This is a genomic window from Paenibacillus phocaeensis (assembly GCF_900021165.1).
In the GTDB taxonomy this organism is placed as follows: Bacteria; Bacillota; Bacilli; order Paenibacillales; family Paenibacillaceae; genus Fontibacillus; species Fontibacillus phocaensis.
On the sequence record NZ_FCOQ01000031.1, the window covers coordinates 115,344 to 172,529 of the forward strand.

The 57,186-nt window shown below is 55.0% G+C and carries 56 protein-coding genes (2 of these 56 running past the window's edge); 18 read left to right on the plus strand and 38 right to left on the minus strand.

Annotated features, from left to right (window positions below):
- Window positions 1-491, minus strand: the 5' portion of a protein-coding gene (locus BN3795_RS20085) for a TetR/AcrR family transcriptional regulator (RefSeq protein WP_068786476.1). Its footprint begins 88 nt before the window's first position; 491 of the gene's 579 nt are visible here — the first part of the coding sequence; its start codon is at window positions 489-491; its stop codon lies off the left edge, out of view.
- Window positions 492-655: 164 nt separating this feature from the next.
- Here BN3795_RS20085 and BN3795_RS20090 point away from each other — a divergent pair, with 164 nt between their 5' ends.
- Both BN3795_RS20090 and BN3795_RS25660 read left to right on the plus strand, forming a co-directional pair.
- Window positions 656-1,870 carry an MFS transporter gene (locus BN3795_RS20090; RefSeq protein ID WP_068786477.1) on the plus strand — a complete coding sequence of 405 codons (1,215 nt, stop codon included), beginning with the start codon at window positions 656-658 and terminating at the stop codon, window positions 1,868-1,870.
- Window positions 1,871-1,923: 53 nt separating this feature from the next.
- Window positions 1,924-2,061: a hypothetical protein gene (locus BN3795_RS25660; RefSeq protein WP_198524782.1), complete on the plus strand. Its 138-nt coding sequence runs from the start codon at window positions 1,924-1,926 to the stop codon at window positions 2,059-2,061.
- Here the strand turns inward: BN3795_RS25660 and BN3795_RS20095 are convergent.
- Window positions 2,058-4,919 carry an S-layer homology domain-containing protein gene (locus BN3795_RS20095; protein ID WP_068786478.1) on the minus strand — a complete coding sequence of 954 codons (2,862 nt, stop codon included), beginning with the start codon at window positions 4,917-4,919 and terminating at the stop codon, window positions 2,058-2,060. The genes BN3795_RS25660 and BN3795_RS20095 overlap by 4 nt on opposite strands.
- Window positions 4,920-5,067: 148 nt before the next feature.
- On the opposite strand from BN3795_RS20095, the gene BN3795_RS20100 reads away from it, so the two are divergent.
- The 4 genes from BN3795_RS20100 (at window position 5,068) to BN3795_RS20115 (ending at window position 10,659) form a co-directional block, all read left to right on the plus strand.
- Entirely contained in the window at window positions 5,068-7,182 is a 2,115-nt protein-coding gene (locus BN3795_RS20100) for an NB-ARC domain-containing protein (protein WP_408635056.1), read from the plus strand.
- 288 nt (window positions 7,183-7,470) lie between these two features.
- Entirely contained in the window at window positions 7,471-8,850 is a 1,380-nt protein-coding gene (locus tag BN3795_RS20105) for an ABC transporter substrate-binding protein (protein WP_068786479.1), read from the plus strand.
- 64 nt (window positions 8,851-8,914) lie between these two features.
- Window positions 8,915-9,802 carry a carbohydrate ABC transporter permease gene (locus BN3795_RS20110; RefSeq protein WP_068786480.1) on the plus strand — a complete coding sequence of 296 codons (888 nt, stop codon included), beginning with the start codon at window positions 8,915-8,917 and terminating at the stop codon, window positions 9,800-9,802.
- 23 nt (window positions 9,803-9,825) lie between these two features.
- Window positions 9,826-10,659: a carbohydrate ABC transporter permease gene (locus tag BN3795_RS20115; protein WP_068786481.1), complete on the plus strand. Its 834-nt coding sequence runs from the start codon at window positions 9,826-9,828 to the stop codon at window positions 10,657-10,659.
- Between the two features lies 1 nt (window position 10,660).
- On the opposite strand, the gene BN3795_RS20120 is transcribed toward BN3795_RS20115, so the two are convergent.
- Both BN3795_RS20120 and BN3795_RS20125 read right to left on the minus strand, forming a co-directional pair.
- On the minus strand, window positions 10,661-11,677 hold the full coding sequence (locus tag BN3795_RS20120) for a helix-turn-helix transcriptional regulator (protein WP_068786482.1): 1,017 nt from the start codon (window positions 11,675-11,677) through the stop codon (window positions 10,661-10,663).
- Window positions 11,678-11,731: 54 nt separating this feature from the next.
- The gene (locus BN3795_RS20125; protein WP_068786483.1) at window positions 11,732-12,229 is read right to left on the minus strand and encodes a DinB family protein; all 498 of its coding nucleotides are present in this window, start codon (window positions 12,227-12,229) and stop codon (window positions 11,732-11,734) included.
- A 382-nt stretch (window positions 12,230-12,611) separates the two neighbouring features.
- On the opposite strand from BN3795_RS20125, the gene BN3795_RS20130 reads away from it, so the two are divergent.
- Window positions 12,612-13,547 carry a radical SAM protein gene (locus BN3795_RS20130; RefSeq protein ID WP_068786569.1) on the plus strand — a complete coding sequence of 312 codons (936 nt, stop codon included), beginning with the start codon at window positions 12,612-12,614 and terminating at the stop codon, window positions 13,545-13,547.
- Between the two features lie 48 nt (window positions 13,548-13,595).
- Here BN3795_RS20130 and BN3795_RS25665 read toward each other — a convergent pair whose 3' ends face one another.
- Window positions 13,596-13,715, minus strand: coding sequence for a sporulation protein YjcZ (locus BN3795_RS25665; protein WP_198342965.1), 120 nt, complete (start codon window positions 13,713-13,715; stop codon window positions 13,596-13,598).
- Between the two features lie 206 nt (window positions 13,716-13,921).
- On the opposite strand from BN3795_RS25665, the gene BN3795_RS20135 reads away from it, so the two are divergent.
- Complete coding sequence (locus BN3795_RS20135) at window positions 13,922-14,179, plus strand: hypothetical protein (RefSeq protein WP_232729992.1); 258 nt, start codon at window positions 13,922-13,924, stop codon at window positions 14,177-14,179.
- Between the two features lie 36 nt (window positions 14,180-14,215).
- Here BN3795_RS20135 and BN3795_RS20140 read toward each other — a convergent pair whose 3' ends face one another.
- From BN3795_RS20140 to nrdR, 6 genes are all read right to left on the minus strand, one after another.
- Window positions 14,216-14,839, minus strand: a complete 624-nt coding sequence (locus BN3795_RS20140; protein ID WP_068786485.1) for a DedA family protein — start codon at window positions 14,837-14,839, stop codon at window positions 14,216-14,218.
- Between the two features lie 222 nt (window positions 14,840-15,061).
- Window positions 15,062-15,820 carry a phosphate ABC transporter ATP-binding protein PstB gene (gene pstB / locus BN3795_RS20145; protein ID WP_068786486.1) on the minus strand — a complete coding sequence of 253 codons (759 nt, stop codon included), beginning with the start codon at window positions 15,818-15,820 and terminating at the stop codon, window positions 15,062-15,064.
- A gap of 13 nt (window positions 15,821-15,833) precedes the next feature.
- Window positions 15,834-16,721: a phosphate ABC transporter permease PstA gene (gene pstA / locus BN3795_RS20150; RefSeq protein ID WP_068786487.1), complete on the minus strand. Its 888-nt coding sequence runs from the start codon at window positions 16,719-16,721 to the stop codon at window positions 15,834-15,836.
- The gene (gene pstC / locus BN3795_RS20155) at window positions 16,718-17,620 is read right to left on the minus strand and encodes a phosphate ABC transporter permease subunit PstC (RefSeq protein ID WP_068786488.1); all 903 of its coding nucleotides are present in this window, start codon (window positions 17,618-17,620) and stop codon (window positions 16,718-16,720) included. The genes pstA and pstC overlap by 4 nt, the downstream gene beginning before the upstream one ends.
- 90 nt (window positions 17,621-17,710) lie before the next feature.
- A complete protein-coding gene (locus BN3795_RS20160; RefSeq protein WP_068786489.1) occupies window positions 17,711-18,667 on the minus strand; it encodes a phosphate ABC transporter substrate-binding protein in 957 nt (318 codons plus the stop codon).
- 180 nt (window positions 18,668-18,847) lie between these two features.
- Window positions 18,848-19,318: a transcriptional regulator NrdR gene (gene nrdR, locus BN3795_RS20165; RefSeq protein WP_068786490.1), complete on the minus strand. Its 471-nt coding sequence runs from the start codon at window positions 19,316-19,318 to the stop codon at window positions 18,848-18,850.
- Between the two features lie 136 nt (window positions 19,319-19,454).
- Here nrdR and BN3795_RS20170 point away from each other — a divergent pair, with 136 nt between their 5' ends.
- Window positions 19,455-19,676, plus strand: coding sequence for an alpha/beta-type small acid-soluble spore protein (locus BN3795_RS20170; protein WP_059046046.1), 222 nt, complete (start codon window positions 19,455-19,457; stop codon window positions 19,674-19,676).
- An 84-nt stretch (window positions 19,677-19,760) separates the two neighbouring features.
- Here the strand turns inward: BN3795_RS20170 and BN3795_RS20175 are convergent, their stop codons facing one another.
- The 10 genes from BN3795_RS20175 to BN3795_RS20220 all read right to left on the minus strand — a co-directional run bounded on the left by BN3795_RS20175 (window position 19,761) and on the right by BN3795_RS20220 (window position 31,893).
- The gene (locus tag BN3795_RS20175) at window positions 19,761-20,324 is read right to left on the minus strand and encodes a lytic transglycosylase domain-containing protein (RefSeq protein WP_068786491.1); all 564 of its coding nucleotides are present in this window, start codon (window positions 20,322-20,324) and stop codon (window positions 19,761-19,763) included.
- Window positions 20,321-20,917, minus strand: coding sequence for a dephospho-CoA kinase (gene coaE / locus BN3795_RS20180; RefSeq protein WP_068786492.1), 597 nt, complete (start codon window positions 20,915-20,917; stop codon window positions 20,321-20,323). The genes BN3795_RS20175 and coaE overlap by 4 nt, the downstream gene beginning before the upstream one ends.
- A 38-nt stretch (window positions 20,918-20,955) precedes the next feature.
- Window positions 20,956-21,828: a DNA-formamidopyrimidine glycosylase gene (gene mutM / locus BN3795_RS20185; protein ID WP_068786493.1), complete on the minus strand. Its 873-nt coding sequence runs from the start codon at window positions 21,826-21,828 to the stop codon at window positions 20,956-20,958.
- A gap of 42 nt (window positions 21,829-21,870) precedes the next feature.
- Window positions 21,871-24,531: a DNA polymerase I gene (gene polA / locus BN3795_RS20190; protein WP_068786494.1), complete on the minus strand. Its 2,661-nt coding sequence runs from the start codon at window positions 24,529-24,531 to the stop codon at window positions 21,871-21,873.
- A 149-nt stretch (window positions 24,532-24,680) separates the two neighbouring features.
- Window positions 24,681-25,340: a phosphate signaling complex protein PhoU gene (gene phoU, locus BN3795_RS20195; RefSeq protein ID WP_068786495.1), complete on the minus strand. Its 660-nt coding sequence runs from the start codon at window positions 25,338-25,340 to the stop codon at window positions 24,681-24,683.
- Window positions 25,341-25,358: 18 nt separating this feature from the next.
- The gene (pstB, locus tag BN3795_RS20200) at window positions 25,359-26,114 is read right to left on the minus strand and encodes a phosphate ABC transporter ATP-binding protein PstB (RefSeq protein ID WP_068786496.1); all 756 of its coding nucleotides are present in this window, start codon (window positions 26,112-26,114) and stop codon (window positions 25,359-25,361) included.
- Between the two features lie 232 nt (window positions 26,115-26,346).
- Complete coding sequence (locus BN3795_RS20205; protein WP_068786497.1) at window positions 26,347-27,549, minus strand: methyl-accepting chemotaxis protein; 1,203 nt, start codon at window positions 27,547-27,549, stop codon at window positions 26,347-26,349.
- A 117-nt stretch (window positions 27,550-27,666) separates the two neighbouring features.
- Window positions 27,667-28,392, minus strand: coding sequence for a response regulator transcription factor (locus BN3795_RS20210; protein ID WP_068786498.1), 726 nt, complete (start codon window positions 28,390-28,392; stop codon window positions 27,667-27,669).
- Between the two features lie 148 nt (window positions 28,393-28,540).
- Window positions 28,541-30,337: a two-component system histidine kinase PnpS gene (pnpS, locus tag BN3795_RS20215; protein ID WP_068786499.1), complete on the minus strand. Its 1,797-nt coding sequence runs from the start codon at window positions 30,335-30,337 to the stop codon at window positions 28,541-28,543.
- Window positions 30,338-30,339: 2 nt separating this feature from the next.
- Window positions 30,340-31,893 (minus strand): fumarate hydratase, encoded by a 1,554-nt coding sequence (locus tag BN3795_RS20220; protein WP_068786500.1) that lies wholly within the window; start codon window positions 31,891-31,893, stop codon window positions 30,340-30,342.
- 175 nt (window positions 31,894-32,068) lie between these two features.
- Here BN3795_RS20220 and yfbR point away from each other — a divergent pair, with 175 nt between their 5' ends.
- Window positions 32,069-32,689, plus strand: coding sequence for a 5'-deoxynucleotidase (gene yfbR, locus BN3795_RS20225; protein WP_068786501.1), 621 nt, complete (start codon window positions 32,069-32,071; stop codon window positions 32,687-32,689).
- 97 nt (window positions 32,690-32,786) lie between these two features.
- Here yfbR and BN3795_RS20230 read toward each other — a convergent pair whose 3' ends face one another.
- A complete protein-coding gene (locus tag BN3795_RS20230) occupies window positions 32,787-33,656 on the minus strand; it encodes an SDR family oxidoreductase (RefSeq protein WP_068786502.1) in 870 nt (289 codons plus the stop codon).
- 87 nt (window positions 33,657-33,743) lie between these two features.
- Entirely contained in the window at window positions 33,744-34,646 is a 903-nt protein-coding gene (locus BN3795_RS20235) for a glycosyltransferase family 2 protein (RefSeq protein ID WP_068786503.1), read from the minus strand.
- 162 nt (window positions 34,647-34,808) lie between these two features.
- On the opposite strand from BN3795_RS20235, the gene BN3795_RS20240 reads away from it, so the two are divergent.
- Window positions 34,809-35,162 (plus strand): helix-turn-helix domain-containing protein, encoded by a 354-nt coding sequence (locus tag BN3795_RS20240; protein ID WP_068786504.1) that lies wholly within the window; start codon window positions 34,809-34,811, stop codon window positions 35,160-35,162.
- 90 nt (window positions 35,163-35,252) lie between these two features.
- Here BN3795_RS20240 and BN3795_RS20245 read toward each other — a convergent pair whose 3' ends face one another.
- The 3 genes from BN3795_RS20245 to citZ form a co-directional block, all read right to left on the minus strand.
- On the minus strand, window positions 35,253-35,678 hold the full coding sequence (locus tag BN3795_RS20245) for a hypothetical protein (protein ID WP_068786505.1): 426 nt from the start codon (window positions 35,676-35,678) through the stop codon (window positions 35,253-35,255).
- Between the two features lie 273 nt (window positions 35,679-35,951).
- Window positions 35,952-37,247 (minus strand): NADP-dependent isocitrate dehydrogenase, encoded by a 1,296-nt coding sequence (gene icd / locus BN3795_RS20250; protein WP_068786506.1) that lies wholly within the window; start codon window positions 37,245-37,247, stop codon window positions 35,952-35,954.
- A gap of 86 nt (window positions 37,248-37,333) precedes the next feature.
- Window positions 37,334-38,446, minus strand: a complete 1,113-nt coding sequence (gene citZ / locus BN3795_RS20255) for a citrate synthase (protein ID WP_068786507.1) — start codon at window positions 38,444-38,446, stop codon at window positions 37,334-37,336.
- Between the two features lie 352 nt (window positions 38,447-38,798).
- Between citZ and ytvI the strand changes: the two genes are divergently transcribed.
- Window positions 38,799-39,917, plus strand: a complete 1,119-nt coding sequence (ytvI, locus tag BN3795_RS20260) for a sporulation integral membrane protein YtvI (protein WP_068786508.1) — start codon at window positions 38,799-38,801, stop codon at window positions 39,915-39,917.
- 74 nt (window positions 39,918-39,991) lie between these two features.
- Here the strand turns inward: ytvI and BN3795_RS20265 are convergent, their stop codons facing one another.
- From BN3795_RS20265 to BN3795_RS20300, 8 genes are all read right to left on the minus strand, one after another.
- On the minus strand, window positions 39,992-40,384 hold the full coding sequence (locus BN3795_RS20265; RefSeq protein WP_059046071.1) for an FxsA family protein: 393 nt from the start codon (window positions 40,382-40,384) through the stop codon (window positions 39,992-39,994).
- A gap of 64 nt (window positions 40,385-40,448) precedes the next feature.
- The gene (locus tag BN3795_RS20270) at window positions 40,449-40,868 is read right to left on the minus strand and encodes an acyl-CoA thioesterase (protein ID WP_068786509.1); all 420 of its coding nucleotides are present in this window, start codon (window positions 40,866-40,868) and stop codon (window positions 40,449-40,451) included.
- 136 nt (window positions 40,869-41,004) lie between these two features.
- The gene (gene pyk / locus BN3795_RS20275; RefSeq protein WP_068786510.1) at window positions 41,005-42,426 is read right to left on the minus strand and encodes a pyruvate kinase; all 1,422 of its coding nucleotides are present in this window, start codon (window positions 42,424-42,426) and stop codon (window positions 41,005-41,007) included.
- A 247-nt stretch (window positions 42,427-42,673) separates the two neighbouring features.
- A complete protein-coding gene (locus BN3795_RS20280) occupies window positions 42,674-43,765 on the minus strand; it encodes an acetyl-CoA carboxylase carboxyltransferase subunit alpha (protein ID WP_068786511.1) in 1,092 nt (363 codons plus the stop codon).
- Complete coding sequence (gene accD, locus BN3795_RS20285) at window positions 43,766-44,659, minus strand: acetyl-CoA carboxylase, carboxyltransferase subunit beta (protein ID WP_068786512.1); 894 nt, start codon at window positions 44,657-44,659, stop codon at window positions 43,766-43,768. It abuts the gene before it with no gap.
- Between the two features lie 117 nt (window positions 44,660-44,776).
- Window positions 44,777-44,965 carry a hypothetical protein gene (locus tag BN3795_RS20290; RefSeq protein WP_036624401.1) on the minus strand — a complete coding sequence of 63 codons (189 nt, stop codon included), beginning with the start codon at window positions 44,963-44,965 and terminating at the stop codon, window positions 44,777-44,779.
- Window positions 44,966-45,161: 196 nt separating this feature from the next.
- Window positions 45,162-45,656, minus strand: coding sequence for a phosphatidylglycerophosphatase A family protein (locus tag BN3795_RS20295; RefSeq protein WP_068786513.1), 495 nt, complete (start codon window positions 45,654-45,656; stop codon window positions 45,162-45,164).
- Window positions 45,657-46,631: 975 nt separating this feature from the next.
- Window positions 46,632-49,832 carry a DNA polymerase III subunit alpha gene (locus tag BN3795_RS20300; protein WP_110945274.1) on the minus strand — a complete coding sequence of 1,067 codons (3,201 nt, stop codon included), beginning with the start codon at window positions 49,830-49,832 and terminating at the stop codon, window positions 46,632-46,634.
- 117 nt (window positions 49,833-49,949) lie between these two features.
- Here BN3795_RS20300 and BN3795_RS20305 point away from each other — a divergent pair, with 117 nt between their 5' ends.
- The 3 genes from BN3795_RS20305 (at window position 49,950) to BN3795_RS20315 (ending at window position 51,570) form a co-directional block, all read left to right on the plus strand.
- On the plus strand, window positions 49,950-50,279 hold the full coding sequence (locus tag BN3795_RS20305; RefSeq protein ID WP_059046083.1) for a YtrH family sporulation protein: 330 nt from the start codon (window positions 49,950-49,952) through the stop codon (window positions 50,277-50,279).
- Window positions 50,276-50,776: a hypothetical protein gene (locus BN3795_RS20310; RefSeq protein WP_068786514.1), complete on the plus strand. Its 501-nt coding sequence runs from the start codon at window positions 50,276-50,278 to the stop codon at window positions 50,774-50,776. Before BN3795_RS20305 ends, BN3795_RS20310 begins: the two co-directional genes overlap by 4 nt.
- A 494-nt stretch (window positions 50,777-51,270) precedes the next feature.
- Window positions 51,271-51,570, plus strand: coding sequence for a YtpI family protein (locus BN3795_RS20315; protein ID WP_068786515.1), 300 nt, complete (start codon window positions 51,271-51,273; stop codon window positions 51,568-51,570).
- 85 nt (window positions 51,571-51,655) lie between these two features.
- Here the strand turns inward: BN3795_RS20315 and BN3795_RS20320 are convergent, their stop codons facing one another.
- Together BN3795_RS20320 and BN3795_RS20325 are read right to left on the minus strand one after the other, a co-directional pair.
- Complete coding sequence (locus BN3795_RS20320; RefSeq protein WP_068786516.1) at window positions 51,656-52,990, minus strand: DRTGG domain-containing protein; 1,335 nt, start codon at window positions 52,988-52,990, stop codon at window positions 51,656-51,658.
- Between the two features lie 52 nt (window positions 52,991-53,042).
- The gene (locus BN3795_RS20325; protein ID WP_110945275.1) at window positions 53,043-53,774 is read right to left on the minus strand and encodes a YwiC-like family protein; all 732 of its coding nucleotides are present in this window, start codon (window positions 53,772-53,774) and stop codon (window positions 53,043-53,045) included.
- 231 nt (window positions 53,775-54,005) lie between these two features.
- Here BN3795_RS20325 and BN3795_RS20330 point away from each other — a divergent pair, with 231 nt between their 5' ends.
- Genes BN3795_RS20330 through BN3795_RS20340 form a run of 3 tightly spaced genes read left to right on the plus strand, consistent with a single transcriptional unit; the run spans window position 54,006 to window position 54,852 of the window.
- A complete protein-coding gene (locus tag BN3795_RS20330) occupies window positions 54,006-54,239 on the plus strand; it encodes a DUF2249 domain-containing protein (protein ID WP_068786517.1) in 234 nt (77 codons plus the stop codon).
- Window positions 54,240-54,256: 17 nt separating this feature from the next.
- The gene (locus tag BN3795_RS20335) at window positions 54,257-54,616 is read left to right on the plus strand and encodes a hypothetical protein (RefSeq protein WP_068786518.1); all 360 of its coding nucleotides are present in this window, start codon (window positions 54,257-54,259) and stop codon (window positions 54,614-54,616) included.
- On the plus strand, window positions 54,616-54,852 hold the full coding sequence (locus BN3795_RS20340) for a DUF2249 domain-containing protein (RefSeq protein ID WP_068786519.1): 237 nt from the start codon (window positions 54,616-54,618) through the stop codon (window positions 54,850-54,852). Before BN3795_RS20335 ends, BN3795_RS20340 begins: the two co-directional genes overlap by 1 nt.
- 58 nt (window positions 54,853-54,910) lie before the next feature.
- Here BN3795_RS20340 and BN3795_RS20345 read toward each other — a convergent pair whose 3' ends face one another.
- Window positions 54,911-56,011, minus strand: coding sequence for a TIGR04053 family radical SAM/SPASM domain-containing protein (locus BN3795_RS20345; protein WP_068786520.1), 1,101 nt, complete (start codon window positions 56,009-56,011; stop codon window positions 54,911-54,913).
- Window positions 56,011-57,186, minus strand: partial view of a protoporphyrinogen oxidase gene (gene hemG / locus BN3795_RS20350; protein ID WP_068786521.1) — the 3' portion only. The gene runs 255 nt beyond the window's last position; only the last 1,176 of its 1,431 coding nucleotides appear in the window; its start codon lies beyond the right edge, outside the window — the gene reads right to left on this strand; the stop codon is at window positions 56,011-56,013. The genes BN3795_RS20345 and hemG overlap by 1 nt, the downstream gene beginning before the upstream one ends.

Genomic DNA, 57,186 nt, shown 5'->3' on the forward strand with positions numbered 1-57,186 from the left:
TAAAAGATCGGCCCGTAGATCTGATCCAGGCATAACTCCAGATCGAGATCGTTCTTCAATTCACCGCGCCGGATTCCCCGCTCAATAATCTGGCTTGCCTCCGCCCGGCGGGGCCGAAAGTATCTCGAACGGTATGTGTCCGCCAATCCGGTATCCACTTGTCCTTCTCCGACCAGTTCTTTAATGACACTCCCCTCCCGGCTTGTCATAAATCGGACCAATCTCGTAACATGGATCACCAAGTCCTGATTGACGTCACCCGTATCGGGAACCGGGATTCTAGCCGTAGACGCCGACAAGAACCCGTCCATGACCACCGCGGCTTTGTTGGGCCACCATTTATAGATCGTGGCTTTGCTGACCCCAGCCCGCTCCGCGATTTTCTCCACCGTAACCGATCCAAAGCCCTGTTCCAGCAACAAATCGTAGGAAGCGGCAAGAATGGCGTTTTGCGTTTCCACATTGCGCGGACGCCCTCTTTTGGCATGCACTTGAACCCACTCCTTTTCCGAAAAAAACTATACGTTCATTATACTAAATATTCCGGAAATAAAAATTGTTATTTACAAAACGATACGTTCAATATATTATTTAATCGTCGACAATTTATAAACGTTACGTTCAGTATTTAGTAGTATAAAGAGGAGGTTTTATTATGGAGACAAATCATACTGCTGCCAGCAAGCCGGTTTCAAGCTGGATTCTGTTCTTGTTAGCCGTCGCTTGCGGACTTATCGTTGCCAATCTGTATTATTCCCAAACTCTGGTCGGACCGATCAGCGCCGCCACAGGATTAACTTCCGGAGCCGCGGGATTAATCGTCACTCTCACACAAATCGGGTATGTACTCGGTCTGTTGTTCATCGTTCCGCTTAGCGACATCGTGGAAAACCGCCGTCTCGTGGTTCTATTCCTGATCGTAGCATTCTGCGCCTTGGTGACGGCATCCTTCGCTTCAAGCGCACCTTTATTCCTCGTCGCATCTTTAATTATCGGTATCGGGTCCGTGGTTGCGCAAATTCTGGTGCCTTATGCGACCTATTTAGCACCGGGACCCAATCAGGGCCGGGTAGTCGGCAACGTCATGAGCGGACTTCTGCTCGGGATCATGTTCGCCCGTCCCGTAGCCAGCTTCATTGCCGGCCTGTGGAAGTGGCAGGCGGTATTCGCCTTATCCGCCGGGGCTATCGCGCTTTTAGCGATTTTATTGTACCGGGTGCTTCCCGAACGCAAGCCGGAACCCTCCTTAAGTTACAGTAAATTGATCGCCTCTTTGGGATCCTTATTGAAAAACACGCCGGCCCTTCGCCGCCGCGCTGCTTATCAAGCTTGCCTGTTCGGCGTTTTCAGTCTCTTTTGGACCGTAGTTCCGCTGCATTTGGCGGACGAATTCGGCATGACGCAGCAGGGGATCGCCTGGTTCGCGCTGGCTGGCGTAGGCGGCGCCGTTGCCGCGCCGATTGCGGGAAGACTCGCGGATCGAGGCTGGACCCGATTCTTGACCGGATTGGCCATAGGGGTGGCCGCTTTATCTTTCGTCCTGGCCCATTTCGTTCACGGCCATTCGACGATCGCCCTTATCCTGCTCGTACTAGCTGCGATTTTGCTCGATATGTCCGTCTCGGGAAATCTGGTGCTTGGACAGCGGGTGGTTTATTCCCTGGGCAATGAAGCCAAAGGACGCCTCAACGGATTATTTATGGCCATCTTTTTCATTGGCGGGGCAATAGGATCGTCATTAGGCGGCTGGTCCTATGCCCACGGCGGTTGGAGTACCGCCTCCCTGATCGGCATCTTTGTTCCGCTGCTTGCTCTGGTCTACTTTTTTACCGAAAATAGAACCGATCTGAAGAAGGGGGTTGCCCCCTAAGCGACAGCTGTTCCGTCTACGGCTTACCGCCAGGTTCAAGGAAACGTTCGCCGATGCGCTCGATGTTATCGGTTGGCCGGCTCCGGATCGAATGTAAGCCAAACAGGCAGCCGAACTTCTCCCTGCTCGGCCAAGTGACGGATGAGGGGGGAGCGCTCGACTGCCACGGAACGGCCAGAGCACGCGTTTAATCGATGAAATTCAGGTAAACGAGCAGCCGTTTCAACATCACGGCGCTTTGGGCCCGAGTGGCCGTTGCCTTCGGGGCGAGAGTCGTTTCGTCCATGCCCTGAATCAGCCCCGCCGATAACAACCCCCGCATCGGCTCCTCAGCCCAACGCGCCAGGTTGGTTGCGTCGGGAAAACGTTCGAGCACTTCGGCTCCGGCGACCGGCAATTCACCTGCGAATTGGGCCGCGCGCGCCAGCATTGCCGCCATCTGCTCGCGGGTGATCGGCTGGTCCGGCCGGAACGTGCCGTCCGCGTAACCGCTGACCAACCCCGCCCGAACCGCAGCCGTTACGGAGTCCGCATACCACGCATCCGGGGACACGTCGTGAAAGGCGATTGCTGCGGGACGTGCGGCCAACCCGAGCGAACGCACCAGCATCGCCGCGAACTCGGCGCGGGTCACGCTGCCGTCCGGATCAAAAGCGCCGCCCCCTTTCCCGTCCACGATCAATTTGTCAGCAAGCCGTTCGACGTCCGCTCTTGACCAATGCCCCTCAAGATCGGCAAAAGTATGACCGATCCGAAGTACGGCGTACAGGCTGTCGTGAGGAGCCGAGAAAACGGCGTAAACGGCTTGATGCTCCTTGCGAAATACGGCAGGAACAAAGTGCAAGTGATGATCCGCATCCACCCAAACCACGGTTGCGTTTGCCGGGGCAGTCTCCGTGTCCAGGCGGATCGTCCGTTCAAGATAATTGCCCCCGAAGTCGGCGATCACCTTACCGTCCACGTCCAGCGAAAATTCGACGGGATCGGCGAGCCCCTCGTAACCGTGCCCCCGGAAGGTCGTTAATACTTCCGAGAGATCATCCTCCGTCGCTTCCGCGATCGTAGTTGTCAAGGTTGATCCGCCACTCTCCCCGAACAGACGCAGCGGCAAGCTGTAGCTTCCCCGATTCGCGATGATCCGCAAGACGGCATTCGGTTGTACCTGCAGGATATCGCGGAGCGTCTGCATCGGGAGATCCGTTTTGATCATCGGAGCTGCGGCTTGGATGATTTCTAGCTCTACCTCATCTGCGGCCGCAAACAGCGCAGGCAGTTCGCTTCCATCCAATACGAATCGCTGCACGGCCCGGCCATCGCCGGCCTTTTCATCGATGACGGTAACGAGCAGATCCTGGCCGCCGGCCCTGATCTTAGCCTTTGCCGGTTGGTTGACGGGCGGAGGCGTCACCGGCGCAATCGGGCTTCCCGAGCTTCCGGATCCGCCCGATCCGCCCGATCCGCCGGAACCCGCAGGCGGGCTAGGCCGATCCTTCGGCTCCAGGTCGATCCGGCCGAGATCGATGCCGCCTCCCGCCGCAACCGTCACGTTTGCCGTCTGCGTCTTATATCCCGACGCGAGGAATTTCACCGCCTGTACGCCTACCGGCACATTCGTCAGCGTGAAGCTGCCGTCGGCGGCGGTCGTCTCGCTTATCCCGTAGGTATCAACCGTCACCGTTACCCCGGATAACGGGCTGTTGCCGATGCCGTAGACGGTACCGGTCACCGTGCCGTAGCCTGGCAACGAAGGTTCGACGACCGTTAAACGAAGCATTGCCGCTGCGGCAGCTCCCCCAGCATCGGTCACCGTAACTTCAACGTCAAAGCTGCCCGCTTCCCGCGGGGTTCCTTCCAGCATCCCCGTTGCGTCCAGGGCCAGCCCATCCGGCAGTCCGGTTGCTTGCCAGTTCAAGCCGCCTCCCGCCCCGTCGAAAGCCTCAAGCTGCTGCGCATAAGCCCTCCCTTGGTCGACCGCCGGCAAACTTTCGGTCAGTACCGCAGGACGCAAATAAGGAGTGCCGCCGTTCAACGCCGGATGCATCGTCCAAGTACTCGCAAAGTCCCAACCGGCATAAGTTGCGGCTTGGACCATTTCCGCCGTCGGATGCCCCTCGGCTTCGGCCGGGCCACCGTATGGGGCAGCGATGCCGTCGGACTGCTCCGTCTTTTCGATATCGAAATGCGAGCGGAGAACGCCGGCATTTTCCGAAGCCATCCCTACAACGCCGGCAACAAACGAATTCGGTCCCCCGGGTCCGCCGGATACCTTGCCCGTCGCGTAGCTGTCAGCGATCGTGCCGTAAATCATAAAACCGGCCAGTCCGCCTGAGTAATAGACATACATGCCCGCTGACGACTGAAGCCCGATCGCGCCGGTGGCGTACGAATGCTCAATCAGCCCCGTGCCTAGCGAGCCGGCCAAACCGCCCGTATAAATATTTGCACCATACCCGCCCATAACGGCAGCTGCCGAGGAAGAGCCGGAAATGGTCGAATTGGTCGTGACACCGACCAGACCTCCGGTCGTATGGGTGTTTTCCCACACCGATGTGCCGGCGACGGATCCCGTGACATGCGTAAACCGAATTTCCCCTCCATCGGTCAAAATGCCGGCTACGCCGCCGGTATTGGCCCCGCCGTTAATTTGAACGTCCAGCCGCAGATGCTGCACGGTTCCGGTAAGGCTCCCGAAGAACCCGACGAGCTCATATTGCTTGGGATCGCTCCAATCGGCCTCGTTGATCTCCACGCTGGAGATACGGTGCCCCCGTCCGTCGAACGTACCGCTGAAGGGGGCGGTTCCGTTGCCGCCGAACGGGATCCAGGCATACCCATTGAGATCGATATCGCTCGTTAACCGGATGTTCCGAGATACATAGTCGGTCTGATGCTGATTCATATAGACGAGCTGCTCCGCCGTAGATACGAGCACCCACCCGTCTACGACAGGCGGGGGCGCGGCATCGGCCCGGGCCGACGGCGTCCCCCAGGGGAGGATTTGCACGGCGAGCAGAATAGCGGACAAGATAAGCGATAGGCGGCGTTTCATGAGCGAATTGCTCCTTTCTATCATCCAAAATATTAATTACTAGAAAAGAAGAATTACAACAACTGCCGAAACCATTTATAGTGTAAACTAGTAACGTCTCTCTCATGTTTCATATATGTTTCAAATTTTAATAAACATCCTGCAGGGAGTGATCGCTTTGCAATCGATACCGTCAAACGACCGGTTCGTACCGGGCCGACGAATCGTCGGCTTCGCCAAGGAACTGGCCGGCTTCAAGCAATGGCTGGCCGATCCCAGCCCGGCCTTGCGTATTTTTTCCGTTTCGGGAATCGGCGGCATCGGCAAGACAACGTTGCTGTTGGAAATGGCGCAGGCGGCGTCCCATGCATCCGTGCTTACCCTTTGGTTGGACGGACAAAGCGAGCTGGCGACATCGGGCAGTTTCTTATCCGGGCTCGAAACCAGCCTGGAAAGCGAATACGGCAGGCAACGGAAGCCGGAACTTCCCCAGCTCTCCTTCGTGATCGAAGAATTGACCCGGCAACGCTCCGTGTTGCTGATCGATAATTGCGAACGTCTGGCAGGCATAGAGGGATGGCTGATGTCCAGCTTCCTGCCGAGGCTGACAGACGCCGGGGTTCTGTTCGTCATGGCTTCGCGCAACGGCCTCCCGGTCAAATGGCATACCAGTCCCTATTGGGGGCATCGAATCCGGACGTTTCCACTAACGTTATTATCGCGCGAGGAAGTGCTTGACTATTTGCGCGGCAGCGGCTTGAAAGAGGAGTTGCAGAAGGAAATCGCCCGCAAAACCGAAGGCCTTCCACTGCTCCTTGCGATGACCGTCGAATGGCTTCATTCCCGGCAGGACAATCCCCTTACCGACTTCGCAGAGCTCCCGGGCAAATTAAGCGCCGAAATTTTGCGGGAAGCGGCTTATCCGGATTTATATCCGGCTTTGGCGGCATTATCGCTGCTGCCGGCAGCGGACCAGGCGACGCTTAATCGTTTGTTGGATCGGCCGCTGGATGCAGCCGGCTACCATGCCCTCGGCCATTTATCGTTCGTTCGCCAAACGGCCTACGGGTTGACGCTTCATCATGTGATCGCCGGGCTGATGCGGGACGATTACGCCCGGAGGGATGCGGATCGATTCCAAAGCCGGCGGCATCAAGCATTTCGCTTGTTGGCGGAGCAATTCCATTCCGCGGAACCCCGGCGGCAAAGAGGGATCGCTGCCCACATTTTGGAGCTGTATCGCGAATATCTGCCGTCTGCCCATGCGTACGCCGATTTCTCTACCGCGCTGAATCCGGGGACTTATCTTCCTTTTCGCCCGGAAGACCTCGGCGACCTCCAGCAACTGCTAGCGGCGGCGATTTCGCCAACGAACTGGCAATCGGAGTTGGTCACCGCCGGAGATTACCCTGCCTTGCTGGACGAAATTGCCCGGCACAGCCCGGAAGGCATCTGTATCGTGCGCGACGATTCCGGAGCGCCGCTGGCTTTCTGCGCCGGCTTCTGGCTGCATGGCGCAACTCTGCCTCTGCTGGAGCGGTATGCTCCCGGCTTTCTTCCTTTATTGGGAGAGGAGGAGAACGGACTCCGAACCCTCCCCCGAGAGTCTGCCGATTCCCTCTGCGTGCTGCTGGCCGCCGTCGACGTCCGGCATCCCTTATACGGACCGGAGGAATTGGGCGCGCTGCTGATGCGGCAATGGTTGATCGAGATGACCAGCGGGCTTCGGGGAATTATGATTACGGCCGATCCGCAGTTGAACGGGCTCTTCCGAATTCTTGGCTTTCAGCAAACGGGACGGATCAAGCCGAGCGGCACCGAGGGGGAAGGCGAGTTGACGCGTTGGGAGCTGGATTTCAGGCACCAAGCGTTCGACAAATGGGTGAAGGAAATTATCCGCCAAACCGGACCGGCGGCAGTTGCGGCCATCTCGCGAAGCGAATCCCTTGCGGCACTTGATGGAAAAGCGGTGAAGCGAATCCTGGAGCTGCTGTTTCACAGCGAAGAATTGGAGCGGTTCTCGCCTGTGCGGGATTCGGGAATGAGCGCAGCCGTCGTGCAGACTTGCGTGCAGGAGATTTTGACGGCCTCAGACGCGGCCTATCCGCTGACGCAGCTGGATCAGAGCATTCTTAGAGCCGTTTATTTGCAAAAGAACCGGAACAAAAACCAGCTGGCGGACGATTTTCACATGAGCCGGACGACGTTCTACCGTCATACGCTTCAAGCTTTGGACCGCTTGGGACATGTGCTGTCGCGAGCCCTTTCCGATGTTCGCGGTTAGGGATGGCGCACTCGCCGAAGCCGCGAATCCTATATATGCAATGTAATAAGGCGCGACCGGGCAACCGGCCGTGCCTTATTGCATTCGAAAGGTCCGAGGCGCCAAGCGGAGAATCCTGCCTTCAGCACGACCGATTCACCCGCCATTTTTTCGGGGCAAATTTTGAATAAATTGTGCCTTCGCCAAGTATGTTTTACTGGAAGGATTGAAAGCGGATACAACGTGAGGTCTTTCACAACCGCAAAGAGTTCCGAATCCAACGGGTACCGAAACCAGGGAGGGATCAACATGTCATTCAGGAAAAAAAGAAGTTGGGCCATCGCTTCCGTTTTGTTGTGCACGGCTTTAGTCGGTTCACTGCTGGCCGGGTGCTCCGGTTCCGGAGAGAAGTCCGGCAGTTCGGGGAAAACGACGATTACGGTGACGTACCGCGATGACGGCGCCGGGGAGAAGGGCTCGCTGTACCGTTGGCTGACGGAGATCGCCGCCGACTATCCAAACCAAGAGGTCGAGATCAAACCCGCGCCGATCCAAGCGTCCGAAGGCGATTACTTCGCCAAGATCGCATTGGCTTTGAAGTCCAAGGATACCGCGCCGGATATCGTAACGGAGGATACGTTTATTCTCAATTCCGACGCCAGCGCCGGATATCTGGAGCCGCTGGACGAGCGGCTGAAGGGATGGGAGGACTGGACGAACGGCTCCTTCATCGAAGCGATGAAGAAGGGGGTCACCGCCAGCGACGGCAAGGTATACGGCGTACCGTACAATACCGATTCGCGGGGCCTTTGGTACAACAAGGAGATTTTCAAGCAGGTCGGCCTTCCCGAGGAGTGGGTTCCGAAGAATTGGGAGGAAGTGCTGGATGCGGCCCGGACGGTCAAGGAAAAGGCGCCGGATATCGTCCCGATCTGGATGAACATGGGCAAGGCAACCGGCGAGGCCACTTCGATGCAGACGTACGAAATGCTCTTGTACGGCACCGGCGAACGGCTCTATGACGACGCGAGCGGCAAATGGATCATCCAGAGCCAGGGCATATTGGACGCGTTAGGATTTGTGGAAACCGTGAATAAGGAAAAGCTCGGTCCACCGCTTTCCAAGGTTCTCAACGGGCAGGCCGGGAATACGTCCTCCCGCGAATATTTGCCGCAAGGCAAGCTGGCCATCTCCCTCGACGGCTCCTGGATCACCGGCAACTATCTCGATTCCGGCGCTTCTCCTTGGCCGGAGTACAAGGACGTGCTGGGCTTTGCCCCCATGCCGACGAGCCAAGGGCAAGCGCCGGGTTCGATCACCCTCGCCGGAGGTTGGGCGCTGTCGATCCCAAGCAATGCCAAGCATAAAGACGAAGCCTGGGAGTTTATCAAATATGCCTTAAACAAAGAAAACAGCCAGAAGCTCGTCCTGGCCTCGGGCAATATTACGGTACGGGCCGACGTCGCCAAAGACCCGGAATACACCAAAATGCCGTTTAACGAAATCGCTACGGAATATCTGCAGAATGCCGAGTTCCGTCCGGCGCAGGATAAATACCCGGAAGTATCGACGCAAATCCAGACCATGGTTGAATCCGTAGCCACAGGGACCTCTCCTGCGGACGCAGCCCAGAAGTACGCACAGGACGTCACCCGTATCGCAGGCGAGGACGCCGTCATCCAGAAATGACGGGTTGCGTCCGAATTCTAAATAACTAGCGGCAAAGCATTGCCTTCCGGAAGGAGAACAAACCATGAGCAGCATAACGGCTGAAGGTTATTCCAATAAACGAAACACGTATGCGTGGCTGTATTTCATGCTCCCTTCGATTGCGATAATGCTGGTGTTTTTTATCTATCCGGTCTTTCTGACCTTCTTCTATTCGTTTACGAATCTCGCTTTAACGGGAGAATCCGCCAGAGAGCTGAAATTCGTCGGGTTCGACAACTATCTCCATATGTTCAAGGATCCCACGGTGAAAATCAGCATCTGGAACACCTTAATCTTCCTGTTCGGCTCCGCAGTGATCGGACAGCAGGTCTTGGGCTTCCTGATCGCCCTGCTCATGAAGCACAAGAATCGGACGTTCCGCCGGGTGATCGGCACGATCGTTCTGGCCGGCTGGGTCACCCCGGAAATTGTCTGCGCATTGTGCTTATACAGCTTCTTCGGCGATGAGGGCACCTTGAACTCGATCATCACCTCACTGGGGATTCCGGCGGTGACCTGGCTGTATACAGTGCCGATGCTGACGATTATTCTCGCCAACATCTGGCACGGGACGGCCTTCTCGATGCTCGTCTTTCAAGCGGCGCTGGACGACGTGCCAAGCGAGGTGGAAGAAGCGGCGGTGGTTGACGGCGCCTCGCGGTGGCAGGTGCTGACCCGGATCATTATCCCTTATATTAAGGAGACGTTTACGACCAACATGATGCTGGTCACGTTGCAGACGCTCGGCGTCTTCGGATTAATTTACGCCATGACCGGCGGCGGTCCGGGGACCTCCACCACCACGCTGCCGATCTTTATGTACAACCAAGCCTTCGTGAACTATCAACTGGGGTACGGGACCGCGATCTCCTTGCTGCTGCTGCTGATTGGGGTCGTGCTCAGCTTGTTCTATACCCGCTCGTTGAAATAGTCCAAGTGCAAGGAGACTTCCTTATGAACGCAAAACAACGGAAAATCATCTACCGGATCATGCCCTATGCCATCCTGACCTTCATCGGAATCTGCTTCGTCTTGCCTTTGTTATGGGTGGTGGTTGCTTCCATTGACGCCAATGCCATGCAGACGCTGAAATTGCCGCATCGGGTCACGGCGGATAATTACATCGAGGTGATCACCAGCCGTGAGAACCAGCGCGCGTTCGTTATCGGCCTGATCATGTCGCTGGGGCAGGCGGTACTCGTCGTCATCCTGGCGTTGCTCGCCGCCTATCCGTTGTCCCGGTACCAGATGAAATACAAGAAGCCGTTTATGCTGACCATCCTGTTCATGACCTCCCTGCCGATCACTGCGGTGATGGTCCCGGTCTATCAGCTGTTTCTCAGCCTGAAGCTGTATGACCAGATCTTCGGCGTCATCCTGTTCTATGTAGCTTCCTCCATGCCGTACGGCATTTGGATGCTCAAGAACTTCATGGACTCCGTCCCTCTGGATCTGGAGGAAGCGGCCTGGGTCGACGGAGCTTCCGTATTTACGGGCATTCGCAAAGTCGTTGCACCGCTGATGGTGCCGGGGATCTGCACCGTGGCGATCTTCACTTTCTCCGGCAGTTGGGGCAACTTCTTCGTCCCTTACATTTTGCTGCAAAATCCGGAGAACTTTCCGGCGTCCCTGAAGCTGTATCAATATTTCGGCCAATACGGGATGATTGAATACGGCAATCTTGCCGCCTTCTCCATCCTGTACGCGGTCCCCTCCATCGTGCTCTATATTCTGTCCCAGCGATTTATGTCCAAGGGGTTCGGTCTGCAAGGGGGAACCAAGGGGTAATTCAAGCGAAGGGGGGATTCGTTCCCCCTTCCCTCTCCTCCGCCCCGGCCTCCTTCATTTGTTGGTAGTGTTCGGCCATCTGCCGGGTGACTTCCGCCATCCGTTGAAGGAGGGCATCCGGCTCCACAATCGAGAGTGCTTTCCCATACGGAAGCAAGTAGTAAGGCACATAGGTATGCAAGGAGGCGCTTTCCATCCGGAAAACCGCCTCCTCTTCCTTTCGCCGCACCAGCGTATGACCAAACATCCAGTGCCGCTGCAGTTCATTTAAGGCCCGTTCGGGACCGCGGATTCTAACCGTGAGCAAGGAAGCATCCTCAAGGGATTCCGGCAGCAAATTGCCTAACAGGAACGTTTTGGCGGAAAAATGGGACGGGCGTTCAAACCGCTCCTCGCTTCGTTCCAGCCGGCGGATCCGGTCAACTCGAAAACTGCGCAGCCGTTGCCGCAGCCGGCAGTAACCAACGGTATACCAGTTTCCCTTCCAGTGTACAATGCCGTAGGGGTCGAACATGCGGACAACTGCGTCTGCTTCCTTGCCCCCGGCATACTCCATCTCCAGCGAAATGCCCTCCGCTGACGCCAGCTCTAACGTCTGCAGGAAAGACTGCAGACGCTCGTCCACCGGCGGATAAATGACGGATAACCCTCTGCCATGGCGCTCGATATGCTCGAGTTGCTCTTCGTTCGTGTACAGCTTCAGCTTGTCCACCGCCCGGATTAATGCTTCGCTGAACGGATATCCCGCTTCCCGGGCGAAGATCGAGGCGTGAACCAGCGCCTTCTGCTCCTCGGCGTCGAACATCAGCGGCGATTCCGCGAACCGGCCGAGAATCCGATAACCGCCGCCCGGCCCGGCATCGGCCACGATCGGCACGCCGCTGGCGCATAAGGAATCGATGCAGCGATATACGGTACGGATATGGACCTCCAGCTCGTCGGCCAATTGTCGGGCGGTCATCTTCCGGCCGGACCGAAGGAGCCAAAGAATCGACAGCATATGATCCGCTTTGGACATGCGCATAACCCTTTCCGATAAAATGTTGCTTCTATTGTAACCGTCCCCGGCGGTTTAGGCCAGCGGCTCCATTCCCTGCTCGATCCAGGACTCATAAGTCGGGCCATAAATATCCGGGAGTCGCAGCCCGGCCTGACGCATCAATACGGTCATTTGTCCCCGGTGGTGCGCCTGGTGCATCAGCGTAAACCGGAGGGACGCGCCGTTCTGCCACATTTCACCCGCGATTTCCGTCGTGTCCAGCAACCGTTCGTCCGTCCATTGGGAACGGATCGCTTCGATCAGCGCCCCGCTGATGCGCCTGTACTCCGCTGCAATCTCCACCGCCGATGCGGGAACGCGCGCTCCGCCTGACGGGCCGGAGAAATCCAAACCGCAGTGGGTCATATAATGGATCGATTCGACCAAGTGCCAAGCCACTTGCCCTAACGTTCTGCGTCCTTCCGCGATAGGCTGGGATAACGACGCATCGGTCAGCGCCTCCATCACTCGTTCCGTCAATGTACTCTCCTCCGTCCAGGCCTTAACAAAATCATCAATGTGAATGAACATCTAAATTCCTCCCGCAAATCATTTTGACTCAAGTATAGCGGATAAACCCTGACAATTCCGGTCAGTGTTTATTTCGGTGAAGCCCGAAAGGTTAAAAAAGTCATAAATTCAGTCCTGCCCATCCGCTTATAATCACTAAGACGGATGAAAATGATTTTGACGGACCGGGAGGCTCTACCGTATGAACAGCTACAAATTTCTCGAATTGGAAAATCCGACCGAATACCGGCTGGAAGCTTTGGAAGTTGGCGTCACCTCGAGCTGCAACTTCAAATGCGATTATTGCTGCGCTTATGAAAGGAATGACGGGAACAGCATCGGCGGGGGAGAAGTCGTGCGCATCCTGGAGGAGGCCGGCACGATCCGGCGGGGGTGGNACCGTATGAACAGCTACAAATTTCTCGAATTGGAAAATCCGACCGAATACCGGCTGGAAGCTTTGGAAGTTGGCGTCACCTCGAGCTGCAACTTCAAATGCGATTATTGCTGCGCTTATGAAAGGAATGACGGGAACAGCATCGGCGGGGAAGAAGTCGTGCGCATCCTGAAGGAGGCCGGCACGATCCGGCGGGTTCGGCTGTCGGGCGGGGAAGTCACTTTGAAATTCCAGGACTGCTTGAACATCGTCGGGTACTGCGCGGCGAACGGTATCGAAACGCAGTTAAATTCCAATGCCAGCCTGCTGAGTCCGGCGCGCATCGATCAACTGGCCAACGCCGGCTTAACGACGTTACATATTTCGTTCAATTTCACCGATGCGGCGAGTTTCTCCCGCTACTATGGAATGCCGGAATCGGTGTATCACAAAATCCGGGAAAATATCGCCTACTCCACGACGACTGCCATCGATACCGTACTCGAAACGCTGCTGTTTGCCGAAACGGAGCATCGTCTTCTGGAGATTGCCGATCAGGTGTACCGGCTTGGCGTGCGCACCCATGAAATTCAGAACGGCATCGAAATGGCGCACAGCGGCTGGAAGGCCACTACCGCCCGCGATTCATTGAAGAAGGCGGTTCAACAACTGATCGACGCCAAGAGAGAAGACAGCACCCTCTATTTTACCTGTATGGATCGATTTGCCGAGAAGCTGGGGTTTGCCGATCAGCCCGGCGTTTATTTCTCCCGCTGCATCGAAGGCAGAAAGCAGCTTCACCTTCACGGAAATGGCGATATCCTGATTTCCGAACTTTGCTACCCCGTTGTGATCGGTAATGTTTATCGCGGAACATCCCTCAAGGATTTGTTCACCCATATGCCGTCCGCGCTCAAGCATTTTCTAGACACCGAACCTTGTCCGGCCGACCAAAGCCAATAAAGAAAGGCCCTGCTGCCGCAGGGCCTTTTGTCGAGACGTACGCCTCAATTATACGATAAGCGCTCTGGAGATGATGACCAGCAGAATGAACAGAACCAGGATCGTTCCTGTGGAAGTCCAGAACCCACCGTAACCTACGTTGCCTACGCCATTTTCATATCCCGACATTGATTTTCCCTCCTTTTTAAATATAGAACATCATATTACGCCCCGCCTGCGAAAGATCGGGACATTCGCGGAGAGCAACAAAAATGGGTTGGTGCGGCTCAGCATCCCAAACTCACGAATAGTTCCAGCCTCTGTTCGTTGCAGCCGCCTAATCATGATTTTTGCGGTTTGCATATGATGGAACAAGTCAATCTTAAAAGCGGGTGGTGTTCTTGGGAGGAAAAAAGAGGCGTCAATACCGAAGACTCCAAGACGATGACATCTCCTCGGACGACCTGGCGATTATCGGTGCCGGGTTCACTGTTCTAGGGGACTTTTTCGATTTGCTCTCCCTGATGAAGTTGAAAGAGGAAAAAGCCCAAATCGGCAACGGGACTTCCGAAGGAGAGATCGAGGAGACGCTGATCGATCAATTCATGCTGCTCCGAAGCAAACCCGAAAATAAAAAAAGACGAAAAAAATAGCTAAGGCGCGGGATCCGATCCCGCGCCTTTTGGACGTTACCGGGAGAGCTTGGCTACTTTCACCCTCCAACGCCGCCATTTCATGTACACCAGCACGACCAGCAGCGCGCCCAATCCCATAAAGAAGTACTTCAAATATTTCTCCACGAGATCAATTGCAACCTGCCATTGTTCGCCAAACACAAATCCGATGCCTACAAATGCGGCCACCCATAGGGCTGCCCCAGTGTATGCGTATAAAGCGAAGGTACGAAAAGGGATGCGGATAATGCCGACAAAATAACCGAAAAACTGCCTCACGCCCGGCACGAAAAAACTGATCAACAGCATCTTATTGCCATATTTCTCGTAAACCCGTCTCGTTTTATCCAAATGCGAGGGCTTCACCAGAATCCACTTTCCATACCGCTCAATCAGCGGCGCGCCAACCCGATGCCCGATGAAATAGGTGATGGTCACCCCAACCACCGATCCGGCATATGCGGCAAGCATCGCCGGCAGGAGATCAAGCACGTCCTTATAAGCTAAGTATCCCGTATAGGTCAATGTCGTTTGACCTGGCGGCAGCGGCAGCGCAATAAAATCGATGGGGAGTCCGAGCAGCAGAACAAAATAGCCGTATTGCTCAAACATCCTTTCAATCCATTCCAATATATTCATCCTGCAATCTCCTTTAGTCATTCCGGGCGCCGCCCGCGCCAGTAAGTCCTTTTCTCTTATGTTATCAGTATATACGTAGATTTTCCAATCTAAAAGCGGCCGCAGACGGGGCGCCCCCCCGACCTTGGTCCGGCTGGTCCCGTCGTCGCGAAAAAAAGGCCAAGCCGGACAAGGTTGTCCGGTTTGGCCCTGGATCTGTCATTCCAACGATCGGCGCGGAGCTTATCCGAACCGGCCGGAAATATAATCATCCGTTCGTTTCTCGGACGGATTGGTGAAGATTTTGCTCGTATCGTCGTATTCGACCAGTTCCCCCATCAGGAAGAACGCCGTCTTCTCCGATACGCGCGCCGCCTGATGCATATTGTGCGTGACGATGATGATGCAGTAATCTTGCTTGAGCTCGGCGATCAGCTCCTCGATTTTGGCGCTGGATACCGGGTCCAAAGCCGACGCGGGCTCATCCATCAGGATAATGCTCGGATTTACCGCGATCGACCTTGCGATACACAGCCTTTGCTGCTGGCCGCCGGACAACGCGAGGGCGGAGCTGTGCAGCCGGTCCTTCGTTTCGTTCCATAACGCCGCTTTGGTCAGCGATTCCTCGACGATTTGATCGAGCTTCTTCTTGTTCCGAATGCCGTGATATCGCGGCCCGAACGCAATATTTTCATAAATGGACTTATGGAACGGATTCGGCCGCTGCCAGACCATGCCGATCTTCTGCCGCAGCAGCACGACGTCGGTCTTCGGATCGTTGATATTGTCGTCCCCGATCCAGATTTCCCCCGTGATCTTCGCCCCGCTAATAAGATCATTCATCCGGTTCAAGCTGCGCAGGAAGGTGGATTTGCCGCACCCGGAAGGGCCGATCAAAGCCGTCACCTGCCGGGAAGCAAAATCAAGCGAGATATTCTTAACAGCTTGCTTCTCTCCGTAATAAACGCTCAGGTCTTTCGTTGATAGTTCAATATTGGGCACTGGCTTCGTCCTCCTATTTCGTCGCCGTAAATTTCTTGAGCATCACGCGTCCGAGCCAGCGGGCCAGCAGGTTGAATACCAGCACGGTCAGAATCAGGACGGCCGAAGCGCCGGCGGCGATTTCGGGTGCATCCGGCGCCAAGCCTTCGGAATTGATCTTCCAGATATGAACGGCTAGCGTCTCCGCCGGACGGAACGGATTTAACGGGGATGTCGGGCTAAGTGGATTCCAGTTGCCGAAGTCGAGCCGCGGGCTGCTCATGCCGGCCGTAAACAGGAGCGCCGCCGCTTCGCCGAACACGCGGCCCGCCGCCAGGATCGTCCCGGTCAGGATGATCGGCAAGGCGATTGGGAGCATGACCGATTGAATGGTCTTCCACTTGGACAAGCCCAGCGCCAAGCTGGCTTCCTTCTGAGCCTGCGGCACGCTGGCCAACCCCTGCTCCGTGATCCGCACCATCAGCGGCAGATTAAAGATCGTTAACGCCAGCGCCCCCGAGAACAGGGAGAAGCCGAAGCCAAACAGGTTGACGATAACGAGCAATCCAAACAAACCAACGACGATCGACGGGAAGGAAGATAACACTTCGACGATCAAGCGGATAAAATCGGTCACCTTTCCGGGCTTGGCGTATTCGCTCATGTAAATTCCTGCCCCGATCCCCAGCGGAACCGTGATGATCATAGTTAAGACCAAGAGAAACAAGGAATTAAATAATTGCGGTCCGATCCCGCCGCCTTCCTTGATCGTTTCGGGCGGCGATGTGAGAAAATCAAAGCTGATATGGCCCAGCCCCCGAACCAAAATAAAGCCGAGCAACCCCGCCATAATGAGAACGATCAAACCGGCCAAAGCGATGATAACGGCCGTTGCGATCTTATCTACGGTTCTTGCGCTCATCGTTTTGCTCTCCTTTCCAGCCACCGGACGATAAAGACGAATACAAACGTCATCAGCATCAAGATCAATGCCAGCGTCCAGAGGACGTTATTCTGCGTCGAGCCCATTACCGTATTCCCCATGCTCAACGTAATGACGCTGGTTAGTGTAGAAGTGGATTCAAAGAGCGAACGCGGAATATGCGGCGCATTCCCGATAACCATCTGCACCGCCAAAGCTTCCCCGAATGCCCGAGCCATCCCCAGCACAACCCCGGTCAGCAAAGCCGGCAGGGTCGTCGGCAAGACGGTCCGGGACAGCGTCTGCCAACGCGTCGCACCGAGAGCGTAAGAACCTTCTTTCAAACCGGGAGGCAAAGCCGCCAGCGCATCGGTGGCGATCGAGGTAATCGTCGGCAAAATCATGATCGACAACACCGTTGCGCCGGCCAGGATGCCCAGACCTTGTCCCGGGAAAATATCCCGGTAAAAAGGAACGATGACGCTAAGCCCCACAAAGCCGTAAACAACCGAAGGGATGCCGGCCAACAGTTCAATCACTGGCTGCAAATACTTCTTGCCGAACTTCGGCATGATTTCGACCATAAACAAGGCTGCGCAAATCCCGAGCGGAGCCGCGATCAGCGCCGCCAGAATCGAGGTGCTGAACGAGCCCAAAATAAACGGAAGGGCGCCGAATACCGGAGTTTCCCCATCCGGCTTCCAGTTCGTGCTGCCGAATATTTCGCCGAATGCGATCCCGTCTTGAAAAAAGGTGCTTAACCCTTTAGTTGCTACATAATAAACCATCGAGAAGATGGTGACCACCAGCAGCACGATACAAAATGATGCGTAAATCTTGCCGGTCCATTCCTCGAGAATATGCGGTTGTATTTTTTTTCTTCCGCCGGACTGAGCCATGAAACCTCTCCCTTTAATAACAGCACAGAAAGAGGCAGAACAGTCCGCCTCTTGCCGCGCCGATATGATGTTATCGAGTCCTGCTAATTCTTACTTCGTGATGTTGCCGTCAACATCGCGTTTGACTTGCATTTTGCTGATCGGAATATAGCCAAGTTCTACGACGTCGCCGTTGTCGCTTTGTACGTCAGGGGAAACCATGTAGTCCAGGAAAGCTTTGACGACTTCGTTTGGCTCGCCTTTCGTGTACATGTGCTCATAAGCCCATACCGGATAAGTTCCGTTCGCCACGTTCTCTTCCGTTGCATCAACGCCTTCGTATTTCACGGCTTTTACGGAATCGTCAAGGTAGGACAAAGCAAGATATCCGATGGCTCCCGGCGTTTCGCCGACCAGCTTCTTCACCGTACCGGAGGAATCCTCTTGAATCGAACCCTGCAGGTCTTCCGTTTTCGTGCCCAGCGCATATTTCTCAAAGGTCGCGCGAGTTCCGGAGCTCGATGGACGGTTGACGATTTGAATCGCTTGATCCGGACCGCCTACCTCTTTCCAGTTGGTCACTTTGCCCGTGAAAATCTGTACCAGTTGGTCCTTCGTCAGATTGTCGACGGTGATGTCCGGATTGACGACGGCTGCCATCGCCACAACAGCAACTTGATGATCCACCAATTCGCCGGCTTGAGCTGCTTCCAGCTTCTCTTCTGCGAAGACGTCGGAGTTCCCGATGTCCGCTTGGCCTCCGGATACTTGCGTCAACCCTGTGCCGCTGCCGCCGCCTTGAACTTGTATAGAAACGTTAGGATTTTGATCCATGAATTTTTTCGAAACTTGGTCTACCAAAGGTTGCAATGCCGAGGAACCTACAGCCAGGATCGACCCCGTCAGTTCCGATGCCGCTGCGTTTCCGCCGTTGTTCGCAGATGCCTCATCTGTGGTGCCGCCGTTTGTGCCGGCTGTGTTGTTTGGTGCCGCGTTGTTGTTTTGACCGCATGCCGCCAGCGTTAAGCTTAATACCAAAGTCAAAACCAATAGCATACTCTTTTTCATTGTCTTAGGTATCCCCCTTATATGATTTACAATTTGATTATAGAAAGCGAAGATCAATCCCGTGTTTTCGTTTTGTAAATTTTGTGTAAAATGAGGAGGCGAATTTCCGGTTTCATTTAGTCTTTGCAAAAAAACAAAAAACACTCCCGCCAGACGGCGAAGAGTGCTCGATGGTTGCAGCTATTCTGTGACTCCTGTATTTTTGGACAACAGCCCCTTGAGTTCTTTCATAAACATGTTGATATCTTTAAATTGGCGATATACCGAAGCAAACCGAACGTAAGCCACTTCGTCCACCGGGTACAGCTGCTCCATCACCAATTCGCCGATCCCCCGGCTTTCCACCTCGGCGTTCGCCGAGTGACGGAGGGAACGCTCCACCTCGGATACGATCGATTCCAGCTGCTCCACGGAGACCGGACGTTTCTCGCAGGCTCGAATCAACCCCCGCAACATCTTCTCCCGACTGAATTCCTCGCGGCTGCCGTCTTTCTTGATGACAATCAGCGGCATTTCCTCCACCATTTCAAACGTCGTAAACCGCCGGCTGCACTTCTCGCATTCGCGGCGGCGGCGGATGGAACGGTTCTCGTTCGCCGGCCTGGAATCGAGCACCTTCGTCCCTAAATAGTCGCAATACGGACACTTCAAGCTAGAACACCTCCCCTCGTAACCGCCGTTCTGACGGCTTTTCTGCCGATTGGCAATAAATTACTTTAAATTTATCGGATTGAAGTTGATAGTCCGGCACATAATACTGTTACCAACCACAAGGAGGTGAACAATCATGGCCCAAAATAATAATTCTTCGAACGACCTGGTGGTTAGACAAGCTTCCGGAGCTTTGGATCAAATGAAATATGAAATCGCTCAGGAGCTTGGCATCTCTTTCCCACAAGACGGATATGCTGGTAACCTGACTTCTTACGAAAACGGTTCGATCGGTGGTTTCATTACGAAACGTTTGGTCACCCTGGCTGAACAACAGCTGGCAGGTCAATTCAAATAAACCGATCAGCTAAAGAGAGCATTGGCTGGCGCTAAGCCGGTCAATGCTTTCTTTTTTTGTCTGCCTTCCGCCGCAAAACACCGCCTAAAACTCGTCGTAAATTTTCAGATATTGCTTGTAGTAATGGGAGACCCGTTGAACATAATGCCGGGTTTCGCCAAACGGAATGTTCTGGGCCGTCTCCAGCCGCCCGTCCCAGCGCCCGCTCTTCAGCCAATTCTTCACATGGGTTGGCCCGGCGTTATAGGCGGCGATCATGGCGATTTGATTGCCGTCAAATTGCTCAGAGAGCGAGGCCAGATACCAGGTACCGATCTGAATATTCGTCTCCGTCTCGTTACGGATGTCCTCCAGCGTCGTATTGGGCAGCTTTGCTTTGGAAATGACCCATTCCGCCGTATCCGGCATGATCTGCATTATTCCCAGCGCGCCTTTCCGGGACTCCGCCCCCGATTTATAGTTCGTCTCCACCTTAATGATCGCAGCGACGATAAACGGGTCCAGGCCGTTGTTTTTGGCATGGAGTCGAATTTCCTCTTTATAATAAATCGGATAAATTAACGAAAGCCAAGCCGAATTGAAAAAGATAAGGACTATGAAACCGATGAACAGCAGAAGCAGGACTCTCTTTTTGCGAAGCCACCTCATCGTAGTCCCTTATCCCGCCAAAAGACGTCGATCTGCCGCTCCGTCTCTTCAAGTCCACCGCTGTTATCAATCAAAATATCCGCCCTCTCCTTCTTGAGTTCTATATCCATCTGGGCGCTTAATCGCTGCTCGGCCGCCTCCCGGGACAACCCGTCCCTAAGGATTAACCGGGACAACTGCAGCGCACGCGGCACATATACCACCATAATTTCTTCATATAACGGATCGAGTCCCGATTCGTAGAGCAGCGGGATATCCGCCACCACCAACCTTTGCGGATCCGCTTCTTCCAGTTCGTCCAAGCGCCGCTTCATTTCGGAGCGGATCGCAGGATGCGTGAGCGCCTCCAGCGCCTTGCGCTCCTCGGGATGCGAGAAGACGATTTCGCCAAGCTGCTTGCGATCGAGCGTCCCGTCGGGGTGAAGCACAGCCGGACCAAACCGCTCGCGGACCGCAGCCAGTACCGGATGGCCCGGCTCCATAATCTCTCTGGCGATCACATCCGCATCGATCACAGCGGCACCGCGGCTGGCCAACATGCGGGAAACCGTGCTTTTCCCGGTAGCGATTCCACCGGTGAGTCCGATGTTCATTCCCTTAACACCTCACTGTTCTGACTTGGAGCTTCGGTCTATACCTCTTGCTTGGCTCGGGTGCCCGCCTTGCGGCTTGTCCGGTAAGGCGGTTGACAATTCGGGCAAAAATGCGTTCCCCGTCCCCCTACGACGGTCTTCACCACCGGTTGTCCGCAATTCAGACAGGGTTCTCCTTGGCGTCCGTACATTCGGAGAGCGTGCTGGAACATTCCCATCTCCCCCTGTCCGTTGACGTAAGATTTAATGGAGGAGCCTCCCGCTTCTACCGCTTCGGTCAGGGTTTCCACAATGGCGTTGTGCAGCCGCTCCAACTGCGGCTGGGTCAGCTTGTCCGCCGGATGCTCCGGATGGATTCCCGCCCGGAACAACGCTTCATCTACATAAATATTCCCCAGGCCCACAATATATTCCTGGTTCAACAGCGCCGGCTTAATCTTCGTGGTTCGCCGGGAAATTATTTCCTGGAAGGCTGTGACCGTAAAAGTATCCGCCAGCGGCTCTAATCCCAGCTTCGCCAAAGGCTTCTGCATCAATTCCTCGCCCGGCGCAAACAGATGCATAGTGCCGAACTGACGCACGTCCTTATAACGGAGCTCGGTGCCGTCTGTAAACCGGAAGATCACATGGGTATGCTTCTCCACCTCATCACCGGTCCGATACACCCCGTAACGCCCTTCCATTCGCAAATGGGAGACGAGCACCAGCCCGTCCATGACGATGCGCAAAAATTTACCGCGGCGTCCGATTTCCAATATGGTATGTCCAGCAAGCTCGATTTCAAATCGCTGGATATCGTCGGGGCGTTGAATAATCCGCGGCAAGTACACCTGGACACTTTGGATCGTTTTCCCGACAATCAGCTGGGTCAAGGTCCGTCGGACCGTTTCGACCTCCGGCAATTCCGGCATATCCCCTCACCTCAATCTAAGTTGTTATCGTCACAGCGGCGACTACTTCGCTTCGTACCAATTAAGTCCGCTGGATACTTCCGCCTTAAGCGGCACCGAGAGCTCCAACGCCTTCCCCATCGTCTCCGGCACAAGCTTGCTCATGATCTCCAGCTCCTCCGGCGGGACCTCGAACACCAATTCGTCATGTACCTGGAGCAGCATACGGCTCTTGAGCCCATGCTTGTGCAGCTCCTCGTCCATCCGCACCATCGCCAGCTTGATGATGTCCGCTGCGGTGCCCTGAATCGGGGTATTCATGGCCGTGCGTTCAGCGAAGGAGCGCAGGTTGAAGTTCGATGCGTTGATCTCCGGCAGATAGCGGCGGCGCTCCAGCAGCGTTTTGACGTAACCGTCCCGCTTGGCTTCCTTGACAATATCGTCCATATAACGTCGAACGCCCTGGAAGGCATTGAAATATTGCTCGATGAACCGGGCGGCTTCTTTCCGCGTAATATTCAGGTTCTGGGACAATCCATAGTCGCTGATCCCGTACACGATCCCGAAATTGACCGCTTTGGCCGAACGGCGCATATTGGCGTCCACTTGATCGGGATCTACGCCAAACACGTCCATGGCGGTTTTCGTATGGATGTCCATATCGTGCAGGAACGCTTCCTGCAATCCGGGATCCCCGGAAATGTGAGCCAACACGCGAAGCTCAATTTGCGAGTAGTCCGCAGCCAGAATAAACCAGCCTTCCTCCGACGGCACAAATACCTTGCGGATTTTGCGGCCCTCCTCGAGCCGAATCGGAATATTCTGCAAATTCGGGAACTGGCTGCTCAAGCGGCCGGTGGCGGCGATCGTCTGCCGGAAATACGTATGCACCTTGCCTGTTTTCGGCGAGATCTCCTTCAGCAGGCCTTCGACATAGGTGGATTGCAGCTTGGCCAACTGCCGATATTCCAGAATAAACTGAACGATCTCATGATAAGGCGCCAATTTCTCCAACACTTCCGCGTCGGTGGAATAGCCGGTTTTGGTCTTCTTGATGACCGGCAGCCCCAGCTTGTCGAACAGGATTTCCCCTAACTGCTTAGTGGAATTGATATTAAACTCCAGGCCGGCGATTTCATAAATTCGCTCGACCAATTTATGGATTTGAGCTTCAAATTCTACGCCAAGTTCTTTCAAGGCTTCCTTGTTCACGGCGACGCCTTGCTTCTCCATGTCAGCCAAGATTCGAGACAACGGCATTTCCAGCTCATAGAACAGCCGCTCCATTTCATATTTCGCCAGCTCTTGCCGTTGCAGCGGCAGGATCCGCAGCAGGGCGTCCGCTTTGCGAGCCAGATGGCGGCTTAACACCTCCGGCTCCGGCACCTTGAATTTGGCGCCTTTGCCATAGACTTCATCGTCGCCGGGCACCGGCGGCAACTGGTATTTCGCCGCCAATCCGCTGATCGTCTGATCATTTTCCGTCGGATCCAGCAAATAAGCCGCGAGCTGCACATCATGTTCCGCCCCGGCAAACAAGACCCCTTGCCAGAACAGCACCAAGTCCGCCCGATGCAGATCATACCCGCGCTTCGGCACCTGCTCGTCGGCGAGCCAGTCGCGGACCTCCGCGGCTTCCTCCGCTTGCAGCATATCAACCGGCAGGAAATAATGTCGGCTTGAGGTGGACATCACCATGCCCATCAACGTGGCTTGATGCGGGTTATCCCCGTAGGACTCCACGATGATCCCTTCGATATTGGGCAAATCCGCCGTCAGTTCGGAAACGTTATCCCGGTCAACCGTCGTAACCTCGATGGCAACCTGCTCTGCGGGAGCCGCTTCACCGCCAGCATTCCCGCCCCCGGCAAAGGACATCCGCTCCAGGAGCGACTTGAACTCCAGCTTGCGCAGTACCGGTACGGCGGTCTCCTCCTGGATGCCGTCAAACTTCATCTCATCCCAGGAGCGCTCCACAGGAACCTCGCGGAAGATGGTTGCCAGCTGCTTGCTCATGCGAGCGTCGTCCGCGTGGTTTACGAGGTTTTCCTTCATCTTGCCCTTCAATTCATCGGTATGGGCCAGGACTTCCTCCACAGAACCAAACTGGTGCAGCAGCTTCAGCGCCGTCTTCTCCCCGATCCCCGGAACCCCCGGAATATTGTCGGACGCATCGCCCATCAGCCCCTTCAAATCGATGATTTGCAGCGGCTTCAGCCCATATTTCTCCTGAATTTGCTGCGGATCGTAAGGCTCGACTTCACTGACGCCCTTGCGCGTTAACGCCACTTTTACCCGGTCGCTGACGACCTGCAGCATATCTTTATCCCCGGTCACGACAAGCACCTCTTGACCGGCTTCCTCCGCCCGTTTGCTTAAGGTGCCGATGATGTCGTCGGCTTCATATCCGGCCAATTCAAACCAGGCGATGCCGAAGCTTTCCAACAGTTCGCGCATCAGCGGAAATTGCTCGGACAGCTCGGACGGGGTTTTGTCGCGCCCTCCTTTATATTCCTGATAACCTTCATGCCGGAACGTCACCTTCCCCGCATCAAAGGCGACCAGCATATGCGTGGGGCGCTCCTCCTGTATCAAACGCAGCAGCATGTTCGTGAACCCGTAAACGGCATTCGTATGAAGACCGCTGGAATTCGTAAGCGGGGGCATGGCAAAAAATGCCCGGTAAATAATGCTGTTCCCATCTATAAGTATCAATTTTTCCATACGACACCTCGTCCACAGTTTTCTACCTGTTCTTATGATAACACAGGGGCCATCCCGATAACACCAAAGCCGGTCCTGGAAAAGAAAAACCGGCTGCCGCTCGCGAAATTTCGCAAGTGGCAGCCGGCGGAACGCAGGCATAGCTGAATTTATTGGTTCAGATCCGGGCGATGACCGGTCACCAGATAAACGGCGCTTTCGCCGATATTCGTCGCATGGTCGGCAATCCGTTCGATATACCGGCCCACCAGCGTCAGCAGCATCGCTTGCTGAAGCGATTCCGGGTTGGAGATCATAAACGAATACAGCTCGTGAATCATTTGGCTGTACAGGTGATCGACTTCATCGTCATCCTTCGCCATTTTATAGGCCAAGTCGGTGTTCTCGTCCAGATACGATTGCAGCGATTCCCGCAGCATCAGAATGACCAGCTCGGACATTTTCGGAATATCGATCAGCGGCTTGATTAATTTCTGGCCTTCCAGCCGCGTGGTAACCTTGGCGATATCGATGGCCAGGTCTCCCATTCGCTCCAGGTCACTGGATATTTTGAACGCCACGATGATCCGCCGGAGATCCTTGGCGACCGGCTGTTGGGTCACGATCAGCCGCGAGCCGATCTCCATAACCTGTTCCTCCATCCGGTTCAGTTCCACGTCGCGCTCCACGATCACTTTCGCTTTGGCCGAGTCCAGGGTCTGCAGGGCGCTGATCGCCTCCGCCAACGCATGCTCAACATGCTCGCCCATTTGTCTCAGCAGCTGCCTTAAATCCTCCAGGTTCTGATCAAATTCCTTTCTTTGAATCATCTTGCTGCAGCCTCCTTATTATCCGAAACGACCGGAAATGTAATCTTCAGTGCGTGGATCCTGCGGCGTGGAGAAGAGCTTCTGCGTATCGTCCGCCTCGACGATCTCCCCGTTCAGGAAGAAGACGGTCCGGCCCGATATCCGCGCCGCCTGATGCATGTTATGCGTCACCATGACGATCGTATAACTATCTTTTAATTGCTGCACCAGTTCCTCAATCTTGAGGGTCGAAATCGGGTCCAGCGCTGAAGTGGCTTCATCCATCAGGAGAATATCCGGCTGCACGGCGATGGCCCGGGCAATACAAAGACGCTGCTGCTGCCCGCCGGATAAGCTGAGTGCCGACCGTTTCAGGAAATCCTTCACCTCGTCCCACAGCACGGCTTGCCGAAGGCTTCGTTCCACGATTTCGTCCAGCGCCGCTTTGTTCTTGATGCCGTGCAGCCGCGGCCCGTAGGCAACATTGTCATAGATCGATTTCGGAAAAGGATTCGGCTGCTGAAACACCATGCCCACCCGCTTGCGCAACGCTTCGACCTGGACATCGTCGCCGTAAATGTCGGTGCCGGCGATTTGCACGGAGCCTTCGATCCGCGTGCCCGGAATCATGTCATTCATCCGGTTCAACGTGCGGAGGAGAGTGGACTTCCCGCAGCCGGAGGGCCCGATGAAAGCGGTGATTGCCTTCTCCGGAATATCCAGAGAAACGTCCTTTAACGCATGGAATCGGTCATAGTACAAGTTCAACTTTTGAATCCGGATAATGTTATCCATCACAGTTCTCCTTCATAAATAAACATCTTCGCCTCCGGCCGCCGGGCCTGTTAGACCGGGGAAATGCCGGGCAAACTTGAAGCACGGTACCCGCCTTCCCGCGAGCCCGTGCCGGTGCTTCAGCTATTCGTTTTAGTATGCGCGTTTTATGAATTCTTCCATGTAAAACAGTTTCATTTTATCGTACTTATGTAAAAGAACATGAGCTAAATTGTAAACGCTGTGTAAAATCTCATGACAACGACGCCAAATGCTGAAGTTCATGAAGCACCGTTCTCGTTCGGCCGGCTGCCGCTTCCGAGGAGCGGAACATCTCTTGTCCCCGCTGCTCCACCGCCCGGGCGGACTCCACCAGCGCTTGGAACGTCTCGTCTGCATTCCCGACCCGGCCGTGACTTTCCGCCATCTCCTCGGCCGTTGAAGAAGTCGTAACCGCGGTTTGTCGGATTAATTGATTGACGACCCCCAGTGTATCGCCGATGTCCTCCGAGAAGCTCTTGGTCTGAAGGGCCAGCTTGCGAACCTCGGAGGCCACAACCGCAAAGCCGCGACCGTGTTCCCCGGCGTGCGCCGCTTCAATCGAGGCATTCATCGCCAGCATGCCGCTTTGATCCGCAAGGCTGCGGATATGGTCGGCAACCGATGAGATCTGCTTCGTCCGTTCCAGCAGCTCCGCCATCTGCTTCTCCTGGGAACGGGTCATGTCAAGCACCCGGGCGAACGATGCTTTTACAGCCTCCAGCTCATGCCGCCCTTCCGCCGATAACCCGCTCATTCGCTCAGATTCCTGCAAGCTTCGTTTCGCCGACTCCGCCACTTCGGCGATCGAGCGCTCGATCTCGACAATGCGGTCGCGGCTTTCGCGAACCGCCGCCTGCCTGGCCTCATCCGCCTCCCGCTGCAGTTGCCGGGACATCTGCATCAGATCTTGGACCGTCAGGATCCCGTAAAATTTCCCTTTCTCGGTTAAGATCAGACCGTCGTAGAAGGAAGCGCCTTCCCTTCCCAACGCGAGATCCAGCAATTCGCCGGGCGGCGTATCGAGCTCGCAAATCAACGGCTGCTGCTGGGCGAACCGAAGCGACGAGACCTCATCAAATAAATCGGCGGCAAATCGTCCGGCCAGATGACGGAAGAAACGATCTCGTATCAGCAATCCCAAAGGTTTGTGATCATCATCACATACAACAATGCAAGGCAGCTCCGGCTGACGTTGAAACTGCTTCAGCACGCTGCGGCAGGTCACTTCCACTCCGATCACCGGAACCTTGCGGCATACGAAGCGAGCCTCTGCCGATACCATCACGGCTTCCCCGTCCGAGCGGCCCCTTTCTATCGGAAGCCCTCCTGAACGATCCACGCCTTCCTCATTCGCTGTCCTCTTCTTCATCGCTTCCTCTGAACGCTCCAGCACGGCGATAGCCAGATTTTCCAACCTACCCACTCCCCCATTGGTATCCATTAGGTTCTATCTACTAGAATCATAGTGGGAGAATGTTAAGCTCATGTTTTCGGGACTTTAGTCCTATGTAAAAAGAATGCCCATCATGAATTACATGATGGACGCTTTCTTCTTATTAACGACAAGCTTATATCCGACGCCGCGAATCGAATCGATATGCACCGATTGTGGATCCAGCTCAAGCTTCTTGCGCAGCGAGCTAACATGCACATCCACCGTCCGCTGCCCGCCGATGTAATCGAATCCCCATACGGCATTCATCAGATCGTCCCGCGTCATCACTACGCCAGGCTTGCGGGCCAAATACAGCAGCACTTCAAACTCCTTGGGTCTTAACGTGATCGCTTCCCCGTTTAGCGTAACTTCGTATTTCTCCGGGTAAATCGTCAAGGCCCCCAGCGCGATTTGCGAATTCTCCTGCTGGACCGGCTTATCGCGTTCCTCCTGACCGGTGGAACGGCGGAGAACCGCCGCGACGCGCGCCAGCAGCTCGGCCACGCCAAACGGCTTCGTGATATAGTCGTCAGCGCCGGATTTGAGGCCTTGTACGACTTCTTCCTCCGCATTTTTGGCGGTCAGGATAATTACGGGCGTCATCACGCCTTCGCTCCGCAGCTTCGACATGATCTCGAAACCGTTCATACCCGGCAGCATCAAATCGAGCAATATCAAATCAAAATCCTGCTGCAGTGCGGTCTCGTAACCGGTCTGCCCGTGATCCTCTACGACAACTTCATACCCTTCGCTCGTCAGGTTGTAAGATAAAAGCCGGGATAACGTCGGTTCATCTTCGATAACCAATAGACGTTGTGTCATAGTACCCCCCATTTGTTTGCGGTACAAGTTCATGATCTGAACCAATATCACTTTAATGACAAGCCCAGCATATCACGGCATTGTTAACGCGGTGTAAAGTTTCATAAAAAACAGTTTACACTCTATTGGTATGTCAACAGCGCCGATCTTAATCATCCAGGGTGTGCATCAAGGGGAGCTCCAGAATAAACGTCGTCCCTTCGCCGACTTTGCTCTCTACGCGAATGGTGCCATGATGCAGCTCCACCAGATGTTTAACGATAGACAAGCCTAGGCCCGTACCGCCGGAGCTGCGGGATCTGGCTTTATCCACCCGATAGAACCGCTCGAATATCCGCGGCAAATCCTTCTTAGGGATCCCGATCCCCGTGTCGCTAACCGTAAAGCGTACCTTCTCTTCGTCCCCGCCTTCGCTTACGATCCCTGCCGAAACACGGACCTTTCCGCCTTCCAGGGAATAGCTGATCGCGTTGGACAGCAAATTCATGAAGATTTGCCGCAGCCGATCCTCGTCCGCTTCAATGAACAGATGCTCGGGAACCTCGTGGGTCATCGAGATCGATTTTTTCCCCGCTGCCGGGAGAAGTACCTCATAAATGCTGTCAAACAGCTCATTCAGCTGCACGGGCGCATACTCCAGCGGTACCCGCTTCGATTCAATTTTGGACAGCTCCAGAATATCGCCGATCAGCCGGTTCAACCGATCCCCTTCGTCATAGATAATCTGCAGGAAGGAACGAGCGGTTTCCTCATCCTTCACTCCGCCGGCCAACAGCGTCTCGGCGAACCCCTTGACCGCTGCGATCGGCGTCTTCAATTCGTGGGATACATTGGCCACAAATTCGCTGCGAATCCGTTCCAGCTTGCGGATCTCGGTGACGTCCTGCAGCAGGAACAACATCCCGCGGAAATTGCCGTTATCCTCGAACATCGGCACGCTGTCGAACAGTAGGATTTTCTCTTCGGGATCGTAAACGTTCCGTTCCTCCTGAACCGCTTCCTTGCGGGCAATGCCTTCTTCCATGAATTTGATGAATTCATAGTTGCGCTTGAGCGCCTGATACGATTTGCCCAGCAACTGCTCGCCCTTCATATGGAGAATTCGTTCCGCCTCCCGGTTAATCAGGGCGATATGCTCCGTGGCATCCACCATGAGAATGCCGCCGGTCATATTCGCCAGCACGCTCTGCATCAAATCCTCATTATCGCGAATTCGCTTAAGCTGCTGCTGCAGGCTATCGGCCATCCCGTTGATCGCCAGACCCAGTTGACCGATCTCATCCTTGCGGGCCAGCTTGACCCGGGCGTCGTAATCGAACCTGGAGATGCGGTGAGCCACGCGGGTGATTTGCTCCAGCGGTTTGGTCAATCCCGCCGCCACCCGGTAACTCACGAGACCGGCGATGAGAAACAGGATAAGCATCCCGCCGAACATCCAGGTCCAGCCTTGAACCAGACCTTTCTCCACGGCGGCCAAACTCATGGAAAGACGGATGTATCCGTCAAACCCTCCTGAAGTCACGCGATCGGCAACGTACAACATATTCTCGCCGATGGTGTCGCTATAACGGATCGCGCTGCCGAGATCCCCGCCGGCCGCGGATTCGATTTCCTGCCGGTGGGCGTGGTTATCCATTCGCTCCGGATCGGATTCAGAGTCGCCAACGACGATTCCGTCCAGTGTGATGAACGTAACCCGGGAATCGGTCAACTCCGCTAGCTGTTTGGCCTCCCGTTCGTAATAAGCGTTCGCCTCGGAATTCCCGTCCACAGGCATGAAATCAAACGTCGCTTCCAGCAGATTAATTTCCCGGGCCATATTTTCCTCCAGTGCCCGGATATGCGAGTTTTTAAACATCTGGGCCATCGTGAAGCCGGCGGCAATCATCGAAATGCCAAGCAGAATCATCAAGATCAAGGTCAGACGAGAACGGAAGGTTTTCATGTTTATTTGAACACCGGTTCCTTAAAAGCGGCCAGTTTCATCAGCGAATCCTTCTCCACGCCCTCATGCAAGCTGTCTCCATGCGAATCCATCGTGACGATCGCCGCAAACCCCTCGACCTCCAGATGCCACATCGCTTCCGGAACGCCAAACTCCATGAAATCAACGCCGTTTACCTTCTTGATGCATTCCGCATAATACTGCGCCGCCCCGCCGATCGCATTCAAATACACGCCGCCGTGCTCCTTCAAGGCTGCCAGCGTCTTAGGCCCCATTCCGCCCTTGCCGATCACCGCGCGGATGCCGAATTTCTTCATGATATCCCCTTGGTACGGTTCCTCGCGAATGCTGGTTGTTGGTCCGGCCGCCTTGACATGCCAGCCTTCATCGTCCTTCAGCATCACCGGTCCGCAGTGATAAATGACCGCTCCATTCAAATCCAGAGGGGCGTCATGATCCATCAAATATTTGTGAAGAGCATCGCGTCCGGTATGCATCTCCCCGTGGATGACCACGACATCGCCCACCCGCAAGCTGCGGATTTGCTCTTCTGTCACCGGGGTATGCAGCATGATCTCCCGCCGGGCCGGAGCTTGCGATTCCTCGGAGGCCGCCCCCGTTTCGATTGCTTCTTCCAGCTCCTCTACCGGCACCTCGCTGCCGCGTTCATACAGCCATTCGCGAATCGCCCCGGTTGCCGGATCGATCTCCACGCCCTGGCGGCGGAACGCCCAGCAGTTATACGCAACCGATACGAAGAAGCTGGCGGGAAGCCGATTGATCGCTCCTATTTTACAGCCCAGCAAGGTCACTTCTCCGCCGAACCCCATCGTGCCGATCCCCAGTTGATTGGCCGTTTCCAGAATATATCGTTCAAGCCGGTCCAGATCCGGATTCGGATTCACATCATCAAGCGGGCGGAACAGCTGTTGCTTGGCCAGCTCATACCCTGTGGTACGGTCGCCGCCGATGCCAACGCCAAGGAATCCTGCGCTGCAGCCCTGCCCTTGCGCCTGGTAGACGGCATGCAGGATACATTTGCGGATCCCGTCGAGGTCCCGCCCCGCCCGGCCTAGCCCTTCCAGCTCCGTCGGCAGGCTGTATTGGATATTTTTATTCTCGCAACCGCCGCCTTTTAGAATTAAACGGATATCGATTCCGTCTTGCTCCCATTGTTCAAAATGAATCACCGGTGTACCCGGGCCCAAATTATCCCCGCTGTTTGCTCCCGTTAACGAGTCCACGGAATTCGAGCGCAGCTTGCCTTCCTTGGTCGCCCGCTTCACTGCGGCGTAAATCGCCTTCTTCATCTCGATCTGGTTCGCACCTACCGGCGTATGCACGATAAAGGTCAACATGCCGGTATCCTGGCAGATTGGAGAAACCTGCTCCTCCGCCATACGGATGTTCTGCGCGATGGTCGACATAGCCAAGCCGGCTCGTGTTGCCCGGTTTTCCAGGGCTCGCCCCCGATTCACCGCACGTCGTACGTCCCCCGGCAATTTTGTAGAAGCTTCCACAATCAATTCGTATACGCTTTCTTCAAATTGGTGCATGATCCGAGAATCCCCTCTCTCTGTCATCTTGTTTAACCTTTGAGCCCAAAAAAAGCAAAGCCTTGTCGCCTCATTAGCCATATCGCATTCTTCAGACTTATAATAACATAAGAACTAGTTTCGGTTGACATTTTCTGTCCAAAATCCACTCTATATGAAGCGAGGTTTATCATTGATGAGCTACCATTTTCCTGCTTATCTGTACCGCCTGCGCTCGATCCGCCGCTGGAGCCTGATGCGCAGCACCGCTGCGGAAAATGTGGCCGAGCATTCGTTTCACGTTGCGCTGCTGGCCCATCTGCTGTGCGAAATTGGAAACGCTAAATACGAGCGCCGGTTGAACGCCGAACGCGCGGCAACGCTGGCTCTGTTCCACGACGCGACCGAAGTGTTCACGGGCGACATCCCTACGCCGGTCAAGCATCATAATCCGCGGCTGCTGTCCAGCTTCCGGGAAATGGAGGCGATCGCCGCAGAACGCCTGCTCTCCATGGTTCCGCCAGACCTTGAAGACGCGTATGCCCCGCTGCTCTCGCCCGGCCAAACTGCGGATTCGCCCGAGGACACCGCATTGAGGGTGTATGTTAAAGCCGCGGACAGCCTGGACGCCTACTTGAAATGCGCCTGGGAGCTCACCTCCGGCAACCGTGAATTTGCCGTTGCGAAGACGCAGCTCCTGGACAAATTGCAGCGGCTGCAACTTCCGGAGGTCGACTATTTTTTGGAACACCTGGCCCCAAGCTTTGAAATGACGCTGGATGAATTGTCCGAGTCGGAGCGCATAGAAGACAGATAGAGAGTTATTTGAAACAGAGAACCCCCAGTTCGCCCGGCACCGCCGGAAACTGGGGGTTCTACGATTTTCGGGGCGGATCCCGCTGCGGCTCCTCATGCTAGCCGTTCACAATCTCTCCGCCGTTGATATGCAAGACCTGACCGCTCATATAAGACGAGTCATCGGAGGCGAGGAACACGTAAGCCGGGGCCAGCTCCTCCGGTTGGCCGGGACGCTGCATCGGCGTCGTTCCTCCGAATTCGGACACCTGCTTCTCATTGAACGTTGACGGGATCAGCGGTGTCCAAATCGGCCCCGGCGCTACGGCATTCACCCGAATGCCCTTGCTCCCGACAATGTTCATCGACAACGCCCGGGTGAAGCTGACGATAGCCCCTTTCGTCGCCGAATAATCGATCAGCTGCGGGTTGCCCTTATAGGCCGTCACCGAGGCTGTATTGATAATCGCGCTGCCTTGGCGCAAATGCGGCATCGCAGCTTGGGTCAAATAAAACATAGAGAAGAGATTGGTCCGAAACGTCTTCTCCAGCTGAGCTGCCGTAATCGCTGTTATATCCGGCTGCGGATGCTGTTCCGCCGCATTGTTAACCAGAATATCCAGACGCCCCAGCTCCTGCACGGTCTGCTGTACCGCCTGCCCGGCAAACGCCTCGTCGCCGACATCGCCTGCGATTAGCAAGCATTTGCGCCCTTCCTGCTCCACCTCCTGCCGGGTCACCTTCGCATCGTCGTGCTCGTTCAAGTATACGATCGCTACATCGGCCCCTTCCTTCGCGTAGGCTACGGCTACAGCACGTCCGATGCCGCTGTCCCCGCCGGTGATGAGCGCTACCTTGCCCGTCAGCTTGCCGGCCGCCTTGTAATCTCCTTCATAGACCGGGCGCGGATGCATCTCTGCTTCGACGCCGGGTTGATGGTTTTGATGCTGGGGCGGCAAGGTTTGCTTCGCTTGTCCATTTCCTGCCATGGCTGATCCTCCTTAGGGTGATCGTGGAATGAGAGTGAAATATCCTCATTGTTTTCTCCCCTATTAGGATAGCCCGGCTGACCCAGCTTATCCCTTATTCGCCCATTGCTCCCAATGTATCCCGAAGCGGTCGAAAAACCACTGCTCGTCATGCTTGCGAAGCAAGGCGTATTTCGCTCTCCGTGCCGCGGTCCATTCACTTAACTTCGCTTCATTCACCGGCTCGCCCTGATACTCGCGCCGAACTTGTTCGCGGCAGGCGGATACCCCTTCCTCGCTGAAATGCAAATAAGCCAAGGTCATCAAGTCCGCGCCCCACTGTTCCCTACTGTTATCACAAGGGAAATTCTGCCGGAACACCTGAGTCAAGGTCACTTCCGGAACATAGCGGCAGATTCCGCCCTGCAGCCACAATCTTAAGGAAAATTCCGCCGTCTCCAGGTCCTTGCCGATCAAGCCGTCTTCCATCCCTCCCATAGCCTGAAACGCATCGCGCCGGACCGCAAAGCATTCCCAGGACAACCACGGGATTTCATTCTGACCGGCTCCCCGTACCGGGTAGGCGCGCACCGAGCGAACCAACCCGCCGACTTCCTTTGCCACTGGGGCAGGGGAGTGTTCACTCTTGGCAAAAGCAGGCGACACACCGTCGGCTTGTCCCTGCATAAGCGGCTCCAGCAGTTGCTCCATCCATCCGTCATCATAATATAAATGAGTTTCGCAGAAGATCAAATAATGGCCGCTGGCATGTGCAGCGCCAATATTGCGGGCCGATATCCCCGGCTCGCCCTTGACCCGTTTAAGAGGCCGATCAAACCGATAATTCATCAAAAAATCACAGCATCCGTCTATAGAGCCTTCATCTACGATAATGACTTCATAGGGAAATGTCGTGTGCGACACTTTCAGCGATTCCATCGTAGTGTACAGATCGATTCCGTTGTTCTTAACCGTAATGATGATTGAAACTGAAGTAGATTCGGAAAGCATACATGATCTCCTTAAAATTGGTTATTATAAACAATTGAACCATTTCAGTAAATCCTATGATACCATAATAACCCAATTCGTACTTTCAGTAAATACAAACAAAACCTGTAGTTTATTATCTTTCCTCCGGGTTCTCACTAAGGTAAATACAGGAGGGGTGTTATGGATTACGAGGCATTGGGGAAAAGGCTGCGTCAAGAACGGCATAAAATGCACTTGACCCAGGAAAAACTCGCCGAACGCATCGAAGTTTCGGACGCATACATAGGACAAATCGAACGGGGAGAGCGCAGCTTGTCCCTGGAAACACTCGTCAAACTGGCGAATCAATTGGGCGTGACCGTTGATTATTTGCTCCACGACTCGATTGAGATCAGCGAAGATCATTTTATGGAGCAGATCCAACAGATCATGATGAATCGATCGCCGAAAGAAAAACAACTGGCGCTCGATATTTTGAAATTAATGTTTACCCACCTGGATGAATTAAAGAAAGAGGACTCAAATCCTTCCTAGCAAGGCGCCAGCGCCGATTCCCGGCGCAGCAACAAAGAAAGCCTGCCGGCTTACTCGCCGGCAGGCTTTCTTTGGGATGCATAGCTCCGATTAGATAATGGTGCTGAACACCATAAAGAACGAAATCAGCAATACCGTCACCGATAACAGGGCGCTTAACGTCCGAAGCTTCCCTTCCTCCGCCGTTACGGTTTTGTTCTGGCGAATCCCTTCCTGTGCCAAACGGAGCGGTTTCGCCAGGATGCCGCTAAACGCACCAATCGCCAAAAACAAGATGACAATGAGGATCATCCAAGGCACGGAGTAATCGCCTTGACCGATCAGATAGCCCCCCGTCAGCAGTTGGACGATCAGCCCGATTTGGGCGAATCGGTTCAGCGAGATTACGGCCGATACCGTTCCTTCCTGGGCTGCCAGCGACAACTTGCCGATCCGGCCAAGCACAAACGGAAGAACCAGATAGAAGCCGAGTGCCAACGCGCCAATAATATGTAGGAATAACATGACTTGATACATTAACATAACCACCCTTTCCGCGTCAATTACATTTATTATAATCTATTCTCACTTTGGATGGAAATAAAAGAAATGTCTGATCAGGGCGGGCCTAAGTAAAGCAACTGATAAGGAGTGGGGCAACGCTAGGAAATGTTCCTACGATCGCTGTTGCTCGCAATCATTTCCCGCTTTTGCCCTGCTCCTTATCGCGCCAAAAAAAGCCTCCCTAACGAAACGCTAGGGAGGGTGTACAGAAACGGAGGTTGCCTATGAAAAGGTTAGAATTAGCGATTACATGTTCTTGATGACATGATCGGCGAACTCGGAGCATTTCACTTCCGTTGCGCCATCCATCAGACGAGCGAAGTCGTATGTGACCGTCTTGTTGTTAATCGAGGTCTCCAAACCTTTATAGATCAGGTCCGCCGCTTCTTGCCAGCCCAGATGCTCCAGCATCATAACGCCGGACAAAATCACGGAACCCGGATTCACCACGTCGAGGTCGGCATACTTCGGAGCCGTACCGTGTGTTGCTTCGAAGATCGCATGCCCGGTCACGTAGTTGATGTTGGCGCCCGGCGCGATGCCGATGCCCCCAACTTGCGCTGCCAAAGCGTCGGACAAGTAGTCGCCGTTCAGGTTCAGCGTAGCGATGACGTCGAAGTCCGTTGGCCGCGTCAACACTTGCTGCAGCGCGATATCGGCGATCGCGTCCTTAATGATGATTTTGCCTTCGGCTTCCGCCGCTTTCTGTGCCTGGTTGGCTGCATCCGCACCGGATTGTTCCTTGATCCGGTCGTATTCGGCCCAAGTGAACACCTTATCGCCGAATTCTGCTTCCGCAACCTCATAACCCCAGTTTTTGAACGCGCCTTCGGTAAATTTCATGATATTGCCTTTATGCACCAGCGTAACGCTCTTGCGGCCATGCTTGATCGCATATTCGACCGCCGCGCGCACGAGGCGTTTCGATCCTTCTTCCGATACCGGCTTAATGCCGATGCCGGACGTTTCCGGGAAGCGGATTTTCTTGACGCCCATTTCGTTCTGCAGGAAGGACAGCACCTTCTTCACTTCCTCGGAGCCTTCCTTATATTCGATGCCGGCATAAATGTCCTCGGTATTCTCGCGGAAAATCACCATATCCACAAGTTCCGGACGTTTCACCGGAGAAGGCACGCCTTGGAAATAGCGGACCGGACGAAGGCAGACATACAGGTCCAGCTCTTGACGAAGCGCTACGTTCAGCGAACGGATGCCGCCGCCGATCGGCGTGGTCAACGGTCCCTTAATGGCCACAATATATTCGCGGATAGCCGTCAGCGTATCGGCTGGCAGCCACTCCCCGTATGTATTGAAGGCCTTCTCGCCGGCGAACACTTCATACCAGGCGATTTGCTTCTCGCCGCCGTAGGCTTTCTCCACGGCGGCGTCCAATACCCGTTTCGATGCTTTCCAAATATCGCGGCCGGTACCATCGCCTTCGATAAAAGGAATGACAGGGTGGTTAGGCACCTGAAGCTTCCCGTCTTGAATCGTAATTTTGTCACCTTCCGTTGGAAGAGCGAACTTCTCGAGTTTCAACATGTTTACGGTTTCCTCCTTCAATCTGTTTGCTACATCTCACGGTCTCCATTTTACCACAATGTTCCTTGGAGCTCCCGCAGGGCTGCTTATCTTAATTCGATAGGAATGTACTTCTGATTCGTGACGCCCGTATATTCCGCACGCGGACGGATCAAGCGGTTATCCTCCAGCTGTTCCAGAATATGCGCCGTCCATCCGGACAACCGGCTGATGGCAAAAATCGGCGTAAACAAATCCCGCGGAATGCCCAGCATCGTATAGACCGAAGCGGAATAAAAGTCCACGTTGGGCTTCAGCCCTTTCTGACCGGTGACGAGCTGCTCCACTTTGACGGAAATATCGTACAAGGTGGAATCGCCCTTCAGAATGCTCAACTGACGCGACATATTCTGCAGATGTTTGGCGCGCGGATCGCCGTTCTTGTATACGCGGTGGCCGAAGCCCATGATTTTCTCCTTGTTCGCCAGCTTCTTCTGAATATACGGTTCCGCTTGCTCCAGCGTGCCGATCTCGGCCAGCATATTCATCACCGCTTCATTAGCACCGCCGTGCAGCGGCCCCTTCAAGGTCCCAATCGCGGAGGTGACTCCGGAGTAAATATCGGACAACGTCGCAATCGTTACGCGCGCGGAGAACGTCGAGGCGTTCAGCTCATGGTCGGCGTGCAGCACCAGCGCCTGATCCAAAGCGCGGATCGCGATCGGATCCGGTTCCTCGCCGGTCAGCATATACAAGAAATTGTGCGCGACCGATACGTCCTTAAGCGGAGCGACCGGTTCCTTGCCCTCCCGAATGCGGGCAAATGCGGCAATCAGGGTAGGGATCTGGGTTTGAAGCTTAATCGCCTTCAATTGGTTGCTTTCACGGGAGTTGTCATTGGCGTTCTCATCATACAAAGCAAGAGCCGATACGGCAGTACGAAGCACTGCCATCGTGTTGGCAGTCGACGGATACAGCTTCATCTGTTCAAGGACCGCTCCAGGAACCGCGGCGTAATCGCTCAATTGCCGCTGCAACTTCTCCAGCTCAGCTTGATTGGGCAATCTGCCGTACCATAACAAGTAAGCCGTTTCTTCAAAACTCGCACGTTCCGCCAATTCGTCGATATTAATTCCACGATAGGCGAGCACGCCATCATGAATGGAGCTGATCGAAGAGGTTGCCGCAACAATGCCTTCCAGGCCTTTCGTAGCTGTCATGAACCATCTCTCCTTTGTTAACATTTTGTGAGCAAACAAGCCCCTGAAAACATTTTCAAAATTGAAAGTTTTAAATTTTCGAAGTTAGCCAACAAGTGGCCTAGCATTGCAGAAACATAGCCCCACCGCTTACTTCTTCATCATACTGGATTTCCGAAAACATGGGAACCGCTTCAGCACGACCGGGTACATTAAATGATTTTATCACAACTATAAAGAAATTTTGTAAACGATTGCAGTTGTGCAATGAATTATATCACATAAATCAAAAAATGCACGGGGCGGAATACTCGCGCCGGACAAATAATAGAGTAGAACTAGGACATGTTACTTAGTAAAAGGAGAATGCCACATGGATCACGTGATCGTCAAGCGCATGCTGCGGGGCAGCTGGATATGCGTCGTCCTTATCGGCTCCATTCTGGCGATCTTCTGGCTGCTCCCGCTCGTCTATCCGTTTCTGATCGCCTGGCTGATCTCCTACGCGATGAATCCGTTTGTCCTTTGGCTCCAGAAGAGCCTGCGAGCGCCAAAATGGCTGGCCGTGACGCTCTCGCTGTTCATTTATTTTGGAAGTGCGGGAATCATCGTGTCCGCAGCGTTAACGCGTCTTGTCAAGGAGCTGATCCATTTAGCCGAATCCTTTGATCTCAGGATCGCCGAATGGAGAAATCTGTTTGTCTCGTGGACGCAAAGCGAGGGCATTCAATCGATCATTACCGAAATCAACCGATTTATCGCCGATAACCCCGGTTACGAGAATACGATTCACAAAAATATCGATAATACCGCTGAGAAGGTAGGCTCGTTTGTCTCGCACCTGGTTAATAACGTGCTGGAAACCATCGTTACTTTACTCTCCTCCCTCCCTAACTTAGGCGTTATTCTCGGCGTGATCCTGCTGGCGACCTTCTTTATCAGCAATCATTGGGAACGGGATATGCGGTTCTTGGCTGCCTCCATCCCCGCTCCGTTTCGCAAGACGGTCGGCGCGATTTGGCGCGACCTGCAACGGGCGTTGTCCGGTTATCTGCGTGCGCAGTTCATCATGATCTCGATCACTGCGTTTATCGTCCTGCTGGGATTATTAATTTTAGGTGTCGATTCCGCCTTTACTTATGCACTGCTGATCGGACTCGTCGATTTATTGCCCTATTTAGGGGTGGGTACCGTGATGATTCCCTGGCTGATCTATGCGTTCGCCACCGGCGACGTCACCTTGGGGATCGGGCTCGCCGTATTGTACGGCGTGATCCTGCTGGCTCGCCAACTGATTGAACCTAAAGTCCTAGCCAGCAGCGTAGGGCTGGATCCCTTGCCCACCTTGATCGCCATGTTCGTGGGTCTCAAGCTGTTTGGCGTGTTAGGGCTGATTATCGGTCCGGTCACGCTGGTTATCCTGGGCGCGGCTGTCCGCGCCGGGGTTGTCCGCGATTTGCGGAACTATATCCTGCATGGTCGATTGAGATAAATGCGGTTTAATTTGAAAAAAGGGCATCCCGCCTTTCGAGACGAGATGCCTTTCTTGATAAGTTCGGACGGCGTTTACCGACGAAAGTACGTGATCGTCCCGTCCTTCATCTTCTTGCTGACCCATTTCAAAAGCGGGATCCGATACAACACGCGCGTCAGCGGGAACACCATCGTAAATCCGATGATATCGGTGATGAAGCCCGGGATCAGCAGCAGCATCCCGCCGGCAAACACGCATAGTCCATCCAGGACCATGCGTCCCGGAATTTGTCCGCCGCTCATTTGGGCTTTGGCATCCGCCAGCACCTTGCGGCCTTCAAATTGCATCATCAACCCGCCGATGACCGAGGTCGCCAGCGTCAGAAAGATCGTTTTGCCGACTCCCAGCCGTTCGCCGACATACATATACCCCCAAAACTCTACGATCGGAATCAACACGATGAGAGCGGCTATCCATTTACGCATATCAGGACTCCTTTATCCATTCCTGTACTTGTATTTTACCGCCTCTGCGCCGGATTAGCAAAATTTACGGTTTTCGGGCTATCTCCAGCGCCGCATACCATTCCGGGAACACCTTCTTGAACTGCACTGGCTTGAAGTCCTCGCGGCGAACAACATAATGGGAGGAAGAACCTTCTACGCACAACGTGCCTTCCCCATTGAACACCTCGTATCCGTAGGCCGTTTTGACCCCGCTGTTCTCGATCACCCGCGTCTTCAGCAGCACGGTTTCACCGTAACGGATGCCGCGTTTGTACTCTACCTTCATTTCGTGGACCGGCGAGATATAACCCGCCCGCTCCATCTCCAGATAATCGAAGCCCAGATTTCGGCTCAACTGCAGCCTTCCCAGCTCAAACCACTCCAGATAATGAGCGTGGTAAATAATCCCCATCATATCGAATTCCGAATATTTCGGCTCAATGGCCACTTCGCATACGTACACGTGCTCCGCTCCTTTCCGGATATTCCTTTATTTTATCGTAAGGCTTCATTCAATTGGAGGCAAAAAAAGCAATGGTCCCGACCGGGCCCCATTGCCTTTTTGTGTAACTGATCACGGATCTATATGAGCCTTGCGACTACTTGCGAATTTGACCGATCTTCACCAGGTTGGTCGAACCGGAACGGCCGAGAGGGACCCCTGCCGTAATCACGACAAGATCGCCTTCCTTCACCAGCCCGGAATCCAGGCCACCCTTCATCGCCTTGTCGAACATTTCGTCCGTCGTGCTGGCCGTAGCGCCTTTCACCGGCGTAACGCCCCAGTTCAGAGCCAGACGGCGCAAAGTTTGGTCTTCGGTTGTCACGGCGATGATCGGCGCTTTCGGACGGTATTTGGACACCATCCGAGCCGTATAACCGGTTTCCGTCGAAGTAATGATCGCTTTCGCATTCAGCTCCAGCGCCGAGTTGGCCACCGCTTGGCTGATCGCTTCGGTTACGGTCGTTTGTTGCGCGTTGCTTTGCTTCACGAAGATTTCGCGGTATTCCAAAGCGGATTCCGCTTTCTCTGCGATGCGGGACATCGTCAGAACCGATTCCACCGGATATTTCCCGGCAGCCGTTTCGCCGGAGAGCATGATCGCATCCGTACCGTCGAAGATCGCGTTCGCTACGTCACTCGCTTCTGCACGGGTCGGTCTAGGGTTGCGCTGCATGGAATCGAGCATTTGCGTTGCCGTAATAACCGGTTTGCCAACGCGGTTACATTTCTCGATCATCTTCTTCTGTACGAGCGGCACGTCTTCCGCAGGAATTTCTACACCGAGGTCGCCGCGGGCAACCATCAGGCCGTCGGAGACTTCCAGGATTTCATCCAGGTTGTCCACGCCTTGCTGGTTCTCGATTTTAGAAATAATTTGGATATGAGTTGCGTTGTGTTGCTCCAGCAATTGACGAATTTCAAGCACGTCGCTCGCTTTACGAACGAAGGAAGCCGCAATAAAATCGATGCCTTGCTCGATCCCGAACTTGATGTCGTTAGCGTCTTTCTCGGTGATGCCTGGCAGGGAAATATTTACGCCGGGTACGTTAACGCCTTTTTTGCTCTTAATGGTACCGCCATTGACGATGCGGCATTTGATTTCCGTACCTTGAATCTCAACGACCGTCAAACCGATCAGACCGTCGTCAATCAGAATCGTCGAACCGACTTCCACATCTCCGGGAAGCTCTTTGTACGTAATGGAGATCCGTCCCTTGTCGCCGAGAATTTCTTCGGTCGTCAAGGTCAGGAACTCGTCCTGTACCAGCTCGATCGGCTCTTCTTTCAACTTGCCGGTACGGATTTCAGGACCTTTGGTGTCCAACAGTATGGCGATTGATTTCCCCAGCTCCGCGCTCGCTTGACGGATCGTCTTGATCCGGTTGCCATGCTCCTCGAAATCCCCGTGGGAGAAGTTCAGGCGAGCGACGTTCATTCCGGCCATCATCAGCTTCTTGATGTTCTCTAACGATTCACTAGAAGGACCGATAGTACATACGATTTTTGTTTTGCGCATTTGGGTTTCCTCCGTTTAAAATAGTTCTCTCTATATAATCTTTTCCAACAACTAAATTTACTATAGTTTTGTCGATTTGTATAGGAAGTTTATCATATTGTAACGAATATGCCTTCAATGCATGCGTAGTAAACCGTTCTACCACGCCCATTTCAGGCGCCTAAATTTCCAGTATTCCCCGGACACAGCGAAAATAACCTTGCCGCAGGTCCCGGTGGGCTCCCCGTAAGGTTATCGCTTTGGAGCTTTAACTTTGCTCGGCGGTCTGAGTCTCTGCAGCCGCAGCCGATTCGTCCGACGCGTCCGAAGGCGTCTCGTCCTCGATTCTTCCGGCAACTTCAGCCATGCCTTCCGCTGCTGTCGGCGCTGGCGCCGCCGCCTTGCCGGCCACCTGAAACTCACCGATCTTGCGGAATTTCCGGTACCGGTCTTCCACCAGCTCATCCGGATGCAGGTTGGACAACTCCTCCAAATGACGGAGCAGCGAATCTTTGATCGCTTCCGCTGTCGATTCGTAATCCCGGTGCGCGCCGCCGCGCGGCTCGGGAACGATCTCTTCGATGACGCCCATCTCCAAGAGATCCTGAGCCGTAATCTTCATCGCTTCCGCCGCTTGATCGGCCTTGGAGGCATCCTTCCAGAGGATGGAGGCGGCTCCATTGGGCGAAATGACCGAATAGATAGCGTTCTCCAGCATCAACACGCGGTTCCCGACGCCAAGCGCAAGCGCGCCGCCGCTTCCGCCTTCGCCAAGAACCACGCAAACTACGGGAACCCGCAGCATCGACATATCCCTCAGATTCCGGGCAATCGCTTCCGACTGGCCGCGCTCCTCCGCCGTAATGCCCGGATAAGCGCCCTTCGTATCGATGAAGGTGATGATCGGCCGCCGGAACTTGTCCGCCTGCTGCATCAGCCGCAGCGCTTTGCGGAAGCCTTCCGGATGCGCGCTGCCGAAGAAGCGGGCGATATTGTCCTTCGTATCCTTGCCCCGCTGCTGCCCAATGACCGTGACCGGCACGCCGCCAAGCTTGGCCAGTCCGCCAACGACTGCCAGGTCGTCGCCAAAAACCCGGTCCCCGTGGAGCTCGATGAAATCCTCGAAGATCAGGCCGATCATATCCAGGGACGTCGGACGCTGATGATGGCGGGCCAGATGCATCTTCTGCGAAGGAGAAATGCTGCTGTAGATCTCTTCCTCCAACTGACGATAGCGTTCTTCCAAACGCGCGATTTCTTCCGTAAAATCGATCCCCTTCTCGCTGCCGAACTGCTCAAGCTCCGAAATCTTCTCGCGCAGCTTCACAAGAGGCGTCTCAAAAGGCAATTCGCCTGCCATTTATACTCCTCCCTTCACGCCGTGCATTTCCAGCAATTTCGCCAGCGTCGACTTCATATCCTTGCGGTGCACGACAAGATCAAGCTGTCCGTGCTGCAGGTTGAATTCCGCCGTCTGGAAATCGTCCGGAAGCTTCTGACGGATCGTCTGTTCGATGACGATTCTCCCGGCAAACCCGAACACGGCTCCGGGCTCGGCCACAATAATGTCGCCAAGCATGGCAAAGCTGGCCGATACGCCGCCTGTCGTCGGATCCGTAATGACCGAAATATAGAGACCGCCGTGTTCGCTTAACCGGGCCAATGCCGCGCTCGTCTTGGCCATCTGCATCAAGCTTAGGATGCTCTCTTGCATCCGCGCACCGCCCGATGTCGAGAAGATGATCATCGGCAGGCGTTTTTCCGTTGCAGCCTCGATGGCGCGCGTAATTTTCTCCCCTACCACAGAACCCATGCTTCCGGAGAAAAAATCAAAGCTCATCACGGCCACCACGGCCGGGTAGCCCTGAATCGTCCCCTCGCCGGTGACGACCGCCTCGCGCAATCCCGACTTCAAGGTTTGCTGCTCCAGCTTGCTGGCATACCCCGGGAATTCCAGCGGATCGACGGAGATCAGATCTGCATCGTATTCTGTAAAGCTGCCTTCATCAAAGGTATAACGGATCCGCTCTAACGCGTTCAGGCGCATATGGTGTCCGCAAGCGGGACACACCATGAAATTCTTCTCCAGCTCTTTACTGTATTGAATCGCGCCGCAGCGGCCGCATTTATTCATCAAACCTTCCGGAATTTCGCGTTTCGGGCGATCTGCCTGCGGCGAGCCCTCTTCGCTTCCGGTTCGTCCTGAGGGAATGGTCGCGTACTTCCTCTTCTTCTGAAACAAATCTTTGAACACAACTACACCTCTTCAGCCGTTTATTTATCGTGGCGTTCCAAAAAGTCTATAAAGCCATCCGACCCTTATGAACCCGCACTTCCAGGCCTATCTGCACTAGGAATCTCGAATCCCTTGCTAAGGATGCAAAATCGAATTCAATACTTCTTGCACTTCTTCCAGCTCCCCGGAGGGGACCAAAATCTCAAACTGCTGTTTGGATAAATTAACAGGACGTGTTTGGACGAGAAAGCCTTCTTCGGTGAGTTTCGTCTTGATCATGTCCGCAACTTTTGCGGTAGGCGCGATATACATTACAGTCCACATGCCCTTTTCAAAGCCCCCTAACCTAATCTTTGAGCCCGTATAATAGAGTAATGATAACATAATTTTCAAAATTCCCGCAACAAAAGGAAAACCGCGCCGGATGCGGCCCGGCGCAAGAATTTGCCGCAGGGCCAGGCGCTGCGTGCAGCGAACAGGCTACAGCTCGTCAGAGGGCGGGGCAGGGTTTTATTTTCGTTTAAGAGGAACTGGGAGGATAAGTCGCGGCCTGCTCATGCCGATGAGCAATTCGGGCAGAAGCCGCAGCGGCAAGACCTGCTACCAAATCATCGAGGAAAACATGAATGCGGTCGCCTTGGTTATTCAGCTTGCCGATGATTTCCGGTTTAACCTTGTCCAAATAACCGAAGCTCGTCAGGCCGATCATCCCGAACACGCTCGTAATGCCCAACGCCATCGTCTCGTCCACTCCATAAAGCGGCTCGTCGGCTTCCATAATCGCCTGCAGCGGCTCCGGGAGCCGCTTCTGCTCGGCCAGCTCGTCGAGGGCGATTCCGGTGAACAGGGTATATTGGACTTCCCTCTTTTGCAGCACGGCTTTGACGCTCTCCAAGCATTGGTCCAGCGTCAAATCCTCATGATACGCCGTTTGCAGCGAATGTACAATTTGTGCGATTTCCTCCAGCTTTACTCCGCGGCGCAGCAGCTGTGCTTCCGCCAATTCAAAAGTCATACGCATCTTCCTCCCTTGATTCCGGAACAACCGTTGTTGGCGAACGTCGGCGCGAGGCCAGGCGTGGCACGAGGCCGGGCGGGGGCGCGAGGCCGGGCGGTGGTGCGAGGCCGGGCGGTGNTCTGCAAAAATGTTCGTTCAAACTTGTCCGCAACCTGTAGCAGAAGGTCACCATCGTGCGCTAAACGCGGGCTACCCGGACTGCAATTTTTCGGCATGACGGCTGAAACAATGGGGAGAATGCTGCTCAAACCCGGGTCATGGGGGTGTAAGTCACTGCGTGAACGGAGCTTGAAGTTAACCGAGTCACCATGGCTGGGGCGGCTTGCTTGGAGTCAGCTGAGGTGGTACTGAGGGAGGAAATTCTGACGGAGGGAACGGTAGCCTGGCGTTGACAGCGGGGCTGAACGTCTGAAACTGACGGAAAGTTGCCGGTCGAGTTACTCAGGCGCTGTGCGCTCGGGCTGACCGAAAAGGATGATCGACTCGCGATTACTAAAGCGCTGCGCGCTCAGGGGACCGAGGAGGATGATCGACTCGCGATTACTCAGGCGCTGCGCGCTCGGAGTTGATCGAAGGGGATGACGGATCGCCCCTTACTAAAGCACTGTGCGACTCGGGGGACGAGGGGCCGGTCGGCGCTAACGGAACGTAGCGACGTTATTCGGCTATTTCCCGGTCATTTCCCGGCGTAACGGATTCCACGGCCCTTATTTAGGCGCAATTCGGGAGAAAAGGGGGATTAGTGCGAGAATAACGTCTCTCAGTTCCGTTAATTTGCCTGATCCACCGATACCGCGGAAATAACGTCTCTGGGTTCCGTTACGCTGCGTTCAAAATAAAACCCGGCCCTGCAGTCGGTGCAGAGCCGGGTAGAGAGAGAACGCCGTCATTTGATCTTGACCGTGTCGGAGCCGAGCATCTGCTCCATTTCACGGATCAAAGCCGGCGAAGGCTTGATGCTGTAACGCTCCGTCAAGGCCAGGAGCTTCCCGGTGCTTTCGTAGAATAGCACCGTGGCGACCGGGCCAGGATGCTGCTCCAGCAGCAGCTTGAGCCGCTCGAGCAGGCGCGCGTTCTCCGCCGCGGCCGTGATCTTGATGAAGACGCGCTGCGCCGGCGTCTTCTCGCGTTCGCGCCGCGCGCCCGGCGCGGGCGCGGCTCCCTGCGCTGCCGCGGCCGCACCCGCCGGCCGGGCAGCGGCGCCNCGGACAAATACAGGCCCAGCAGCTCGCGCTCCAAATCCAACTGCTGCCCGGCCGTAAACTTCGGCACATCCGGGTATTCGATGTCCCAATTTGGCGACTCCACGAAATCGAACAGCTGGATCTGCAAGTCATCCCGCTCCTTGCGCCATTTCAAGGCCGCCTCGACCGTCTCGTCCAGCATCGCCAGCAGTTGGGCACGGTGACCCGGCAGGGAATCAAACGCCCCGCCCTGAATCAGCGACTCAATGACCCGTTTGTTGCAAGTACGCAGATCCACCCGTCGGCAAAAATCGAGCAAACTGTCGAACGGACGCTCTTTTCGCTCTCTCAAAATACTCTCAATCGCCTGCGTCCCGACGTTTTTGATCGCGGCCAGGCCAAAGCGGATCACGCCGAGACTCTGCGGCTCCTGTGCGGATCCGGGTTCAGCGGCGGACCCGGCCTGCAGTCCGCCGGCCTCCGTGCTCCCCGCCGTGCTGGCACCCGCCTCCGCGGCTCCGGCGCTCGCCCCCGCCTGCGGCGTAAACAACACGCTGCTCTCGTTCACATCGGGCGGCAGCACGGTGATGCCCATGCGGCGGCACTCCACGATGTATTCCGCCACCTTGCGGTGGCTACCGGTGACAGCGGTCAGCATCGACGCCATAAATTGCACTGGATAATGCGCCTTGAGATACGCCGTCTGGAAGGCCAGCACGCCGTAAGCAGCCGCGTGGGCCCGGGGAAACCCGTAGTCGGCAAAGCGGACGATCATGTCGTATACCGCGTTCGCCTCGGCTTCGCTATAGCCTTGCGCCACGCTGCCGCCGACAAAATGGCTTCGCTGCTCATCGAGCACCTCGCGCTTCTTCTTGGACACTGCGCGCCGCAGTAAATCGGCTTCGCCCAGCGAAAAGCCGGCCATCTGGGAAGCGATCTGCATAATTTGCTCCTGATACACGATGATGCCGTACGTATCCCTCAGGATCGGTTCGAGATCCCGGTGCGGATATTCCACGCCGATCTGCCCGTGCTTGCTGGCGATGAATTTGGGGATGAATTCCATAGGACCCGGCCGGTACAACGCATTGACGGAGATGATATCCTCGAATACGGACGGCTTCAGCTCCTTCAGCACCCGCCGCATGCCCGTGGACTCAAGCTGGAATACGCCGGTCGTTTCCCCGCGGCCCAGCATATCGTACGTGGCCGGGTCATCGTCCGGGATATGCCGGAAGTCGGGGGCGTCGCCCGTCTGCTCCTTGATCCAGTTCATACAGCGCTCGATGATGGACAAGGTGCGCAGCCCGAGAAAGTCCATTTTGAGCAGTCCGATCGCTTCCAGATTTTCCATCGAGTATTGCGTCAGCGCGGTATGCTCGCTGCCCGCCTGCAGCGGGACCGCGTCGGTCAGGGGATCGCGCGAAATCACGACACCGGCGGCATGGGTCGATGCGTGCCGCGGCATGCCTTCGACTTTCATCGCCATGTCCAGCAGCCCTTTCACCCGTTCCGAACCGTCGTACATCGCTTTCAGGTCCGGGATCTCCTTCAAAGCCCGCTCGATCGTCATTCCTATGAACCCGGGAATCAGCTTCGCCACTTTGTCCACTTCACCAAAAGGCACATTCAATGCCCGCCCCACATCGCGGACCGCCGCACGAGCCGCCATCGTACCGAAGGTAATAATCTGAGCGACATGCTCTGCCCCGTATTTGTCCACCACGTAGGCAATGACCTCATCCCGCCGCTCGTCGCTGAAGTCGATATCGATATCCGGCATCGTCACCCGCTCCGGGTTCAAAAACCGTTCGAACAACAGATTGTATTTGATCGGATCCACGTTGGTGATGCGCAGCACGTAAGCGACCAAGCTGCCCGCGGAGGAACCCCGTCCCGGTCCGGTCGCAATCCCGTTCCGGTGGGCGAACGCGATAAAATCCCAAACGATCAGGAAATAATCGGAGAACCCCATGCTGGCGATTACCTCCAACTCGTAACGCAGCCGCTGCTCCAGCCGCTCCCGTTCCACTGGATCCTGCCAGAGATCCAGACCGCCGTAGCGTTCGGCCAAGCCCTGCTGACACAACTCCGCCAGGTAGCTGCCCGCGGTTTGCCCCTCCGGAATCGGACGATATGCCGGTAAAATATGCCGATCAAACTCCAGCTCCAGTTCGCAGGATTCGGCAATTTTCGCCGTATTGGCATACGCCTCCGGCAAATGCGGGAACAACTCGGCCATTTCCTCGGCGGTTTTCAGGTAGAGCTGGTTGGTCTGCATTTTGAGCCGGTCTTCGTCGTCCACCGTTTTTCCCGTACCTACGCAAATGAGCACATCTTGCACCTCGGCGTCTTCCTTGCTCAAATAATGCGCGTCATTGGTCACCACCAGCTGCGCTCCGATTTCCCCGGCCAACTGGACGAGCTGCGGATTCACTTTCTTCTGCTCGGGAATGCCATGGTCCTGCAACTCCAGGTAAAAATCCTCGCCGAACGCCGCCTGATAACGCAGCGCCGCCTTCTTCGCTTCCTCGTAGTGTCCGCGCAGCAGGTGGAACGGAACCTCGCCGCCCAGGCAGGCACTGAGGCAAACCAAGCCTTCGCGATGCTGCTCCAGCGCGTCCCAGTCGATTCGCGGCTTGTAATGGAAGCCTTCAAGATGGCCGATGGAGCACAGCTTCATCAGGTTGCGGTACCCGGTCTCGTTCTTGACCAGCAAAATCAGGTGATGGATCGGCTGGTCCTGCCGGCTCCCCCGCTCCTTGCGCGAGCCTGCCGTAAAGTACACCTCGCAGCCGATGATCGGCTTGATGCCGTGCTTTTTGCACAATTTATAAAAAGGAACCGCGCCGTACATGACCCCGTGATCCGTCAGCGCCAGCGCCTTCATGCCGGAGGCCGCCGCCTTGGCGACAAGGTCTTCGAGCCGGGCTGCCCCGTCCAGCAAGCTGTATTCACTATGTACGTGCAGATGAACAAAGCTGTCCATGCGATCCCTTCCTTTCGATCTATTGATCTATTTACATAATATTTTATCATACATGGCTAGGGCCCGCCCATAGACTGGTAGAAAGACCGGACAAACCTCGGAAAGGGGCAATTGCAAATGAGTACATTTTTAACGAAAGCGGTCATGGATTTCTTTATCGCCTTCGGAATCGTAGTGGGTGGCGCCATGGTAGGCGGTATCGGCGCTGTCGTCTCGCTGCAGCCCCCGACGCATACGATGCTGGACATTGCCGACCGCATTAAAATATGGGCGCTGGCCGCGGCCGTAGGCGGCACGATCGACCCGATGCGGGTCATTGAGAGTAACTTTTTTGACGGGAACCTGTCTCCGGCAATTAAGCAGATTTTATACCTGCTGTTCGCCTTTCTCGGCGCGCATATGGGCTCGGAACTGGTGCGGTGGATGTGCGGGGGAGGCCGGGGATGACGGAAGAAGCGAAGCGGCCGAAGCTTACGGGCTTTCGCAGGTTTATGCAGTTCACCGCCGTGTTTATCCTCGGCATGGTTACTGGCAGCATCGTCTACAACGTGATCTATCAGACCAGTTACAATTTGCTGTGGATCCAGAACAAGGATCTTACCATCCAGCTGCACCAGGCCGAAGAGGATATTCGTACGCTAAAAAAATACAACAATCGCTCAACCGTCATCAAAGAGATCAAGGTTCGCGTGGAAGAACGCGATCCGCCGCTTGATTCGCTGGCGGTTAAGGAGGTAGGCGAGCAGCTTCACAACGAGTTGGAGGTGCTGCGGGGGCGGAATATTTTCGATATCGATTCCGATTCCAAAATGGCCCGGACGCTGCTAAACCGCAAAATCTACGTCGTCCGCGACAAGGAATACGCGATCCAGATCAAGACGATGCTGGTGAGCGATGGGGTGCTGCAGGTTTGGGTGGATATGAGGCCCTATATTCGTCCCTAGCAAATCATGTTAAAATAGAGGCAATTAAAAAAGTGAATTTTGATCACGAAGCGGATTCGAAGGAAGCGGAGGCGACGTCGAATCTTGGATTCACCCGGGCTTTCCGCTGCTCACGTAGGCTTCACCTACGCTCCGCTGCTCAATCCCTAGCTTCATCCAACCTTCTCGGTGCTGAAAATCCATTTTTTTAATTTTGATTAATACGGTAATTAAAAAAGTGAATTTTGATCACGAAGCGGATTCGAAGGAAGCGGAGGCGACGTCGAATCTTGGATTCACCATTTTATATGATTTTTCATCTATAAATGGGCCAAAATCGATAAAAAGGCCAAATAAATGCGAAATTTCATACAGAATTTCGATTTTTTCGCTTTTTCGCGTGATTATGTATGATTTTTCGAACATATTCGTAAGCGCGGGAGTCACACTTTACCCCAAGGAGTCACACTTTACCGCAATTTAGACAACACCATGCAAAAGGAGCTAACTTCCCTATGATCCAAACTATCCAATATGTCCTTTACGCGATCCTGATCATCAGCTGCGTAGGCTCGGTCTTCTTCAGCTTTAGGTCGCGGCGTTCGCTTGATCCGCAAATTCGGGGGATGGCGGCCGCTAAAATGAACATCAGCATGGGCGTGATGCTGATCATTCTGGCCCTGATCCAAATGTTCCTGTTCAGCGGCTCCACACTCCGGGTTGTGATCGGTGCAGTGTTTATGGTGCTGGGTGCGTTTAACATCTTTGCCGGCATCCGCAACCACGGCTTATATGCCAGACACAAACAGGGATAGCCCAGCCAGCCACTCGGCCGGCAGCAGCTATCCCTGCTCCATCTCCCAAGGCGGGAGACCGGCGCTGCGCAGCCTCGCTCACCGCTCACGCGTGGTCAATCGACTGCAGCGTCATCACAGCCTTGGAAATAAGTGATTCCTGATAGGTTATCATGATTTCCAGCTTGCACGCCCGGCGGCTCATCTCCAGCAACACGGGGACGATGACGACCGGGTTTTCGATTTGCACCGGACGCAAGAAATAGGTGGTGATGTTGTCGACGACAAAGTCGCCGCCGCTGGCGTCCTTCGCTGCGCGGAGCCCGGCCTGGGTCATCAACGAGGTCAAGACCCCTTGCGAAATCGTCCCCAGATCGGTGGACATCTGCGGCGTAATCATTCCGCGGAAGAACAATCTCCCCTCTTCATCCCGCTCTTCGGCAAACCCGTTCCACATCAAATGCTCGAACGTTTCCCCCAATTGCGGCTGATTCCGCACGTCCCGCATCGCCTGCAGCACCTCGCGGCGCGTCACCGACGAGACCAGCTTCCGATTGCGGTCCACGACAGGCAGGAAGTCGATCCCTTCCCATACCATGATTTGCGCGGCAGAAGCGAGCGAGGTCTGCAACCCCACCGTGATCGGATGGCGGGTCATGCATTTCTCGATCATCTGGTCTCCGCTGAGCTCCTCGACATTTTTGCGGCTGACGATCCCGATGACCCTGTTCCATTCGTCCACAACCGGAAAATGCTGATGCCCCGTCTCCAAGGACAGTTGATCGAAGTCGGAAATGTTGCTCGTCGCCTTCAGCATATTCACTCGCGGTTTGCGGCTGACGATATCCTCCACCAGCATAATCTTCTTCTTGATCAAACGATCGAACAAGGCGCGGTTGATCATTGAAGCGACGGTAAACGTATCATGGCGCGAAGAAATAATCGGCAAGGACAGCTGGTCCGCCAACGTCTTGACCTCCCGGCTCGTCCCGAAGCCCCCGGTGATCAACACGCCTGCGCCCTGCTCCAGGGCCAGCGAATGGGCATTGTCCCGATTCCCGATGATCAGCAGGCTGCCGGCATCGATATACCTGGCCATCGCATCGATCTTCATCGCGCCGATTACGTATTTGTTCAGCGTCTTGTCCAATCCTTCCCCGCCGCCAAGCACATGGCCTTCAACGATGTCAACCACGTCGCCAAAGGTGAGTTGGTCCGAGATGTTCCGCGGCTTCTTCTCCACGCGAACCGTGCCGATCCGCTCCTTCGTAATGACAATTCCGAGGTTTTCCGCTTCCTTCACCGCTCGGTAGGCGGTGCCTTCACTCACGCCCAGCGCTTTGGCCAGCTTGCGCACGGAGATTTTCGTCCCGATCTTGAGTCCCTCGATATGCTGGAGCAGCTGCTCGTGTTTTGTGACGCTTTCCTCCGGTCCCTCCAACTGTTATACCCCCCTGACCGAATCTGTACTATTCTGTATCCATTATACACCTTCAAGCGTAGGTCATCCAGACGGCGGCAAGGACGAGAACAGAATAGACAATTTCCAGCATCCCGGATTGCTTCGCGGTTATTTTCGTCCGCGGGAACCACACGGAACGGGCCAGCAGAATCACCGCAACAATCTGCAAAGCCGGTGCGAGGAGCCCGAGAGCCAGAAGCGCCAGCAGCAGATGGTAGCCTACAGAATAGCAGTAGAACCGCTTATTGTTTCGTTCGCGGATGATCGTTTTGACATAAAAAGCCGTACCGATAAAATACAACGCGCTGATCAGAAACAACTCCGACGCGAGCCGCAGATCGGTCCCTCCGCCAAGCTTATAGGAGATAAATACCATCAGGCTGAACTGTACGATCGCTGCGATGTCGTTCAGCAAGGCGCGTTCGCGTTTCCGTTTGGCATAAAGGGCATTGACCGCAAACAGCGGTATAAACCCTAGCGCCAGCGCCAGAACTTCGGGACGAAGCAGAACCAGCATGAGCGCCGCAGGGACCAGCAGCGCGCCGTACAGCAGCAAGGGCTTGCGGTAACGGGGCGCGGCTTTGGCTTTACCCATCCGAACCCACTGCAATAACGGAAACATAAACAGGTAAATCAGCAGCCAGCAAACAAACAATAAACCGTGGATCGCCCCGGGGGTAGAGGCGAGCATACCGAACAGGAACGGAACGATGAGCATGGCCCAAGCTCCGTGTTGATTGGGGATATAATCTCGGATACGCACGTAGGGGTTCCTCCTCAACTCATTCAATCATCCAATCTAAATTACGGACATTATAAGCATCCGACCCAAGCGACCTAGTGACAGGAATCACTTGAACCATGGCGGCTTCCGGACAAATCTGCGGAGAAATTTTTGCCGCCGCATAACTTGTGACTGATATCACAATCCCTCCCGGTTCCGTTGATATAATGAGGTCGAATCGTTCAATTTTTAACTTTAGGAGGACTTCACATGAGTCAATTCAAAGCCACCGTCAACGCCACTGAATATCCGCCGCAGCTCAAGCATAAGACGATTTTCGCCGCCTTCAATTCCCTGGAGCCGGGGGAAGCGATGCTGCTGATTAACGACCATGATCCGGTGCCGCTCCGTTTTCAATTTGAAGCGATGCATTCCGGCGGTTTTACTTGGGAGTACATTGAACAGGGACCCGAGATGTTCCAGGTGAAGATCGGCAAAAATTAAAGCGGGGGGAATGCCCTATGGCTACCATTACGGTCATCGATGACAAAACGATCAAGATCGCCGTCGAGCTGGACGATGCTTTGCGCATGATAGAAGAGGCGGAGAGCAACCTGGAGCGATATGCTGGCGAGATTCTCACGATCGCCGAGAAAATGCCGGAATTCCAATATACGTATTTCTGTTTCTATGCCTATGACACCTCCGCCTTGTTTGAGAAGATGCTGGGGATCGATCCGAAGCAATACTTGTCTTTCTCGCTGGATGCGCCGGATTCGTTCTTCTATACCTTATACGGCGGGATGAAGGGACTTAGCGGGGCAGCGCGGCTGTGTCAAGCGTTTACGGCCGAACGGCCCGATGTGGAGGTGAAGGCCTGATGTCAAACCGCCTCGTTGAACTCGACGTTCGTCCGCTGCTTCGCCAAGGCGAGGAGCCTTTTAGCGTGATTATGGACACGGTCGAGAAGCTGGAGGAGGGCGACAGCCTCGTCCTGCACGCCACCATGAAGCCCGTACCGCTTCTCAAGAAGTTGGAAACCAAAGGTTACCGCCATGTCTGCGAACAGCTGGCAGAGGATCATTGGAAGGTAACCTTTGAACCGATTCCATCCTAAGAAACTCCCATATAAAAAGGGGGCCACCCGGCCTCCTTTTTGTATTTTGCGAGTGCGCTCATCCTTCCCTTCGGTCCCCTCGCGGTAGATAGGCGCAATACGGATCGCTCTCTAAATAATCGCCGGTAACGGCATAAGCCCGGGCCCGTGAACCCCCGCATAGCTCCTTGAATTCACAGGCACCGCATTTGCCCTTGAGCAAGGATTTGTCCCTCAGCTCCCGCAGGATCGGCGAATTCCGGTAAATCTCTACCAATGAAGCATCCCGGACATTCCCGCAGCTGACTGGCAGGAACCCGCTGGGATACACCTCGCCGATATGGCTGATAAATACGAATCCATCGCCGTCGTTGACTCCTTTCGGGGATCGGCCGAGCACATCCTTGCGTTTTGGCGCAACTGCGGCACTCTCCCCGGAATCCGTAGCCCGTCTTTGCTGCTGCATGAAAACCCTGCGATAATGAGGCGCCTCCGTCGCTTTGATCCCGTACGGCATCCCCCGCTGCAGGCGGGCCAGCCAAACCATGACCTGTTCATGCTCTTCCGGCGAGATCATGTCCTTGACCATGCCCCGTCCCGTCGGTACGAGGAAAAACACGCTCCAGAGCACGGCGCCCATCCCTTTGACCGTTTCCGCGATCCGCGGCAAATCGTCCAGGTTGTATCGGGACACCGTCGTATTGATCTGTATTGGAATTTCCAGCTGCTGCAGATAACCGATGCCTTTCATCGTCATGTCATAAGAACCCGGCGTGCCGCGAAAATGGTCATGAATCTCCGCGGTTGAGCCGTCGAGGCTGAACGCCCAGCGGGATAATCCAACCTCCTTGGCTTGGCTGACGGCGGCGAAGGTCACCCGCGGCGTGGCGCTGGGAGTCATGGATACGGGCAGGCCCTTTTCATGAATCGCATACCTTGCCAGGTCGAACAAATCCGGGCGCATTAACGGGTCGCCGCCGGTAAAGACGAAGAGCGGGTCGTCCATTTTGGCGATCTCATCGATCAACGTTTTGCCTTCCTCAAAGGTCAGCTGTCTGGGGTCGGGGCGATATTGGGCTTCCGCACGGCAATGCAGGCATTTCAGTGCGCAAGCTCTCGTCACCTCCCAGATGACAATAAAGGGATTTACGTTATAATCCTTCAACTGAATCTGCTGCATCAACGTTCATCTCCTAACCAGGTTAACATCGCTTCCGCCGCTTCCTTGCCTTGACGAATGCAATCGGGAATACCGACGCCGCCATACCCCGCTCCGCACAGCAAGACGCCGGGCAGCGTCCGCTCCAGCTCTATCCGCAGCTTGTGCAGACGCTCCACATGACCCACCGGGTATTGAGGCATCGATTCGGGCCAAGTGGACATTTCGCAAAACAGCGGTTCCGCCTCAATCCCCATCAGCTCCTTAAGTTCGGCGGCCACGCGGCGACGGACCTCCGACTCGGGCAGCCGGGTCCAGGCTTGATCGCCCAAGCGGCCGATATACGTGCGGAGCAACACCCGATCTTCCGGCGCCGAATGCAGCCATTTGGAGGACGTCCACGTAATTGCCGTAATCATTCGTCCTTCTCCGCGCGGGATCAATACACCGGATCCGTTCAACTCATGCTTAACCTCCTCGCGCCGATAAGCAAAGGCCAAATTGGCTACGGAAACATAACGGACCTGATCCAAATCCGCCGCGGCAGCGACCTGGTCCTGGAGCAAGCGGGCAGCGGCATAAGCTGGAGCCGCCAGGATGACGGCATCCGCCTCGATCCGCTCCCCTCTGCTGAGCTCCAGCTCATAACGGTTGCCGTGCGGCGTCAGCTTCGTCACCGCTTGTCCCGTGATCACGCGCTCCTCCTGAAGCGCAGCAGCCAGGGCATCCGTCATCCCGGTCAACCCGCCTTTCAGCGTCAAAAACAGACTGTGATGCGCCTCCCTCGGCACCCCCTCCCGCAGCTTGGGGGAGGGGTGTTTCTTGCTTGCCAGCAGGCCGAGGATCAAGCTCCGATGTTTACGTTCCATCTCCATAAATTGCGGGAACGTGGCCTGCAGGCTAAGCTCCGCCGTATCTCCGGCATAAATGCCGGCCAGCAGTGGCTCCGTCAGGTTCTCCAGCACTTCGCGCCCCAGTCGGCGGCGGATAAACCCGCCCAGCGATTCATCGCCGCCTCCGCTTCGGGCAGGCAGCAGTAAATCCAGTCCCGCCCGCAGTTTGCTGGCCGGGGACAGCAACCCCGTCTTCACCATCGGCCACATCTGTGTTGGAATCCCGAGCATCAGCCCCGGCGGCATCGGGTGGAAGCGTCCATGATGCAAGATGAAGTTCTTCTTGGCTTGCGGAGAGGTTCC

Coding starts and splice junctions, on each gene's coding strand:
- BN3795_RS20090 (WP_068786477.1), top strand. CDS start 656: ATGGAGACAAATCATACTGCTGCCAGCAAGCCGGTTTCAAGCTGGATT.
- BN3795_RS25660 (WP_198524782.1), top strand. CDS start 1,924: ATGCGCTCGATGTTATCGGTTGGCCGGCTCCGGATCGAATGTAAGCCA.
- BN3795_RS20095 (WP_068786478.1), bottom strand. CDS start 4,919: ATGAAACGCCGCCTATCGCTTATCTTGTCCGCTATTCTGCTCGCCGTG.
- BN3795_RS20105 (WP_068786479.1), top strand. CDS start 7,471: ATGTCATTCAGGAAAAAAAGAAGTTGGGCCATCGCTTCCGTTTTGTTG.
- BN3795_RS20110 (WP_068786480.1), top strand. CDS start 8,915: ATGAGCAGCATAACGGCTGAAGGTTATTCCAATAAACGAAACACGTAT.
- BN3795_RS20115 (WP_068786481.1), top strand. CDS start 9,826: ATGAACGCAAAACAACGGAAAATCATCTACCGGATCATGCCCTATGCC.
- BN3795_RS20120 (WP_068786482.1), bottom strand. CDS start 11,677: ATGTCCAAAGCGGATCATATGCTGTCGATTCTTTGGCTCCTTCGGTCC.
- BN3795_RS20125 (WP_068786483.1), bottom strand. CDS start 12,229: ATGTTCATTCACATTGATGATTTTGTTAAGGCCTGGACGGAGGAGAGT.
- BN3795_RS20130 (WP_068786569.1), top strand. CDS start 12,612: ATGAACAGCTACAAATTTCTCGAATTGGAAAATCCGACCGAATACCGG.
- BN3795_RS25665 (WP_198342965.1), bottom strand. CDS start 13,715: ATGTCGGGATATGAAAATGGCGTAGGCAACGTAGGTTACGGTGGGTTC.
- BN3795_RS20140 (WP_068786485.1), bottom strand. CDS start 14,839: ATGAATATATTGGAATGGATTGAAAGGATGTTTGAGCAATACGGCTAT.
- pstA (WP_068786487.1), bottom strand. CDS start 16,721: ATGAGCGCAAGAACCGTAGATAAGATCGCAACGGCCGTTATCATCGCT.
- pstC (WP_068786488.1), bottom strand. CDS start 17,620: ATGGCTCAGTCCGGCGGAAGAAAAAAAATACAACCGCATATTCTCGAG.
- BN3795_RS20160 (WP_068786489.1), bottom strand. CDS start 18,667: ATGAAAAAGAGTATGCTATTGGTTTTGACTTTGGTATTAAGCTTAACG.
- BN3795_RS20170 (WP_059046046.1), top strand. CDS start 19,455: ATGGCCCAAAATAATAATTCTTCGAACGACCTGGTGGTTAGACAAGCT.
- BN3795_RS20175 (WP_068786491.1), bottom strand. CDS start 20,324: ATGAGGTGGCTTCGCAAAAAGAGAGTCCTGCTTCTGCTGTTCATCGGT.
- coaE (WP_068786492.1), bottom strand. CDS start 20,917: ATGAACATCGGACTCACCGGTGGAATCGCTACCGGGAAAAGCACGGTT.
- mutM (WP_068786493.1), bottom strand. CDS start 21,828: ATGCCGGAATTGCCGGAGGTCGAAACGGTCCGACGGACCTTGACCCAG.
- polA (WP_068786494.1), bottom strand. CDS start 24,531: ATGGAAAAATTGATACTTATAGATGGGAACAGCATTATTTACCGGGCA.
- phoU (WP_068786495.1), bottom strand. CDS start 25,340: ATGATTCAAAGAAAGGAATTTGATCAGAACCTGGAGGATTTAAGGCAG.
- pstB (WP_068786496.1), bottom strand. CDS start 26,114: ATGGATAACATTATCCGGATTCAAAAGTTGAACTTGTACTATGACCGA.
- BN3795_RS20210 (WP_068786498.1), bottom strand. CDS start 28,392: ATGACACAACGTCTATTGGTTATCGAAGATGAACCGACGTTATCCCGG.
- pnpS (WP_068786499.1), bottom strand. CDS start 30,337: ATGAAAACCTTCCGTTCTCGTCTGACCTTGATCTTGATGATTCTGCTT.
- BN3795_RS20220 (WP_068786500.1), bottom strand. CDS start 31,893: ATGCACCAATTTGAAGAAAGCGTATACGAATTGATTGTGGAAGCTTCT.
- yfbR (WP_068786501.1), top strand. CDS start 32,069: ATGAGCTACCATTTTCCTGCTTATCTGTACCGCCTGCGCTCGATCCGC.
- BN3795_RS20230 (WP_068786502.1), bottom strand. CDS start 33,656: ATGGCAGGAAATGGACAAGCGAAGCAAACCTTGCCGCCCCAGCATCAA.
- BN3795_RS20235 (WP_068786503.1), bottom strand. CDS start 34,646: ATGCTTTCCGAATCTACTTCAGTTTCAATCATCATTACGGTTAAGAAC.
- BN3795_RS20240 (WP_068786504.1), top strand. CDS start 34,809: ATGGATTACGAGGCATTGGGGAAAAGGCTGCGTCAAGAACGGCATAAA.
- BN3795_RS20245 (WP_068786505.1), bottom strand. CDS start 35,678: ATGTATCAAGTCATGTTATTCCTACATATTATTGGCGCGTTGGCACTC.
- icd (WP_068786506.1), bottom strand. CDS start 37,247: ATGTTGAAACTCGAGAAGTTCGCTCTTCCAACGGAAGGTGACAAAATT.
- citZ (WP_068786507.1), bottom strand. CDS start 38,446: ATGACAGCTACGAAAGGCCTGGAAGGCATTGTTGCGGCAACCTCTTCG.
- ytvI (WP_068786508.1), top strand. CDS start 38,799: ATGGATCACGTGATCGTCAAGCGCATGCTGCGGGGCAGCTGGATATGC.
- BN3795_RS20265 (WP_059046071.1), bottom strand. CDS start 40,384: ATGCGTAAATGGATAGCCGCTCTCATCGTGTTGATTCCGATCGTAGAG.
- pyk (WP_068786510.1), bottom strand. CDS start 42,426: ATGCGCAAAACAAAAATCGTATGTACTATCGGTCCTTCTAGTGAATCG.
- BN3795_RS20280 (WP_068786511.1), bottom strand. CDS start 43,765: ATGGCAGGCGAATTGCCTTTTGAGACGCCTCTTGTGAAGCTGCGCGAG.
- BN3795_RS20290 (WP_036624401.1), bottom strand. CDS start 44,965: ATGTGGACTGTAATGTATATCGCGCCTACCGCAAAAGTTGCGGACATG.
- BN3795_RS20295 (WP_068786513.1), bottom strand. CDS start 45,656: ATGACTTTTGAATTGGCGGAAGCACAGCTGCTGCGCCGCGGAGTAAAG.
- BN3795_RS20305 (WP_059046083.1), top strand. CDS start 49,950: ATGAGTACATTTTTAACGAAAGCGGTCATGGATTTCTTTATCGCCTTC.
- BN3795_RS20310 (WP_068786514.1), top strand. CDS start 50,276: ATGACGGAAGAAGCGAAGCGGCCGAAGCTTACGGGCTTTCGCAGGTTT.
- BN3795_RS20315 (WP_068786515.1), top strand. CDS start 51,271: ATGATCCAAACTATCCAATATGTCCTTTACGCGATCCTGATCATCAGC.
- BN3795_RS20330 (WP_068786517.1), top strand. CDS start 54,006: ATGAGTCAATTCAAAGCCACCGTCAACGCCACTGAATATCCGCCGCAG.
- BN3795_RS20335 (WP_068786518.1), top strand. CDS start 54,257: ATGGCTACCATTACGGTCATCGATGACAAAACGATCAAGATCGCCGTC.
- BN3795_RS20340 (WP_068786519.1), top strand. CDS start 54,616: ATGTCAAACCGCCTCGTTGAACTCGACGTTCGTCCGCTGCTTCGCCAA.
- BN3795_RS20345 (WP_068786520.1), bottom strand. CDS start 56,011: ATGCAGCAGATTCAGTTGAAGGATTATAACGTAAATCCCTTTATTGTC.